58 protein-coding genes and 1 tRNA gene (1 of these 59 running past the window's edge) are annotated in these 55,410 nt (G+C 71.4%); 39 read left to right on the forward strand and 20 right to left on the reverse strand.

Features of this window, described 5'->3' with window-relative positions; translation table 11 throughout:
• From ABEA93_RS05410 to ABEA93_RS05425, 4 genes are all read left to right on the forward strand, one after another.
• Positions 1-2,348 carry the 3' portion of an ATP-binding protein gene (locus ABEA93_RS05410; protein ID WP_345674115.1) on the forward strand. It extends 97 nt beyond the left edge of the window, so the window shows 2,348 of its 2,445 coding nt (coding positions 98-2,445); the start codon falls outside the window, past its left edge; it ends in the stop codon at positions 2,346-2,348.
• A 115-nt stretch (positions 2,349-2,463) separates the two neighbouring features.
• A complete protein-coding gene (locus ABEA93_RS05415; protein WP_345674116.1) occupies positions 2,464-3,201 on the forward strand; it encodes an SAM-dependent methyltransferase in 738 nt (245 codons plus the stop codon).
• A 364-nt stretch (positions 3,202-3,565) separates the two neighbouring features.
• On the forward strand, positions 3,566-5,059 hold the full coding sequence (locus ABEA93_RS05420) for an APC family permease (RefSeq protein WP_345674117.1): 1,494 nt from the start codon (positions 3,566-3,568) through the stop codon (positions 5,057-5,059).
• Positions 5,059-6,639: a serine hydrolase domain-containing protein gene (locus ABEA93_RS05425; protein WP_345674118.1), complete on the forward strand. Its 1,581-nt coding sequence runs from the start codon at positions 5,059-5,061 to the stop codon at positions 6,637-6,639. The genes ABEA93_RS05420 and ABEA93_RS05425 overlap by 1 nt, the downstream gene beginning before the upstream one ends.
• On the opposite strand, the gene ABEA93_RS05430 is transcribed toward ABEA93_RS05425, so the two are convergent.
• Complete coding sequence (locus ABEA93_RS05430; RefSeq protein ID WP_345674119.1) at positions 6,603-8,195, reverse strand: helix-turn-helix domain-containing protein; 1,593 nt, start codon at positions 8,193-8,195, stop codon at positions 6,603-6,605. The two genes, ABEA93_RS05425 and ABEA93_RS05430, sit on opposite strands and share 37 nt — an antisense overlap.
• 183 nt (positions 8,196-8,378) lie before the next feature.
• Between ABEA93_RS05430 and lysA the strand changes: the two genes are divergently transcribed.
• A complete protein-coding gene (gene lysA, locus ABEA93_RS05435; RefSeq protein ID WP_345674120.1) occupies positions 8,379-9,665 on the forward strand; it encodes a diaminopimelate decarboxylase in 1,287 nt (428 codons plus the stop codon).
• Here the strand turns inward: lysA and ABEA93_RS05440 are convergent.
• Positions 9,662-10,093, reverse strand: a complete 432-nt coding sequence (locus ABEA93_RS05440) for a hypothetical protein (RefSeq protein WP_345674121.1) — start codon at positions 10,091-10,093, stop codon at positions 9,662-9,664. The two genes, lysA and ABEA93_RS05440, sit on opposite strands and share 4 nt — an antisense overlap.
• Positions 10,094-10,308: 215 nt before the next feature.
• On the opposite strand from ABEA93_RS05440, the gene ABEA93_RS05445 reads away from it, so the two are divergent.
• From ABEA93_RS05445 to ABEA93_RS05455, 3 genes are read left to right on the forward strand one after another with little or no spacing between them, the layout of a single operon-like run.
• Positions 10,309-11,193 (forward strand): LysR family transcriptional regulator, encoded by an 885-nt coding sequence (locus tag ABEA93_RS05445; RefSeq protein WP_345674122.1) that lies wholly within the window; start codon positions 10,309-10,311, stop codon positions 11,191-11,193.
• A gap of 26 nt (positions 11,194-11,219) precedes the next feature.
• A complete protein-coding gene (dmpI, locus tag ABEA93_RS42295; RefSeq protein ID WP_345674292.1) occupies positions 11,220-11,540 on the forward strand; it encodes a 4-oxalocrotonate tautomerase DmpI in 321 nt (106 codons plus the stop codon).
• A 31-nt stretch (positions 11,541-11,571) separates the two neighbouring features.
• On the forward strand, positions 11,572-11,922 hold the full coding sequence (locus ABEA93_RS05455; RefSeq protein ID WP_345674293.1) for a TetR-like C-terminal domain-containing protein: 351 nt from the start codon (positions 11,572-11,574) through the stop codon (positions 11,920-11,922).
• Positions 11,923-12,011: 89 nt separating this feature from the next.
• Here the strand turns inward: ABEA93_RS05455 and ABEA93_RS05460 are convergent, their stop codons facing one another.
• Complete coding sequence (locus ABEA93_RS05460; RefSeq protein WP_345674123.1) at positions 12,012-12,239, reverse strand: hypothetical protein; 228 nt, start codon at positions 12,237-12,239, stop codon at positions 12,012-12,014.
• 66 nt (positions 12,240-12,305) lie between these two features.
• Between ABEA93_RS05460 and ABEA93_RS05465 the strand changes: the two genes are divergently transcribed.
• On the forward strand, positions 12,306-12,686 hold the full coding sequence (locus tag ABEA93_RS05465; protein ID WP_345674124.1) for a hypothetical protein: 381 nt from the start codon (positions 12,306-12,308) through the stop codon (positions 12,684-12,686).
• A gap of 27 nt (positions 12,687-12,713) precedes the next feature.
• Here the strand turns inward: ABEA93_RS05465 and ABEA93_RS05470 are convergent, their stop codons facing one another.
• A complete protein-coding gene (locus ABEA93_RS05470) occupies positions 12,714-13,154 on the reverse strand; it encodes a nucleoside deaminase (protein ID WP_345674125.1) in 441 nt (146 codons plus the stop codon).
• A 217-nt stretch (positions 13,155-13,371) separates the two neighbouring features.
• Between ABEA93_RS05470 and ABEA93_RS05475 the strand changes: the two genes are divergently transcribed.
• Both ABEA93_RS05475 and ABEA93_RS05480 read left to right on the forward strand, forming a co-directional pair.
• The gene (locus tag ABEA93_RS05475; RefSeq protein ID WP_345674126.1) at positions 13,372-13,737 is read left to right on the forward strand and encodes a hypothetical protein; all 366 of its coding nucleotides are present in this window, start codon (positions 13,372-13,374) and stop codon (positions 13,735-13,737) included.
• Between the two features lie 110 nt (positions 13,738-13,847).
• Positions 13,848-14,054 (forward strand): hypothetical protein, encoded by a 207-nt coding sequence (locus ABEA93_RS05480; protein ID WP_345674127.1) that lies wholly within the window; start codon positions 13,848-13,850, stop codon positions 14,052-14,054.
• Between the two features lie 102 nt (positions 14,055-14,156).
• Here ABEA93_RS05480 and ABEA93_RS05485 read toward each other — a convergent pair whose 3' ends face one another.
• The 3 genes from ABEA93_RS05485 to ABEA93_RS05495 all read right to left on the reverse strand — a co-directional run bounded on the left by ABEA93_RS05485 (position 14,157) and on the right by ABEA93_RS05495 (position 15,397).
• On the reverse strand, positions 14,157-14,495 hold the full coding sequence (locus ABEA93_RS05485) for an XRE family transcriptional regulator (RefSeq protein WP_345674128.1): 339 nt from the start codon (positions 14,493-14,495) through the stop codon (positions 14,157-14,159).
• 50 nt (positions 14,496-14,545) lie between these two features.
• Positions 14,546-14,911, reverse strand: coding sequence for a type II toxin-antitoxin system RelE/ParE family toxin (locus ABEA93_RS05490; RefSeq protein ID WP_345674129.1), 366 nt, complete (start codon positions 14,909-14,911; stop codon positions 14,546-14,548).
• A 412-nt stretch (positions 14,912-15,323) separates the two neighbouring features.
• Positions 15,324-15,397: transfer RNA gene (locus ABEA93_RS05495), tRNA-Gly, on the reverse strand.
• A gap of 242 nt (positions 15,398-15,639) precedes the next feature.
• Here ABEA93_RS05495 and dcd point away from each other — a divergent pair.
• The gene (gene dcd, locus ABEA93_RS05500; RefSeq protein WP_345674130.1) at positions 15,640-16,215 is read left to right on the forward strand and encodes a dCTP deaminase; all 576 of its coding nucleotides are present in this window, start codon (positions 15,640-15,642) and stop codon (positions 16,213-16,215) included.
• A 57-nt stretch (positions 16,216-16,272) separates the two neighbouring features.
• Entirely contained in the window at positions 16,273-16,770 is a 498-nt protein-coding gene (locus tag ABEA93_RS05505; RefSeq protein WP_345674131.1) for a phosphoribosyltransferase, read from the forward strand.
• A 242-nt stretch (positions 16,771-17,012) separates the two neighbouring features.
• Here ABEA93_RS05505 and ABEA93_RS05510 read toward each other — a convergent pair whose 3' ends face one another.
• The 3 genes from ABEA93_RS05510 to ABEA93_RS05520 all read right to left on the reverse strand — a co-directional run bounded on the left by ABEA93_RS05510 (position 17,013) and on the right by ABEA93_RS05520 (position 21,367).
• Positions 17,013-17,657 (reverse strand): bifunctional DNA primase/polymerase, encoded by a 645-nt coding sequence (locus tag ABEA93_RS05510; protein ID WP_345674132.1) that lies wholly within the window; start codon positions 17,655-17,657, stop codon positions 17,013-17,015.
• 197 nt (positions 17,658-17,854) lie between these two features.
• Positions 17,855-18,910 carry a Yip1 family protein gene (locus ABEA93_RS05515; protein WP_345674133.1) on the reverse strand — a complete coding sequence of 352 codons (1,056 nt, stop codon included), beginning with the start codon at positions 18,908-18,910 and terminating at the stop codon, positions 17,855-17,857.
• A gap of 195 nt (positions 18,911-19,105) precedes the next feature.
• Positions 19,106-21,367, reverse strand: coding sequence for a (Fe-S)-binding protein (locus tag ABEA93_RS05520; RefSeq protein ID WP_345674134.1), 2,262 nt, complete (start codon positions 21,365-21,367; stop codon positions 19,106-19,108).
• Positions 21,368-21,810: 443 nt separating this feature from the next.
• Between ABEA93_RS05520 and dnaK the strand changes: the two genes are divergently transcribed.
• From dnaK to ABEA93_RS05540, 4 genes are read left to right on the forward strand one after another with little or no spacing between them, the layout of a single operon-like run.
• Complete coding sequence (gene dnaK, locus ABEA93_RS05525) at positions 21,811-23,664, forward strand: molecular chaperone DnaK (RefSeq protein WP_345674135.1); 1,854 nt, start codon at positions 21,811-21,813, stop codon at positions 23,662-23,664.
• Entirely contained in the window at positions 23,661-24,284 is a 624-nt protein-coding gene (gene grpE, locus ABEA93_RS05530) for a nucleotide exchange factor GrpE (protein ID WP_345674136.1), read from the forward strand. The genes dnaK and grpE overlap by 4 nt, the downstream gene beginning before the upstream one ends.
• Positions 24,285-24,321: 37 nt before the next feature.
• The gene (gene dnaJ / locus ABEA93_RS05535) at positions 24,322-25,500 is read left to right on the forward strand and encodes a molecular chaperone DnaJ (protein ID WP_345674137.1); all 1,179 of its coding nucleotides are present in this window, start codon (positions 24,322-24,324) and stop codon (positions 25,498-25,500) included.
• 1 nt (position 25,501) lies between these two features.
• Entirely contained in the window at positions 25,502-25,993 is a 492-nt protein-coding gene (locus ABEA93_RS05540) for a heat shock protein transcriptional repressor HspR (protein ID WP_345674138.1), read from the forward strand.
• A gap of 58 nt (positions 25,994-26,051) precedes the next feature.
• On the opposite strand, the gene ABEA93_RS05545 is transcribed toward ABEA93_RS05540, so the two are convergent.
• Both ABEA93_RS05545 and ABEA93_RS05550 read right to left on the reverse strand, forming a co-directional pair.
• Entirely contained in the window at positions 26,052-26,384 is a 333-nt protein-coding gene (locus ABEA93_RS05545) for a hypothetical protein (RefSeq protein WP_345674139.1), read from the reverse strand.
• Positions 26,385-26,486: 102 nt separating this feature from the next.
• Positions 26,487-26,924, reverse strand: coding sequence for a pyridoxamine 5'-phosphate oxidase family protein (locus tag ABEA93_RS05550; protein ID WP_345674140.1), 438 nt, complete (start codon positions 26,922-26,924; stop codon positions 26,487-26,489).
• Positions 26,925-27,101: 177 nt separating this feature from the next.
• Here ABEA93_RS05550 and clpB point away from each other — a divergent pair, with 177 nt between their 5' ends.
• The 3 genes from clpB (at position 27,102) to ABEA93_RS05565 (ending at position 30,315) form a co-directional block, all read left to right on the forward strand.
• Entirely contained in the window at positions 27,102-29,714 is a 2,613-nt protein-coding gene (clpB, locus tag ABEA93_RS05555) for an ATP-dependent chaperone ClpB (protein ID WP_345674141.1), read from the forward strand.
• Positions 29,715-29,812: 98 nt separating this feature from the next.
• Positions 29,813-30,070 carry a type II toxin-antitoxin system Phd/YefM family antitoxin gene (locus tag ABEA93_RS05560; protein WP_345674142.1) on the forward strand — a complete coding sequence of 86 codons (258 nt, stop codon included), beginning with the start codon at positions 29,813-29,815 and terminating at the stop codon, positions 30,068-30,070.
• The gene (locus tag ABEA93_RS05565; RefSeq protein ID WP_345674143.1) at positions 30,067-30,315 is read left to right on the forward strand and encodes a type II toxin-antitoxin system RelE family toxin; all 249 of its coding nucleotides are present in this window, start codon (positions 30,067-30,069) and stop codon (positions 30,313-30,315) included. The genes ABEA93_RS05560 and ABEA93_RS05565 overlap by 4 nt, the downstream gene beginning before the upstream one ends.
• A 10-nt stretch (positions 30,316-30,325) precedes the next feature.
• Here the strand turns inward: ABEA93_RS05565 and ABEA93_RS05570 are convergent, their stop codons facing one another.
• Positions 30,326-31,573, reverse strand: coding sequence for a citrate synthase (locus ABEA93_RS05570; protein WP_345674144.1), 1,248 nt, complete (start codon positions 31,571-31,573; stop codon positions 30,326-30,328).
• A gap of 122 nt (positions 31,574-31,695) precedes the next feature.
• Between ABEA93_RS05570 and ABEA93_RS05575 the strand changes: the two genes are divergently transcribed.
• From ABEA93_RS05575 to ABEA93_RS05585, 3 genes are all read left to right on the forward strand, one after another.
• Positions 31,696-32,979, forward strand: coding sequence for a citrate synthase (locus ABEA93_RS05575; RefSeq protein ID WP_345674145.1), 1,284 nt, complete (start codon positions 31,696-31,698; stop codon positions 32,977-32,979).
• An 18-nt stretch (positions 32,980-32,997) separates the two neighbouring features.
• Positions 32,998-33,543: a SigE family RNA polymerase sigma factor gene (locus ABEA93_RS05580; protein ID WP_345674146.1), complete on the forward strand. Its 546-nt coding sequence runs from the start codon at positions 32,998-33,000 to the stop codon at positions 33,541-33,543.
• Between the two features lie 143 nt (positions 33,544-33,686).
• On the forward strand, positions 33,687-35,018 hold the full coding sequence (locus ABEA93_RS05585; RefSeq protein ID WP_345674147.1) for a hypothetical protein: 1,332 nt from the start codon (positions 33,687-33,689) through the stop codon (positions 35,016-35,018).
• Between the two features lie 39 nt (positions 35,019-35,057).
• On the opposite strand, the gene ABEA93_RS05590 is transcribed toward ABEA93_RS05585, so the two are convergent.
• Positions 35,058-35,423 (reverse strand): cupin domain-containing protein, encoded by a 366-nt coding sequence (locus tag ABEA93_RS05590; RefSeq protein ID WP_345674148.1) that lies wholly within the window; start codon positions 35,421-35,423, stop codon positions 35,058-35,060.
• Between the two features lie 70 nt (positions 35,424-35,493).
• On the opposite strand from ABEA93_RS05590, the gene ABEA93_RS05595 reads away from it, so the two are divergent.
• Both ABEA93_RS05595 and ABEA93_RS05600 read left to right on the forward strand, forming a co-directional pair.
• Entirely contained in the window at positions 35,494-36,576 is a 1,083-nt protein-coding gene (locus tag ABEA93_RS05595; protein ID WP_345674149.1) for an RNA ligase (ATP), read from the forward strand.
• A gap of 131 nt (positions 36,577-36,707) precedes the next feature.
• Complete coding sequence (locus tag ABEA93_RS05600) at positions 36,708-37,190, forward strand: type III secretion system chaperone family protein (protein ID WP_345674150.1); 483 nt, start codon at positions 36,708-36,710, stop codon at positions 37,188-37,190.
• A gap of 119 nt (positions 37,191-37,309) precedes the next feature.
• On the opposite strand, the gene ABEA93_RS05605 is transcribed toward ABEA93_RS05600, so the two are convergent.
• Positions 37,310-37,492, reverse strand: a complete 183-nt coding sequence (locus ABEA93_RS05605) for a hypothetical protein (RefSeq protein WP_345674151.1) — start codon at positions 37,490-37,492, stop codon at positions 37,310-37,312.
• A gap of 105 nt (positions 37,493-37,597) precedes the next feature.
• Positions 37,598-38,767, reverse strand: coding sequence for a pyridoxal phosphate-dependent aminotransferase (locus ABEA93_RS05610; RefSeq protein ID WP_345674152.1), 1,170 nt, complete (start codon positions 38,765-38,767; stop codon positions 37,598-37,600).
• Positions 38,768-39,058: 291 nt separating this feature from the next.
• Between ABEA93_RS05610 and ABEA93_RS05615 the strand changes: the two genes are divergently transcribed.
• The 5 genes from ABEA93_RS05615 to ABEA93_RS05635 all read left to right on the forward strand — a co-directional run bounded on the left by ABEA93_RS05615 (position 39,059) and on the right by ABEA93_RS05635 (position 43,396).
• The gene (locus ABEA93_RS05615) at positions 39,059-39,556 is read left to right on the forward strand and encodes a DUF2617 family protein (RefSeq protein ID WP_345674153.1); all 498 of its coding nucleotides are present in this window, start codon (positions 39,059-39,061) and stop codon (positions 39,554-39,556) included.
• Positions 39,553-40,443: a hypothetical protein gene (locus ABEA93_RS05620; protein ID WP_345674154.1), complete on the forward strand. Its 891-nt coding sequence runs from the start codon at positions 39,553-39,555 to the stop codon at positions 40,441-40,443. The genes ABEA93_RS05615 and ABEA93_RS05620 overlap by 4 nt, the downstream gene beginning before the upstream one ends.
• 101 nt (positions 40,444-40,544) lie before the next feature.
• Positions 40,545-41,210, forward strand: a complete 666-nt coding sequence (locus tag ABEA93_RS05625) for an SRPBCC family protein (protein ID WP_345674155.1) — start codon at positions 40,545-40,547, stop codon at positions 41,208-41,210.
• The gene (gene pyrE / locus ABEA93_RS05630) at positions 41,207-41,746 is read left to right on the forward strand and encodes an orotate phosphoribosyltransferase (RefSeq protein ID WP_345674156.1); all 540 of its coding nucleotides are present in this window, start codon (positions 41,207-41,209) and stop codon (positions 41,744-41,746) included. Before ABEA93_RS05625 ends, pyrE begins: the two co-directional genes overlap by 4 nt.
• A gap of 405 nt (positions 41,747-42,151) precedes the next feature.
• Positions 42,152-43,396, forward strand: coding sequence for an LPXTG cell wall anchor domain-containing protein (locus tag ABEA93_RS05635; protein WP_345674157.1), 1,245 nt, complete (start codon positions 42,152-42,154; stop codon positions 43,394-43,396).
• Between the two features lie 137 nt (positions 43,397-43,533).
• Here ABEA93_RS05635 and ABEA93_RS05640 read toward each other — a convergent pair whose 3' ends face one another.
• Complete coding sequence (locus ABEA93_RS05640) at positions 43,534-44,235, reverse strand: DedA family protein (RefSeq protein WP_345674158.1); 702 nt, start codon at positions 44,233-44,235, stop codon at positions 43,534-43,536.
• A 152-nt stretch (positions 44,236-44,387) separates the two neighbouring features.
• On the opposite strand from ABEA93_RS05640, the gene ABEA93_RS05645 reads away from it, so the two are divergent.
• The gene (locus tag ABEA93_RS05645; protein WP_345674159.1) at positions 44,388-45,761 is read left to right on the forward strand and encodes an FAD-dependent oxidoreductase; all 1,374 of its coding nucleotides are present in this window, start codon (positions 44,388-44,390) and stop codon (positions 45,759-45,761) included.
• 206 nt (positions 45,762-45,967) lie between these two features.
• A complete protein-coding gene (gene fbaA, locus ABEA93_RS05650; RefSeq protein WP_345674160.1) occupies positions 45,968-46,990 on the forward strand; it encodes a class II fructose-bisphosphate aldolase in 1,023 nt (340 codons plus the stop codon).
• Between the two features lie 114 nt (positions 46,991-47,104).
• Here fbaA and ABEA93_RS05655 read toward each other — a convergent pair whose 3' ends face one another.
• Complete coding sequence (locus ABEA93_RS05655) at positions 47,105-47,344, reverse strand: hypothetical protein (RefSeq protein WP_345674161.1); 240 nt, start codon at positions 47,342-47,344, stop codon at positions 47,105-47,107.
• A 98-nt stretch (positions 47,345-47,442) separates the two neighbouring features.
• On the opposite strand from ABEA93_RS05655, the gene ABEA93_RS05660 reads away from it, so the two are divergent.
• Positions 47,443-47,856, forward strand: a complete 414-nt coding sequence (locus ABEA93_RS05660; protein ID WP_345674162.1) for a DUF3151 domain-containing protein — start codon at positions 47,443-47,445, stop codon at positions 47,854-47,856.
• A gap of 64 nt (positions 47,857-47,920) precedes the next feature.
• Here the strand turns inward: ABEA93_RS05660 and ABEA93_RS05665 are convergent, their stop codons facing one another.
• Complete coding sequence (locus ABEA93_RS05665) at positions 47,921-48,898, reverse strand: diacylglycerol kinase family protein (protein ID WP_345674163.1); 978 nt, start codon at positions 48,896-48,898, stop codon at positions 47,921-47,923.
• A 122-nt stretch (positions 48,899-49,020) separates the two neighbouring features.
• On the opposite strand from ABEA93_RS05665, the gene ABEA93_RS05670 reads away from it, so the two are divergent.
• The 6 genes from ABEA93_RS05670 (at position 49,021) to ABEA93_RS05695 (ending at position 54,763) form a co-directional block, all read left to right on the forward strand.
• Complete coding sequence (locus ABEA93_RS05670) at positions 49,021-50,304, forward strand: adenylosuccinate synthase (protein ID WP_345674164.1); 1,284 nt, start codon at positions 49,021-49,023, stop codon at positions 50,302-50,304.
• A gap of 100 nt (positions 50,305-50,404) precedes the next feature.
• Positions 50,405-51,757 carry an aspartate aminotransferase family protein gene (locus ABEA93_RS05675; protein WP_345674165.1) on the forward strand — a complete coding sequence of 451 codons (1,353 nt, stop codon included), beginning with the start codon at positions 50,405-50,407 and terminating at the stop codon, positions 51,755-51,757.
• Positions 51,758-52,016: 259 nt separating this feature from the next.
• Positions 52,017-52,727 carry a GntR family transcriptional regulator gene (locus tag ABEA93_RS05680; protein ID WP_345674166.1) on the forward strand — a complete coding sequence of 237 codons (711 nt, stop codon included), beginning with the start codon at positions 52,017-52,019 and terminating at the stop codon, positions 52,725-52,727.
• A 69-nt stretch (positions 52,728-52,796) separates the two neighbouring features.
• Entirely contained in the window at positions 52,797-53,402 is a 606-nt protein-coding gene (locus ABEA93_RS05685) for a hypothetical protein (protein WP_345674167.1), read from the forward strand.
• Positions 53,403-53,540: 138 nt separating this feature from the next.
• A complete protein-coding gene (locus ABEA93_RS05690) occupies positions 53,541-54,095 on the forward strand; it encodes an RNA polymerase sigma factor (protein WP_345674168.1) in 555 nt (184 codons plus the stop codon).
• Positions 54,086-54,763 carry a hypothetical protein gene (locus tag ABEA93_RS05695; RefSeq protein WP_345674169.1) on the forward strand — a complete coding sequence of 226 codons (678 nt, stop codon included), beginning with the start codon at positions 54,086-54,088 and terminating at the stop codon, positions 54,761-54,763. Before ABEA93_RS05690 ends, ABEA93_RS05695 begins: the two co-directional genes overlap by 10 nt.
• Here ABEA93_RS05695 and ABEA93_RS05700 read toward each other — a convergent pair.
• On the reverse strand, positions 54,688-55,218 hold the full coding sequence (locus ABEA93_RS05700) for a hypothetical protein (RefSeq protein ID WP_345674170.1): 531 nt from the start codon (positions 55,216-55,218) through the stop codon (positions 54,688-54,690). The genes ABEA93_RS05695 and ABEA93_RS05700 overlap by 76 nt on opposite strands.
• Between the last annotated feature and the right edge of the window lie 192 nt (positions 55,219-55,410).

A 55,410-nucleotide genomic window follows, 5' to 3' on the forward strand; every position in this document is an offset into this window, starting at 1 on the left:
CCCTCGCCCGGGAGACCGGCCTCAGCTCGTCGTCGCTGTCCCGCTACCTGGGTGGCCAGACCGTGGCCCCGTGGCCCGCCGTGATCGCGCTCTGCAAGCACACCCGCCGCGACCCGCGCCCGCTGCGCCCGTTGTGGGAACGCGCCGCGAACCCGCTGCCCGCACCCCCGAAGTCCAGCCGCCAGATGCACTTCCCGCCGCGCAACGACCTGCCGCGCGACGCCCCCGACTTCACCGGACGCGCCGACCAGCTCGCCGCCGTGCTGGCCGCCGTCGACGCGCACCGCGTGGTGGCCCTCGACGGCATGGCGGGCGTCGGCAAGACCTGCCTCGCCGTCCACGCCGCGCACCGGCTCGCCGCCGACTACCCCGACGCCCAGCTGTACGTCGACCTGCACGGCTTCACCGAAGGCCGCGACCCGCTCGACGCCGACTCGGCGCTGCGGTCGCTGCTCACCGCGCTCGACGTGCCGTCCGAGAAGGTGCCCCGGGAAGGCGTCGAGCAGCTCGCCGCGTGCTGGCGCGCGGAGCTGGCCCGGCGCCGGGCCGTCGTGGTGCTCGACAACGCCGCCGACGCCGAGCACGTCCGGCCGCTGCTGCCCGGGGCGGGCCCGTCCGTCGTCCTCGTCACCAGCCGCAACCGGCTCGTGGGCCTCGAGGAAGTGCCCCCGGTCTCACTCGACGTGCTGACCACGGAGGAGAGTGCCGAGCTCCTGGCCCGCGCCAGCGGCGACCCCGGCGCCGGCGGCCGCCTGGACCGCGAACCCGAGGCGGCCGCCGAAGTGCTGCGGCTGTGCGGGCACCTGCCGCTGGCCCTGCGGCTGGCCGCCGCCCGGCTGCGGCACCGGCCGGGCTGGACGGTCGGCATCCTCGTCGAACGCATGGCCGAAGGCGCGGACGAGTTCGACACCGCGTTCGCCATGTCGGTGCGCCAACTCGACCGCGCCCAAAGCCGCTTCTTCCGCCTGCTCGGACTGCTGCCCGGCACGTCGTTCGACGAATACCTGGCGGCGGCGCTGGCGGACGTCCCGCCGCGCACCGCCCGCGCCATCCTCGAAGACCTCCTCGACGCCCACCTCGTGCAGCAGCCGTCCGCCGGCCGGTACCGCATGCACGACCTCGTCCACCAGCACGCCCGCCGCGCCTCGGCCCACCAGGACACGCCCGCCGAGCAGCAGCGGGCCATCGGGCGCCTGCTCGACTACTACGTGCACGCGGCCGCGGCCGCCGACGCCGCCATGCCGTTCCTGAGCCGCGGCGAAGCCCCCGCCGCGGGCGGCGCCCCGGCGGGACTCCCGCCGTTCGCCGACAAGAACGCGGCCTTCGCCTGGTACGCCGCAGAGTACGAGAACCTCATCGCCGCCTTCGAGATCGCCCTCGCCACCGGTGCCGACGCGCACGCCTGCGAACTCCCGCGCTTCATGCGGGCCTTCTTCGCCCGCCGCTGCGGCACCACGCACCTGAACTTCCTCTTCGAGCGCTCCCTCGCCGCCGCCGAACGCCTCGGCGATCCGCGCCGCCGCGCCGAAATCCACAGCGACCTGGGCTTCGCCCGCTACAACGCGGGCCGGATGGCGGAGGCCCACGCCGAGTACCGGGCCGCCGCGGAGCTGCTCGGCGACGACCCCTGGATGCTGGCGGAACTCACCTTGCGCCGCGCCTACTTGACGTGGGACGAGGGCCAGGTGGACGCGCCGCTGGAACTGTTCCGCGAGGCCGGACGCCGCTACGCCGCCGCCGACTGCCCGGCAGGCGCAGCACACGCGACCGCCGCCGAGGCGTGGGCCACCCTTCAACTCGGCCACCGCGACGAAGCCGCCCGGCTGGCCCGCGAAACCCTCGCCGTCCCGCACACCGACCCGGCCTGGCCGCCCGCCCTGACCGCCCGGATCACCCTCGGCGTGGCCATCGCCCACGACCACCCCGACGAAGCCGCCGGACAACTCCACCAGGCCCTCGAACTCGCCCGCGCCGACGGGCACAAGCACAACGAGGCCTGGTGCCTCAACTGCCTCGGCGTCGCCCTGCGCCGCATGGGCCGCTACGACGAGGCCCTGGCCAGCCACCGGCAGGCCTTCGCCCTTCTCGACGAACTGTTCGAGGAGCACTGGAAGATCCACTTCCTGGACAGCTACGCGGAGACCTGCCGCGAAGCCGGGCTTCCTGAGATGGCGTTGGAACTGCACCGGGAAGCCCTCGAATTGGCGCCGAAGGTCGGCTTCCGCCAGAAGGAGGCCCTGGCCCACGAAGGAATCGCCGCGGTCCTGGCCGCGACCGATCCGGCGGCCGCGGCGGAGCACCGGGCCGCCGGGGAAGCGATCGTGCGGGAGCTTGGTGCGGGGGTGTAGGCGGTCGCGCGTGTGCCGGGCGCGTTCGTCCGGTTCGGGTGCCGCGGGGCGGTGACCTCGGCTTTCGGAACTCCGGTGTGGTGACATCGCGTCCGCGAAATGCCAGGCTCCCCTGATGGATCGCGACCACATCTCCCGCCTGGCCCATGCCCACCACCCCATCGCGGCGCCGCTCGACGACGCCGCGGTGCACCGGCTGCTGGAGAGCGGCATCACCCGCGAGGACGCGCGCGTGCTGGATCTCGGGTGCGGCGGGGGAGAGTGGCTGGTGCGCGTGCTCGACGCGTATCCGGATGTGCGGGCCGAAGGCGTCGACGTATCCGAGCCGTCCCTGGAACGGGCCCGAACGGCCGCCCGCGGCCGCGGAGTCGAGGACCGGCTCGTCCTCCACCACGCGGACGCCGCGGAGTTCACCACGGCCGAACCGTTCGACCTGGTGCTCAGCGTCGGCGCCGCGCACGCCTTCGGCGGCCTCCTCGAGACCCTCGCGGCCGCGCGCCGACACCTCGCCCCGCACGGCCGCGTCCTGATCGGCGACGGCTTCTGGGCCGCCGACCCCACCCCGGAAGCCGTGGACATGCTCGGCGCCCTCACCGACCTGCCGACCACCATCGACCGGGTGGTCAACGACGGGTGGACGCCGATCTACGGCCACGTCAGCACCCGCCACGAACTCGACGACTACGAGTGGTCCTGGACCGGGTCGCTGGCCTCCTGGGCCCTCGACCACCCCGACGACCCGTCCGGCCCCGACGCCCTCGCGGCCGCCACGGCGCACCGGACCGAATGGCTGCACACGTACCGGGAGGCCTTCGGCTTCATCACGCTGATACTGCGGCCCACGGTCGGCTGAGCGCGGTCAGGCCACGCCGGAGGCCTTCCTCAACTCCGCGTAACCGGCGGCGATGACGACGCACAGCCCGGGCACCACAATCCACGGCATGTGGACAGTGGCCGCCCGGTGAATCCCAACGCCCCCACCCCGCCCCCGCCTTGCCGCCAACGATGAACCGATCGAACCAGGCGGGCACGCCTGTTCTCTCGAAAGCCCCGGGTGACCTCGTCGCCCGGGGCTTCGTCGTGAGCCGGGCCCATCAGCCCCGCATTGGTGGCGGCGTCAAATGACGGCCCGCGGCTTTGACGTTTGCGACGAGGACGGCCCCGGTGTCGGCCCGTACGTTGTGCCGACCAGGCGCGAACGGAGAGTGGGGCCAAGGATGAGCGAACTGATCCCGTCGGAGACCACGCGGTCGGCGCCCGGGGCGGGCAGACGCACGCTCGGCGTGCTGCCCTTGGTCGGAATCTTCTTCTTCACGGTGTCCGGCGGCCCCTTCGGGCTCGAGAACTCGCTCTCCGGCGCCGGTCCCGGCATGACCCTGCTGATGATCGTCCTGGTGCCGGTGGTCTTCGGCGTGCCGAACGCGCTCGTGGCAGCGGAATTGAGTGCCGCGATACCGGTCGACGGCGGCTACTACTACTGGACGAAGATCGCGCTCGGCAAAGGCGCGGCATTTGTGTTCGGCGCCTGGAATTCGATCGGGTCGGTGCTCAACCTCGCCCTCTACCCGATCCTGCTGGTCGACTACCTGGCCACGTGGGTTCCCGGCATCGCCCGCGGAAACGGCCTGGTGATCGTGGACCTGTTCCACGGCGGCTTCGTCGTGGACCTCCACTGGATCGTCACCGTCGCGCTCATCCTCCCGATGGCGTACCTGAACTACCGCGGCTCCAAGGCGGTGAGCGAGTACTCGATCGGGATGATGCTGGCGATCCTCGCCCCGTTCGCGGTGCTGACGGTCCTCGGCATCTGGCATGCGGCCACCAACGGGATCAACGTGCTCTCGCCGTTCACGGTGCCGGACCAAAGCGTCCACGCGTCCGTGGCCGGCGCGCTCAGCGTGATCGTGTGGCTCTACCTCGGCTTCGACGGCCCGAGCACCGTGCTGGGCGAGATCGCCGACGCGCACCGGACCTACACCCGGGCCCTGCTCATCTCGGTTCCGCTGATCATCACCGCCTACCTGCTGCCCACCATGGCCGCCGTCGGCAGCGGGCTGCACCGGGATTCGCCGGCCGACTGGGTCGCGGGCGACTTCGTCGTGGTCGGCGACGCGTTGGGCGGGATCTGGCTGAAGGTGCTGATCTCCGTGGGATCCGGGCTCTCCCTGGTAGGCCTGTTCATGGCGATCCTGCTGACCAGCACCCGGGTCCCGCGGGCGCTCGCCGCGGACGCGTACCTGCCGCGCTGGATGGCCCGGGACAGCAAACGCTTCGACACGCCGGTGGGTGCGCTGCTGACGAGCACCGCCGTCGTCATCGTGCTCGCCGCTGTGGACTTCAGCGCGATCCTGCAGGCCACGGTGCTGCTCACCCTGGCCGCGATCCTGCTGGAATTCGCGGCCTTCCTGGTCCTGCGCTGGAGGTTTCCGCAGATGCTCCGGCCGGTTCGGGTCCCGGGCGGCTGGCCCGGCGCGATCCTGGTCGTCGCGCTGCCCACGGCGATGATCGTGTATCTGGCGTGGAACACGGCACTCAGCGAGCGCGCGACGTTCGGCACGAGTGTCGCGGTGGCGCTGCTGGCCGTGCTGCTGTACCCGTTGTGCCGACGGTTCGTGAAAGGCGACCGGCCCGACGCCGAGATCGACACGTCCCAGTTCGAGCTGGGGCCGGACCGCTTCGCGGGATTCGGTGCGCGGAAGGCGGGCGGCTGATGGACAGGCATGACGTGCTCTCGGAGCTTGCGGAGCGGCTGCGGGCCTGGTGGCCGGTGCCGGGAATCGCGATCAGCGTCGTCGACGGAACCGGCGAGTCCTCGTTCGTCACCGCGGGATTCGCGAACGCGGAGTCCCAGGCGCCGATCTCGCGCCGCACGCGCTTCGAGATCGGTTCGGTCAGCAAGACCTTCACCGCCTTCCTGCTCGGCATCCTGGCGGACGAGGGGAAGGCGGACCTCGACGCGGCGGTCGCCGACCACCTGCCCTGGTTCGCCCCGAACGGCGGCTCCCGCGCGATCACCATCCGGCATCTCCTGCAGCACACTTCCGGCCTGCCGGCCGGGGCCGACGCGATGCCCGATGCCGCCGCACGCGGATACGCGCTGCGCCATGCGCGGACCTGGGCCGAACCGGGTGAGCTGTTCCACTACTCCAACGAGGGCTACAACCTGCTGGGGCTGATCGTCGAGCAGGTGACGGGGCAGTCGCTGGCGGACGCCATGGCCGAACGGCTGCTGCGGCCCCTGGGGATGCGCGATTCGGCGGCGCGGATCGTGCACGAGGACATCGCCGAACTCGCCACCGGGTACCGCTTCCTGCGCGACGACCGCCCGCCGCTGCCGTCCGCCCCCCTGGCCCCGGCCGGCTTCTTCGAGTATTCGGCGGCCGACGGGAACGTGCTGGCCACCGCTTCCGACCTGGGCCTGTTCGCCCGCATGCTGCTCGGCCAAGGCACCCTGGACGGCACCCGGATCATCGGACCGGAGCGTTTCCGGCAGCTCCTCACGCTGCCCGCCGATCCGGTCGATTCCGGCTACGCATGCGGCGTGGACGTGGAAGAGGTCGGCGGCCACACCTGGCTGACGCACGCCGGCGGGATGGTCGGATACCGCTCGTACCTGGCCGTCGACACCGACGGCGGGCACGGCGTCGCCGTGCTGACCAACGCGCCCGGCGAGTGCCAGATCATCGACCGCTTCGCGCGCCACGTGCTAGCCGTCGTCCAGGGAGCCCCGGCAGACCCGGCGCTGTTCGACCCGGAGCGGATCCCCGACGCCCGGCGCTACGTCGGGATCCACGGAACGGCGGAACGCCGGATCCGCGTCGAGTCCACGGGGGACGGCCGTCTCTCGCTCACCTCGGACGGGGTGACCGGCAGGCTGTACGACTCGGGGGACGGGCGGCTGGTGTGCGACCACCCAGGATGGTCCGCCTACCACCACTCGTGGGACGGACGCTGGCTCTACGGACCCGAGTCACCGGGCCCCGACCCCTCGACGCCGACCGCCTCACGGCACCCGCTCGCCGGCCACTACCGGAGCTACACCCCCTGGTATCCCGCTTTCGGCATCGTGCAGCGGGCGGGGCGCCTGCACATGGTTGCCGCGACCGGCGTGGAAGCGCCCTGCGACGAACCGGAACTCGTCCCGCTCGACGACGGGACCTACCGCATCGGCGCCGATCCCCGGCTGCCGGAGCGCCTGACGGCCGGCCCCGCACCGGACGGCGCGGTCCTCTGGGTCGACGTGGACGGGTGCCGCTACACGCGCTCGTTCCGGGACCGGCCGGAGCCCTGAGAAGCGCCCGTCCGCAGCTCGCGCACCCGGAGTTGGAGGTGCGCGAGCAGCATGGCGTCGGCATCGCCGAAGTCCAGCCCGGAGACCTCGCGGATACGGCGCAGCCGGTAGCGCATGGTGTTGGGGTGGATATGCAGGACTTCCGCCGCGGTGTCGGTGGCTCCCGCGGCGGCGAGATAGGCGGCCAGGGTCGCCGCCAGCGGACCGCCCGGGCCCTCCTCCATGCGCAGCCGGTGCAGCGCGCCGCCGGCATCCGGCAGGCCGAGCGCCTCGGTCGCGTCGGCGAGGTGCAGCAGCAGCACCGCCAGTGCCATGTCCTCCACGGTGCGCACGGCCGGTCCGCGGACGGCCGGATGCCGCAGCGCCCGCAACGCGGCGTCGGCCTGCGCCCGCACGTCGGCGATCCGGCCCATCGTTTCGGCCGGGCCGCCGACGGCGACCACGTAGTCGCCGGCCAGCGGGGTCCGCGCGAGGAAGTCGCGGGCCAGGGCGACGGCCGACTCCAGGGCCGTGGCGTGCTCCGTGGGCCAGGCGGCCAGGACGTACACCACGCCGGTGCCCGCCACCACGGCCGAACGCGGGTGCACGGCCGCCAGAAAGTACTCCAGCGTGTCCGCGAACCGGCGCAGCCCGGCGGCGTCCAGCGCGTCGGAACCCGTGCCCCCGGCCAGGCGCGGGGCCGCGGCCAGGACGCAGACCGGGCCGGAGCCCAGCTGCAGCCGGCTCGCGTCCACCGGGTCGGCCGCCCCGCCGAGCACCGCGGCGGCCAGCTCGCCGCGCTGGCGGCGGGCGTAGCTGGTCTCCGTGCGCAGACCCACCAGTTGCAGGGCGACCACGGGCGCGAATTCGCGCAGCCGGGCCGTGGCCGCCTCGTCGAGCGGCCCGGTGACGGCGGCCCAGATGTAGCCGAGGACGTCCGAACCGGCCCGGACCGCGATGGCCACCCGCGCCAGCTGATCCGCCCCGGTCGCCTCCATGTACACCGGTTCGGTGCTGGCGTGGAGCCGCTCGAACTCCTGGCGCTCGCGCTGTTCGGCGAGCGTCCGCTGGTGCACCGCCCGCCCCAGGATGGTCTCGATCCGTTCGGAGTCGGTCCGGTCCTGCCCCTGCGACCAGGCGACCAGCGCGGAGAAGCGGTCCTCGATGGTGACCGGGGCGCCGACGGCCTCGTAGACGGCGTTCGCCAGGGCGAACAGCTCCGCGCCGCTGTCGGCCGAGCGCACGCGCGTCCTGGCGTCCGCGAGCAGCTGCTCGCGCACCGTCGTCGCGACGTGCATCCAGGACGCGTCCCGGTTGACCTCGATGATCGCGGGCGTGTCGTCGTCCGACGGCGGCACCGGGGCCTTCACCGCGAGCACTTCCGCGCCGGCCTCCCGCATGGCCGCGGTCAGCTCGCGCAACTCGGCTTCCGTGCCCACGCCGACCCCCAGCACCACGCACCCGGGGCCGAGCCGTGCCGGGGCACCCGGGGCATGGATGGCGACGTCGGTGAGCGGCCCGCCGCTGCCGCTCCCCTCTTGGACGAGACGCAGCAGCGCGGGGCCGATGCTGTCCACGAGCTGACGGACGGGCGGATTCCCCCGAGCGCCGGACTCCCGCATGGTGCACTCCCGACTCGACGGACTGTTGCGGCCGTCAAGTCTGAGAGGTCCATATTGACGATGTCAACGATGATCCGGAGTGGCCGGAGCGCGAGCATGGCAGGAGAGCAGGACGGATCAGAGGCACGAGGAGCACGGATGGCAGCGACGCAGACGCAGGCGGGCCGGGAACTGCTGGGGCTGTTCCCGCCCGGCACCACCCGGGACGGGAACGGCGGCCTGGTGATCGGCGGCGTGCCGGCGGCCGAACTCGCCGAGTCCTACGGCACCCCCGCGCTGATCCTCGACGAGGCGTCGGTCCGCGCCCGCGCCCGCCGGTACGCCGACGGCCTGGCCGCCCGCTGGCCGAACTCCCGCGTCGCCTTCGCGTCCAAGGCATTCCCCTGCACCGCCGTCATCCGGCTGCTCGCGGAGGAGGGCATCGGCATCGACGTGGCCGGCGGCGGCGAGCTGACCCTCGCCCTCGCCGCGGGCGCGGACCCGGCCGGCCTGATCGTCCACGGCAACGCCAAGACCGAGGAGGAGCTGCGCCTCGCCGTCGACGCGGGCGCCGGGACAGTCGTCGTCGACAACTTCGACGACATCGACCGGCTGGAGAAGATCCTCGCCGGCACTTCGACGGAGCAGGGCGTGCTGGTCCGGCTCACCCCCGGTATCCGCCCCGACACCCACGAGGCGGTGTCCACCGGCCAGAACGGCTCCAAGTTCGGTCTGCCCCTGCGGCAAGCCCGGGAGGCGATCGCGCGGCTGCGCGGCAGCGACCGGCTGCGGCTGGACGGCGTCCATGTGCACGTCGGGTCGCAGATCCTGGACCTCGCGCCCTTCGCGCAGGCCGTCGAAGCGGTCGCCGAACTCGGCGAGTTCGCGGTCTACGACCTGGGCGGCGGCCTCGGCTCCCGCTACACGTACGCCGACCGGCCGCCCACGGTGGAGGCCTACCTCGACGCCGTCACCGACGTCGCCCGACGCCTGCTGCCCGCCGACGCCCGCATCCTCCTCGAGCCGGGCCGCTCGCTGGTCGCCGAATCCGGCGTCTCGTTGTACCGGGTCGTCTCCGTCAAGCGCAGCGAAGGCCACACCTTCGTCGCGGTCGACGGCGGCATGGGCGACAACCTCGAAGTCTCCCTCTACCAGCAGCGCTTCGAGGCCGCCGTCGTCGACCGCCCGACGGGTGAGGGCGAGCTGTGCCAATTGGTGGGCCGGCACTGCGAGTCCGGCGACACCCTCAGCTACGGCGTCCCGCTGGCGGACCCGCGTGTCGGCGACCTGGTCGCCGTGCCGGTCACCGGCGCGTACACCTACGCGCTGAGCAACAACTACAACGGCGCGCGCCGCCCGCCGGTGGTCTTCGTCCGCGACGGCGAGCACCGCGCCGTGGTGCGCCGCGAAACGTACGCCGACCTGATGCGGCGGGATCTGCCCTAGGCGCCTTCCGAACCGAAAGGAGCGGCGTCCGCCGCCACCGAGATCCGCACGCCCGAGGTCGATCGGAACACGGCCTGGCTGCCTCTGACTTCGATCTCGGAGAAGGGGTTGGCGAACTCCAGGTAGACCAGCCAGACGATTCCGCCGTCCGCAGCAAGCTTTCCGAAGAAGCCTTCACCGCCCCAGGAGCCTTCGCCGACACACAGGAACCCGCCGTCGGGGAGCGGCGACCGGGCGGTCGTCAGAATGTTGGCGACGTCCTCGGGCGACGATTCCAGCTGCACACCCAGATCGAACCGGGCGCCGACCCGCCCACCGGACGGGTCGGCGGCATCCACGGCGAAGTCATAGGCCCGTCCGTCGGCGAGGTACAGGCCGTCGCGGATGGGCAGCTGTCCCCGGGCCCAGAGGTCGGCAATCGCTGTCACGGCTCGCTCCCTCCGGTTTCGCCTCAGTCTCCGGCTCCGCCTCAGTCTCCGCCTCAGTCTCCGCCTCCGGCTCCGTCGGACGCGCGGAGTGTGTCCACGGCGTGACGCGGCCGGTCGGATGCCGTCCCGAGGCCGACCGTCGCCTCAGCCCCGCATCGGCCCCGGCCTAGACTCATCATCATTCGTGATGATGCAGTCGGCCGAAGGCAGAGCACATGGAACTGCGCCAGATCCGCTATTTCCTCGCGGTCGCGGAGGAGCTGCATTTCGGGCGGGCCGCGGAGCGGCTGCACATCGTCCAGCCGACCGTCAGCCAGCAGATCCGGCGGCTGGAACGCACACTGGGGGTCGAGCTGTTCGACCGCAGCACGCGGAGCGTCACGCTGACCGCATCCGGCGCCGCCTTCGTCCCCTACGCACGCACCATCGTCGAGGCGGAACGCGCCGGGCGGGAGGCGATGGCCCGGTTCCGCGCGGACCAGGACGCGGCGCTCCGGGTCGGCACCAGCGTCGGCCTCGGCTCGCGCCTCGACCGCCTGCTCGCGGCCCTCGCGGAGAACAGCCCCGAGACCCCGGTCGAACTGGTCAGCTCCCCGCCCGCGACCCGCATGCGCCAGGTCCGCGACGGCGAGCTGGACGCGGCGTTCATCCGCGGTGTCGACGCCGTCCCCGGCCTCGACCTCGTGCCCGTCTGGCGGGACCGCCTCGTCGTCGCACTGCCCGCCAAGCACCCGCTTGCCCAACACGAGACGGTCGCGGTCGCCGACCTGGCCGGGCTGCCGCTGCGGATCGTCCCGCGGGAGAAGAACGCCCACCTGGTCGACCTGATCCTCGGCCTGTGCCGCGACGCGGGCTTCGAACCGGTCGTCGGCCCGACGTTCACCACCGACCAGGACACCCTCGCCGCGGTCGGCTCGGGCCGGCCCAGCTGGACGGTGATGTACGCCACGAAGGTCGACCAACTGGCGGCCCGCAGCGTCGTCTTCCGCTCGTTCGCCGAGCCCGCGCCCACGATGCAGGCGTACCTGGCGGTACGCCCCGACGCCCAGGTCCGCCGCCTCGCCCCGCTTCTCGCGGCCTGCCATGCCCAGGCCGACTGACCAGGCTTCATTAATCACGATTCATGATGAGTGTCATCGCGGACTGCGTCTGGGTCCGCGCCCCGATCTGCGATGGACTTCGTCCCGAAGCGACCGGAAGCGACCCGGAACTCCCGGGAAGCCGTCGGCACTCGGCAATCGCCACTCGGCACAAGGAGAAGACCATGCCCGTCATCACCGTTCAGCAGGGCCCGCGCAGCGTCGAACTCAAGCGCGAACTGGTCCGCAAGCTCACCGACGCGATGGTCGAGGCGTACCAGATCCCCGCCGAAGCCGTGCAGGTGTGGATCAACGAGACGCCTACCGACAGTTGGGGGCAGGCGGGCACGCTGACGGCGGACAAGTAGTCGTGCGTCATCGGCCGGTGCCCGGCCCGGGATCGCGTCCTGGGCCGGGCCCGGGCCTCGCACCTCCGCCCAAGCACGCTTCCGTGCCGTAGGCCAGGGCTACGTCGCCTTCGCCCAAACCGAACCCGGCCTGTTCCGCATCGCCTTCACCTTCCACGCGGACATGGCGCAAGCCGAGGAAAGCACCGCAGCCGGCCCCGCGGGCCGCACCCCGTTCCAAATCCTCGGCGACGCCCTCGACACCCTGGCCGAGTCCGGCACCCTCGACGAAGCCCGCCGCCCAGGAGCCGAGTTCCTCGCCTGGTCCGCCGTCCACGGCCTCGCAGCCCTCCTCGTCGACGGCCCCCTACGCGGCCTCGCCGCCGGCCAAGTACGGGCGTAGAAGGGCGACTTGGTCGACATGATCGAGCACGGGTTGTACGGGGCGCCCTTGTCCGGAGCCGACCCGGAGGACGCAAGGCGGACCAACCCCTAACGCCCGCGGGCGCCTTCCGGGTTCGCCATCGTCTGTGTCCAGGCGGTCGTGCGGCCGTCGAGGATCTCGACTGCGGCCACCACACGAAGCAGCGCAACGATCTCGGAGGCCATCGTCGGCCACACGCCCACCATCCGCGCCCGGATTGCCCCCGCTCCGCCGTCCGAGTCCCACGACAGGACTCCAACCAGGTCGCCTGGAACCGGTTGTTCGCCCACATGCATCCCAGTTCCGTGGCAGCCCCGTCAGTGGCTCGGCGGGAACCGGTGGCCGACGAGGTGGGGGCAACTGTGTCAATCGCGCGCAGACTCAGAGGCGCCGTCGCACCAGGAATCCTGGTCGGCGGCGTCGGAGCGGTCGCGCTGACCTACCTGCTCGCCAGGGCGTGGTCGGCCTGCAGCGTCGGTGTCAACGACGCCGCCAATTCGCTCGCGTTGCTGCTCGAGCTGCCCTGTCTATGGGTCGCCAACACCGCGATGTTCGTGATCATCCACGCCGCACTCGCGGGCGAGACCCGAGGACGGCAACTGCTTGCCCTCGCCGCCGGCACGGCCGCAGTTCTGGTCTTCGGCGTGGAACTGTTCGCCTGGCAAGGCACCCCCGAGGCGTACCCCGACCCCATCTGCCTCGGCAACATCCCCCCGTGGTGGCCGTCGTGGATCCCGACGTGACCGGACGAAACCAGCAGCGTGCGGGGACTACTCCCCGATGTCCTCAAGCCACAGCTCGGGCCGGTCCGCAATAAACGCGGCCATCATCGCCACGCACGCCTGATCGTCGAGGAGCGTCACGGCGACCCCGTTCTCGGCCAACCACTCGTGCCCGCCGACGAAGGTGCGCGCTTCCCCGACGACCACCGAGCCGATCCCGAACTGACGAACCAAGCCGCTGCAGAACCAGCACGGCGACAGCGTCGTCACCATCGTGCTGCCGGCATACGAACGCCTGCGCCCGGCATCCCGAAACGCGGCCGTCTCCGCATGCGCGGACGGATCCCCGTCCTGCACACGCCGATTGTGCCCCCGCCCCCAGACATCCCCCTCCGGCCCGATCAGCACAGCCCCGATCGGAATCCCCCCACCCGCCAGCCCCGCCCGCGCCTCATCCACCGCCAGCGCCAACATCGCCTCCGGATCCATGCGCTCATGATGCCAGCCACGTCAGGCCCGGCCCGGCTCCGAGCGCAAGACCATGCGGCAGATGGACATCTGCCGTCGCACCAAAGGAAAAATATGTGAAATGGCGGACGAATGACGATGCGGCGAGTCTGACCATGACGCACGGCAGTCGGGCTGGGGTATCGGCAACAGGTGGCACGCTTCCGGCGTGGCCTGATGCATCGATCGAGGGAACGCAATGACGGGAGTCGGCGAGTGGGATGGCGCGTTCTACCTGGCACGCCGTAACGGCTATGAGATCCGTTTCGTCCCGGGCGCCGGTGAAGCTCTGGACGAGGTCTGCAACGTCGACATGTGGGTGATCCGTGACGACGGCGAGCGGTGGTCCGGCACTGTCTTCACGCACGACGAGGTCGGCCGCCTCTTGGAGCGTCGGCGCGGGAGCGGCGAGTGTTTGGACGGCGGTTACTTCTGGGCCTCGGACGGGCTGATCGTGCGCGAGCCCGGCATTCCCGCCATGGTGCGCGTCGTCGATCATCTGGTGGAGACCGGCGAGTACACCTCTGTCCTGCAACGCCTGCAGCCAGAGGACCGCGAGGACTGAGTTCGCGCTCCGGGGGCTCCACCCGGCCCCGTAGTGCGGACACGTACGGTACGACACCCGATCCAGGCTTCTGGCGGGCGGAGTCGCCGCTCCGCGCCCAAGACCCCGTCATGAGCAATCGTTGGATGCAGCCTGGGCCGGCGGGAGAAGCGCTCCAGGTGCTCAGCATCAAGGGCGGAGTCGGCGAGTACGAAGTGGGCATCGCCGACGGGATGGGGCCTCTGCTGGACCCGACGCCCGAGCTGGGAGAGAGCGGCTGTTGTTGGCGCCGCGGCGGGCGGCGGCAGCTGATGGCGGTTGGGTGCTTCGGGTCGTGATGCTCGTGGACGCGAGCGGGCCTTTGCGGTGCTCAGAAATGTGGCATCGACAGTGAATCGGCCAAGTGTGTAGTGCCGCACGGAGCGGTTGCCGACGACCTCTCAGCCGAGGACCAAGGTCTCGTCTCCGAAGTCTGCAACGATCTTCAACTTGCCGCCCAGCGCCGCGACATAAGACGCCAGCGTGTCTACCTCGCTGCGAGTGAGCTGCCCACGCTCGATGTCGGACACTCGCGCTTGGGACACGCCCATTCGCTGGGCGAGTTCCACCTGTGTGGTGTGCTGACGCTTGCGGACTTCGGCGAGTCGGTACGCGCGCACCTCGGCCCGCAGATGCTCCGCGCGCCGCTCGATCTCCACTTGGTCCTCGACATCGAAGAGCTCGTTGCGCAGGTCGTCCCAGGATGCGCCCTGGGGGGGCGTGTCGGAGGTATCACGCATGGTTCCCATCCTTTCCCGATGAGCGTTGTATCGCTGCGAGCCGACGGTGCTCACTGTTCCTCACGTGCCTTCAGGTGTGCCTCATATGCCTGTTCGGCCACGGGAATCGCCTTGTCGTACCAGGCGCTCCATTGCCCGGACTTGTCCCCGGCTACGAGCACCACCGCGTTGCGGTCCGGATCAAAAATGAACAGCAGCCGCACCTCACTTGCCCCGGACGACCCCGGGCGTAACTCCTTGAGATGCCCCAGCGAGGATCCGCGGACCGTATCGACCAACGGCCGACCGAGGCCAGGCCCCTCCTCTGCCAGCACCGTCAAAGCGGCGCCTACTTGTTGCGCTGTTGATCTGTCGGTCTTGCGAAGCTCGCGTAACCAGGACAGCGCGGGCTCCAACACGATGATCCGCCAGGCCATCGGCCACCCTCGTCTCGGTATACAACACCTGCACTATACAGTGCATGGGTTATTTTTGGATGCCGCTTGAGGGTGTTGAGTCGCGGCAGCGTCCTTCGATTCCGCTCGGCACCAGGAGGCCGTGCCCCGTGTGTGAAGCGCCATGTGCGTGCTTGAGCGACTTGGTGTTTGACACAGGTGTGTCCCTCACGGCCCGGGGCGGCGCTGATGACGTGCGGGTCCACATCGGGGACGCAGGTTGCTCAGTACCTGCCGCGAACGCCGTTGCCGAGTCGGTGGTCCGGCGCCAAGCGGCGAAGGGAGTCGGCGCGCAGTCCGCGAAGTCGGGACGTTCTGGCACGCCTAGGGCACGGATGCCTAGAGAGGTCTAGACAACAACAAAGGCCCGGGTCGTTGACCTGGGCCTTCAGTCTGGAGCGGGTGACGAGAATCGAACTCGCGCTCTGAGCTTGGGAAGCTCATGTTCTACCATTAAACTACACCCGCATTGTCGCTGGTCCCCTAGGGGAGCGACGGTGTCACTGTACCTGATTCGGGAGAGTGGGTGCAGCAAGGTTTGCGGCGTCGGCGGGGGTGGGGTTGCCGCGGCAGGTGGGTGGAGTGACGGGGTCGGTGAGCCGGTTGGCGAGCCTGCCGGGGTGGCTCGTGGGTGGTGAGGCGGGTGGCGAAGGCGGCCCGCCCGGGGAGTCCCGTTTGGGTGTATCGGCTGGGGCGACTACCCTCTTTGCGTGCTGCTTTCGGACAAGGATATTCGCGCGGAGATCGACGCCGGTCGGGTGGGGATCGACCCGTTTGAGCCGGAGATGGTCCAGCCGTCGAGTGTCGACGTCCGGCTTGACCGGTTCTTCAGGGTTTTCGAGAACCACCGCTACCCGCACATCGACCCTGCGGTGGAACAGCCGGATCTGACCCGGCTGGTGGAGCCCGAGGGGGATGAGCCGTTCATCCTGCACCCGGGTGAGTTCGTGCTGGCGTCGACGTACGAGGTCATCACGCTGCCGGACGACGTGGCCAGCCGGCTCGAGGGGAAGAGTTCGCTGGGGCGGCTGGGGCTGCTGACGCACTCGACGGCCGGGTTCATCGACCCGGGGTTCTCCGGGCATGTGACGCTGGAACTGTCGAACGTCGCCACGTTGCCGATCAAGTTGTGGCCGGGGATGAAGATCGGGCAGCTGTGCCTGTTCCGGCTCTCCTCGCCGTCCGAGTTCCCGTACGGTTCGTCCGTGTACGGCTCGCGGTACCAGGGCCAGCGCGGTCCGACGGCGTCGCGGTCGTTCCAGAACTTCCACCGTTCGAAGATCTGAGTCCCGCAGACCCCGCCCGATCACCTCGTCCCGATCACCTAGTTAGGCCACCCCGACATGACCGACGTGCGCGAGAACCTCACCTGGGAGCTGCTCGGGGACGCCACCCGCGAGCTGGCCGAGAAGGTCGCCGAGGACGGTTACGAGCCGGACATCATCCTGTCCATCGCCCGCGGCGGGGTGTTCGCGGCCGGGGCGCTGGCGTACGCGCTCGACTGCAAGAACCTGCACTTGGTGAACGTGGAGTTCTACACCGGCGTCGGCACCACGCTCGAGATGCCGATCATGCTCGCTCCGGTGCCGAACATCATCGACTTCACGGACAAGAAGGTCCTCGTCGCGGACGACGTTGCGGACACCGGCAAGACCCTGAAGCTGGTGCGCGACTTCTGCGAAGGCGCGGTCGCCGACGTGCGCTGTGCGGTGATCTACGAGAAGCCGCAGTCGTCGGTGAAGTGCGAGTACGTGTGGAAGTACACCGAGGACTGGATCAACTTTCCTTGGTCGGTACTGCCCCCGGTGGTGAGCCGCGAGGGCCAGATCCTCGACGCATGAGACCCGAGGCGTAAGGCCAGGCCTACGAGGGCCCGCGCAACGCCTCCCCAACGCAACACCCACACCCCCCGACACCTCAAACCCCGCCCGCCCAATACCGGGCAGGCGGGGCTTCGGCGTTCCGCGTCGGCGGCCTCGGGAGGCAGGGCCGGTCAACGCTCATTCCGCTCCGGGGAGCCCCGGCGGCGAGGCCGGGCGGGCGGCCGCGGGGGCGGACTCCCGGGCGGGTGGGGAGGGTTCCGTCAACCACTCACCTCCTCCCGCGGGCACAGCGGGAACGCCGGCGCTCTGCCGTGCAGGCAGGCCCGGACCAGCGTTCCCAGCAGGTCGACCGCTTCGGGGAGCCGCCGGTCGGCGGGGTCCGGCGCGATGGCCCACCGCGGTTCCGGGCCGGCCGCCCCGGGGCCCGAGGGGGCCGGGACGACGTGGCCGGAGCCGTGGTGCCGGATGTCGAGGCGGGCGGCGTCGTTGTGGTCCACCGTGTACCAGTACACGTCGCGTGCGCCGGGGCGGACCAGGAACAGCAGCCGGTCGGAGGGCAGGTGCACCACCGGGCCCGGGGGGAAGCCGAGTTCGTCGAGGTCGCGGATCGCCGCGTACCCGACCGGCGCCGGGGTGTCCAGGACGTCGAACTCGTGGCCGGTGGCGAGGAGCACCGTGTACGGGCGGCGGCTCCACCAGGCGCGGACCACGTCCGCGGACCGGCTGGCCGCGCCGGGCCCCGCCGGATCGGCGGGGTGCGCGCCCGGCGCGGGGCAATGGGGGGACCGGCACGAGCAGCCGTCGTCGTCGACGTACGCGCCGCGGAGGACCGGCCAGCCGCGGTCGGTCGCGTAGAACAGGGCGGCGGCTTGGAGAGCCGTCCGGGTGCGGGTCCGCAGGAGCATGAGAGGTCCTTTAAGCGCGGGCGCCTTTCCCGGCGCCGGCCTCGGTGGTGTGCTGTCCCCGTGTACTCCACGAAACCGCGTGGGGCTTGGTGGCGGGAAGATCCATCCGAGGGCCGTGTGGGACCGCTTGCGGACCGGGTGGTCCGGTGGTGGTCCGGTTCGCGGCGGGGGCCGCCGTCACACCACCGGACCTTGGCTTACCCCGCGATCGGCAGCTTCAGCACCAGCAGCAACGCGATCAGCTGCACCGACACCGCCCCGAACGCGCGCGGCCACGGCAGCTCGTGCACGCTCCGGGCCGTCGCGGCGAGCAGCCACGTGGTGAGCACGAACGACAGTAGCCCGACCCCGACCACCAGCGGGCTTCCGTCGCGCGCGAACAGCGCGACCACGAGCCGCGGCGCATCGGTCAGCCACGTCACGAGCATCGCCAGCGTGATGAACGGCCCGGCTTCCCCGTTCCCGCCGAACGTCTGCGCGAGCATGTTCGACACCCACCCGAGCACCGCGCAGAACGCGGGCACGAGCAGCGCCGTCATCAGCAGCGCGGGCACGCTGGTGCTGAGCGTCGACGTCAGGACCTGGTCGCGTGCCTTGTCGTTGGCGACCATGGCGAGCATTCCGCCGATGGCCGCGATCGCCAGCGCGGACCACCAGAACGCCTGGTCGCGCGCGGCGTCCAGCGTCGCCATCGGCCTGCTGATCAGCCCCTGCAGGACTTCCTGCCAGGTGAGCCGCCGCGCGGGCGGCGCGTACACCGGCGGCGCCGGCTGGTACGGCTGGCCGCCCCGGTACACCGTGCTGCTCTGTCCGCTGCCGGGCTGGCCGGCCTGCGGGGTCATCTGCGTGTACCCGTCCGGCACTTGGCCGTAGATGTACAGGCTGGTCTCGTCCGGCAGCGACAGCGGCCCGCCGGGGTAGGCGCCGTCGCCTTGCGACCCCTGCTGCCCGCCTTGCCCGCTCTGCCCGCCCTGGCCGCCTTGCCCGCCGGGATAACCCCCCTGCTGAGCCCCGTACCCCTGCTGCCCGCCGTGCGGCGGTCCGCCTTGCTGCGGTCCGCCGTGCTGGGGCCCGCCGTACTGCTGCCCCCCGTGCTGCGGCCCGCCGTAAGGCGCCCCGTCGCCCGGCTGCTGCCGGTACGGGTCCTGCCCCTGTTGCCCATACTGCTCACCCGGGTATCCGCCCGGGTACCCGCCGCCCCCGCCGGGGTAGCCGCCCCCGTCCGGGCGGCCGCCGTAGTAGTCGCCGCTCACACCCTTGACGGTACCGGGTCGCACGGCGGCCGGTGTCGCCGTAGGACTGGCGTATTGCCGCGAACGGATCGGCGGCAGCCCGGCGGACCCGCCACCGGCAGCCACCTCCCGACCACCCACCCGACGCCAAGCGGCGGTGGCCCGGATTTCCGGACCACCGCCGCCGACACATCCGTCAAGCAGGCAACCGCGGGTCTACTCCGCCGGCACCTCGGCCGCCTCCACCGCCGGGCCGCCGGCCATCTCCGGCACCTTCACCGACTGCAGCAGCAGCTGCGACACATCCACGACCTGCGTGGACTCCTTCGCCTGCCCGGTCTGCTTCTTGCCCGTCACCGAGTCCGACAGCATCACGAGACAGAACGGGCACGCCGTGGACACGATGTCCGGGTCGAGCGACAGCGCCTCGTCGACACGCTCGTTGTTGATGCGCTTCCCGATGCGCTCTTCCATCCACATGCGCGCACCGCCGGCGCCGCAGCAGAAGCCGCGCTCCTTGTGCCGGTGCATCTCCTCGTTCCGGAGCCCGGGCACCTTGGCGATGATCTCGCGCGGCGGCGAGTAGATCTTGTTGTGCCGACCGAGGTAGCACGGGTCGTGGTACGTGATGAGCCCCTCGACCGGGCCCACCGGCACGAGCTTCCCTTCGTCCACCAGGTGCTGCAGCAGCTGCGTGTGGTGGATGACCTCGAAGTGCCCGCCGAGCTGCGGGTACTCGTTGGCGATCGTGTTGAAGCAGTGCGGACAGGTCGTCACGATCCGCTTCTTCGACGCCGGAAGCTTCGTGGCCTCGTCCTCGTCGTCCTCGCCGAACGCCATGTTCAGCGTCGCGACGTTCTGCGCCCCGAGCATCTGGAACAGGAACTCGTTGCCCAGACGGCGCGCGGAGTCGCCGGTGCAGGACTCCTCCTTGCCGAGGATCGCGAACTTCACGTCCGCGATGTGCAGCAGCTCGGCGAAGGCCTTCGTCGTCTTCTTGGCCCGGTCTTCCAGGGCGCCCGCGCAGCCGACCCAGTACAGGTACTCGACCTCGGCCGGGTCGATGTCCTCGCCCATGATCGGGACCTGGATGCCGGTGGACTTCTTGAGTTCCTTGACCCAGTCGAGGCGCGCCTTGGGCGCGAGGCCCCACGGGTTGCCCTTGTTCTCCAGGCCCTTGAGCATCGTGGCGGCCTCGGACGGGAACGCCGACTCGATCAGCACCTGGTAGCGCCGCATGTCGACGATGTGGTCGACGTGCTCGATGTCGACCGGGCACTGCTCGACGCACGCACCGCACGTCGTGCACGACCACAGGACGTCCGGGTCGATGATGCCGCCGTCTTCGGCGCTGCCGATCAGCGGGCGCTCGGCCTCGGCGAGTGCCGCGGCCGGGACCTTCGCGAGCTGGTCGGCGCTGCCCTTCTCGTCGCCGCCGAGGTCCTTGCCGCCGCCGGCCAGGAGGTACGGCGCCTTCGCGAACGCGTGTTCGCGGAGCGACATGATGAGCAGCTTCGGGGACAGCGGCTTGCCGGTGTTCCAGGCGGGGCACTGCGACTGGCAGCGGCCGCACTCGGTGCAGGTGGCGAAGTCGAGGAGGCCCTTCCAGGAGAAGTGCTCGACCTGGCCGACGCCGAAGATGTCGTCGTCCTTGGGGTCCTCGAAGTCGATCGGCTGACCGCCGGAGGTCATCGGCTGCAGCGGGCCGAGAGCGACGGCGCCGCTCGCCTCGCGCTTGAAGTAGATGTTGAAGAACGCGGTGAACCGGTGCCACGCCACACCCATCGACGGGTTGACGCCGATGGTGGTGGCCCACGCCATCGAGATGACGATCTTGACCAGCGCGACCGTGTACACGAGCGTCTCGAGCGTGTCGACCGACAGCCCGTCGAACGCCTTGATCAGCGGGTACGAGACCAGGTAGTGCGCGTCCCACGAGTCGATGCCGCGCAGCGCGCCTTCGAGCCCGCGCAGCAGCATGATGCAGATGCCGACTCCGAGCACGACGCCTTCGACGAAGTACGCCTGCCAGAACGTGGAGCCCGCGAACCGCGACTTGCGGCCGGCCAGGCGCGGGTGGCTGGCCTGGCGGATGCCGATGAGGACGAGGATGGCCAGGACGGTCATGAAGCCGAGGACTTCCTCGACGACGTTCCAGACGACCCAGTGCCCGATGAAGGGGATGGCGAATTCGGCGTCGAAGAGCTGGCCGTACGCGGTGACGAGGGTGAGGACCAGGGCCCCGAACCCGACCATGACGAACCAGTGGGCCGCGCCGACGATGCCCCACTTGAGCATCCGGGTGTGGCCGAGGATCTCGGTCAGCATGTTGGCCAGGCGCTTGCCGGCGGGGCCGGTGCGGCCGGGAACCGGTTGCCCGAGTCTGGCGTACTGATAGATGTACACGGCGGCGCGCCCGAGCAGGGCGAAGCCGACCACGCTGATGACCAGCGCTATGACGATGGCGGCGAGCTGCATCGCGGTTCTGCTCCTCCGGTGGGACGTCCCTTCCGGGGCGTGTATCGGCCGTCAGCGTACGGCCGTGCAGGGATCTTACCGACAAGTAACTTATCCGCTGAACGGATGATCTCTGTCACGGCGCCCGGGTTGCGGTGCACCGCTGATGTGACGATCCGTCAGTTTTCCTGTCGACATGCTGCCAGGCCCGGTGCCCTTCTCTCGACGGACCCCCTCTATTGGGACTGCGTTCTCCCTCACTCTTACACCGCGCCGCGAGTTGCCTTCGCACCGCACCGCGCGCCACTCTCCCGGTTGTCCCTCCTGCGGCCGACCCGAGCAGTAAAGTTGAGTCGGGAATACTCAAGCGGTTTGACGCCGTTGAACCGGTCGTTCATCCTTGAGTGCGTATCGCTCAACCCTGCTAGTACCCGTGACTCGGAATACCCCCGGAGGACCCCAACATGGCACGTGCGGTCGGAATCGACCTCGGTACGACGAACTCTGTCGTCAGCGTTCTCGAAGGCGGCGAATCGACCGTCATCACCAACGCGGAGGGGTCCCGGACCACACCGTCCGTGGTGGCCTTCGCGAAGAACGGCGAGGTGCTCGTCGGCGAGGTCGCCAAGCGCCAGGCCGTCACCAACGTCGACCGGACGATCCGTTCGGTCAAGCGGCACATCGGTACGGACTGGACCGTCCAGATCGACGACAAGAAGTACACGCCGCAGGAGATCAGCGCCCGCATCCTGCAGAAGCTGAAGCGCGACGCCGAGGCGTACCTGGGCGAGAAGGTCACCGACGCGGTGATCACCGTCCCGGCGTACTTCAACGACGCCGAGCGCCAGGCGACCAAGGAAGCCGGCGAGATCGCGGGCCTCAACGTGCTCCGCATCGTCAACGAGCCGACCGCCGCCGCGCTGGCGTACGGCCTCGACAAGGGCGACGAGCAGACCATCCTCGTGTTCGACCTCGGCGGCGGCACCTTCGACGTGTCGCTCCTGGAGATCGGCGACGGCGTGGTCGAGGTGAAGGCCACCAACGGCGACAACCACCTCGGCGGCGACGACTGGGACCAGCGGATCGTCGACCACCTCGTCGCGCAGTTCAAGAACGCGCACGGCGTGGACCTGGCCAAGGACAAGATGGCGCTGCAGCGTCTGCGCGAGTCGGCGGAGAAGGCCAAGATCGAGCTGTCCAGCTCGAGCGAGACCAGCATCAACCTGCCGTACATCACCGCGTCGGCCGAGGGCCCGCTGCACCTGGACGAGAAGCTGACCCGCGCGCAGTTCCAGCAGCTGACGCAGGACCTGCTGGACCGGGTGAAGGTGCCGTTCCACAACGTCATCAAGGACGCCGGCATCCAGCTGTCGGAGATCCACCACGTCGTCCTCGTCGGCGGTTCGACCCGTATGCCGGCCGTCGCGGACATCGTGCGCGAGCTGACCGGCGGCAAGGACCCCAACAAGGGCGTGAACCCGGACGAGGTCGTCGCTATCGGCGCCGCGCTCCAGGCCGGTGTGCTCAAGGGCGAGGTCAAGGACGTCCTGCTGCTCGACGTCACCCCGCTGTCCCTCGGTATCGAGACCAAGGGCGGCATCATGACGAAGCTGATCGAGCGGAACACGACGATCCCGACGAAGCGCTCGGAGATCTTCACGACGGCCGACGACAACCAGCCGTCCGTGCAGATCCAGGTCTTCCAGGGCGAGCGCGAGATCGCGAACTACAACAAGAAGCTCGGCATGTTCGAGCTGACCGGTCTGCCGCCGGCGCCGCGCGGCGTCCCGCAGATCGAGGTCACGTTCGACATCGACGCGAACGGCATCGTCCACGTGTCCGCCAAGGACCTCGGGACGGGCAAGGAGCAGTCGATGACCATCACCGGCGGCTCGGGCCTGCCGAAGGACGATATCTCCCGCATGATGCGCGAGGCCGAGGAGCACGCCGAGGACGACAAGAAGCGCCGCGAGGACGCCGAGACCCGCAACCAGGCGGAGCAGCTCGTCTACACGACGGAGAAGTTCCTCAAGGACAGCGGCGACAAGGTGCCGGGCGACGTCAAGTCCGAGGTCGAGGCCACCCTGGTCGAGCTGAAGGACGCGCTCAAGGGCGAGGACATCGCGCAGATCCGCGACGCCGCGGAGAAGGTCGCCACGACGAGCCAGAAGCTGGGTTCCGCGATGTACGCGGGCGCGCAGCCGGGCGAGCCGGGTGCGCCGGGGGCTTCCGCGGGTAACACTGCGGGTGCCGCCGACGATGATGTCGTCGACGCCGAGATCGTTGACGAGGACAAGCGTGAGGGTGGTGCTGCGTGACGGAGGGGACGCACGGCTTCCCCGAGGAGCCGGTGATCCGCGACAAACGGCGCATCGATCCCGAGACCGGTGAGGTGCGCGGCGCTTCCGCGCAGGACGGGGCCGCCCGCGAGGGCGGTCCCGCCGCGGAGCAGGCCGGCGGCGGGTCGGCCGATCTGGCGGAGGCTCGTGCGCAGGTGGCCGAGCGGACGCTCGACCTGCAGCGCCTGCAGGCGGAGTACGCGAACTACCGCAAGCGGGTGGACCGCGACCGGCAGGCCGTGGGCGAGCAGGCCGTGGTCAAGGTGCTGACCGAGCTGCTGCCGGTGCTCGACGACATCGGCCGGGCGCGCGACCACGGCGAGCTGTCCGGCGGGTTCAAATCGGTGGCCGAGTCGCTCGAGTCGGTCGTCGCGAAGATGGGCCTGCAGAGCTTCGGCAAGAAGGGCGAGCCGTTCGACCCGGTGGTCCACGAGGCGCTGCTGCACAGCTACGCGCCGGACGTCACCGAGCCGACGTGCGTCGAGATCCTGCAGCCCGGCTACCAGTTCCGCGAGCGGGTCATCCGGCCCGCGCGCGTGGCGGTGGCCGAGCCGGCGGACCCGGCGGACGCGCCGGCGGGCGAAGCGGACAACGGCTGAGCACGGGGCTGGACATCACGAAGGGAGGCGGGGCGCCGTGAGTACGAAGGACTACCTGGAGAAGGACTTCTACAAGGTTCTCGGCGTCCCCAAGGACGCCGGCGCCGCGGAGATCAAGAAGGCGTACCGCAAGCTCGCCCGCGAGTACCACCCCGACGCGAACAAGGGGGACGTCAAGGCGGAGGAGCGGTTCAAGGAGATCTCCGAGGCCTACGACGTGCTCGCCGACGAGAAGCGGCGCAAGGAGTACGACGAGGCCCGCGCCTTGTTCGGCAACGGAGGGTTCCGTCCGCCGGGCGGGGCCGGGGCCGGCAACTTCCCGTTCGACCTGGGCGACCTGTTCGGCGGCGGTGCCGCCGGGCAGGGCGCCGGGGGCGCGGGGGCGGGCGGTATCGGCGACTTGTTCGGCGGTCTGTTCGGCGGCGGCCGGACGGGTGCGCGGCAGCAGCCGCCGCGGCGCGGCCAGGACGTCGAGTCCGAGGTCACGCTGAATTTCTCGGATGCGGTGGACGGCGCGACGGTGCCGATCCGGCTGACGAGTTCGGAGGCGTGCCGGCACTGCAACGGGACCGGCGCGGCGGCCGGGACGATGCCGCGGACGTGTCCGACGTGCAGCGGCACCGGGCAGACCAGCCGCAACCAGGGCGGGTTCGCGTTCTCCGAGCCGTGCCGGGACTGCAAGGGCCGCGGCCTGATCGTCGACGACCCGTGCATCGTGTGCCACGGCAGTGGGCGGGCCAAGAGCGCGCGCACCATGCAGGTGCGGGTGCCGGCCGGCGTGCAGGACGGGCAGCGGATCCGGCTCAAGGGAAAGGGTGCGCCGGGTGAACGAGGCGGGCCCGCGGGCGACTTGTACGTGGTCGTGCATGTGCGTCCGCATCCGGTGTTCGGCCGGAAGGGCGACAACCTGACGGTGACGGCTCCGGTTTCGTTCCCCGAGGCGGTGCTGGGTGCCGAGGTGACGGTGCCGACGCTCGGCGGCGCGCCGGTGACGCTCAAGCTGCCGGCGGGTACCAAGAACGGAGCGACGCTGCGGGTCCGGGGCCGCGGTGCGGCCCGCAAGGACGGCACCCGGGGCGACCTGCTGGTCACGGTCGAGGTGCTGGTTCCGCAGGACCTCGACGCGAAGGCGCTGGAGGCGTTGGAGGCCTACCGGGTCGCCACGTCGACGGAGGACCCGCGCGCGAAGTTGATGGAAGCCGCGAAGGGAGCGTGACATGAGAGCGGACGGAGGGGGGCCGCGGGGCGGAGTTCCGGGCGGCCGCGGCGGGCTCGGGCCCGGCGGGCCGTACGAGCTGAACGATGTCACGCCGGTCTACGTGATCTCGGTCGCCGCCCAGCTGTCCGGTCTGCACCCGCAGACGCTTCGCCAATACGACCGGCTCGGCTTGGTCTCGCCGGACCGGGCGGCCGGTCGCGGGCGGCGTTACTCCGCCCGCGACATCGTGCAGTTGCGCGAGGTGCAGCGGCTCTCCCAGGAGGAGGGCATCAACCTCGCGGGTATCAAGCGCATCCTCGAACTGGAGAACCACGTCGAGGCGTTGCGCATGCGTGTCGTCGAGCTGGAGGCGCAGGTCGCCGAGGCGGGCACGGTGCAGGCGCAGCGGGAGGCCGCGGTGCACGCGTCCTACCGGCGCGACCTGGTGCGGGTGCAGCCGCAGGGCACCGCGCTGGTGGTGTGGCGCCCGAAGCGGGGCCGCGGGGACTGAACCGGTGGCGCGCGTCGCTGCGGGGGCGGCGTGCGGGGCTGCCGGGGAACTCCGGGTCTCAGCGGGTGTCGAGCCGGTCGGCGGCGTCCGCGAACCAGGTGTCGACTTGGGTGCGGTCGTAGCCGCGTCGCACGATGGCGAGGCCGTTGGCCGCGCCGTCGGCCCGCAGTTGCGCGGTGTCGACGGTGAACCGGCCTCCGGCCAGGGCGCGTCGGACCTCGGCGATGCGGGCGTCGACTTGGTCGCGGTCGTAGCCGCGGCGGACGAGGTCGAACCCGGGGGTTTCCGGGGGTTCCGGGGATTCGGGGGACGAGGCCGCGGGTTCCGCGGAGGCCCGCCTGGCGGGGACCGCCGTCGGGTCGGTGTCCGTGCCGCGTTTCCACCACGCCATTGCCGGTCTCCCGTCCGAGTGTGCCGCCGTGCGCCGGACCGGAGCGACTGTACGCCGCGGGGGCGGTTGCCGGGAGGCCCGGTGCCGCCCGGCGGCGGGTGCTCAGCCGCGGCCGAGCGTGCGCGTCACCCGGATCTCGATGACCACCCGGTCGGGGTTGGCGCGCGGCGTGCGGTAGCGCTCGGTGTAGCGGCGTTCGGCGTCGGCGACCGCGGCCGGGTCGTCGACGACCACGGCGATGCCCTCGAGGGTCGCCCAGCGGGCGCGGTCGACCTGGCAGACGGCGACCCGGGCGCCGGCCGGGCTGGCGGCGGCGACGTTGCGGGCTTTGCGGCTGGTGCGGCTGGTGATGACCCGGGCGATGCCGGTCTCCGCGTCGTAGGTCGCGCCGACCGGGACGACGTGCGGGGTGCCGTCCGGGCGGAGTGTGGTCAGCGTGCACAGGTGGTACTCGCGCCAGAAGGCCGCGTAGGCCTCGGAGACGTCGGGCGCCTCGGAAGCCTGGTCGATTCCGGCGGGGGCGGTCGCGGCGGTGGTCATGCGGCGACGGTAACCGGGGCGTGCCGGGCGGCCGCCGCGGGGGTCGTCGGCGCCGGAAAATCGGGCCGTGATTCTCTCCCTCCAGAAAGTTGAGCGGAATACACTCAACTTTGGCCGGCGTTGTTCCAGGCAGCAACGCAAACCCGTCGTCGTCAGCAAAGGAGTCGCGTCGCGCACATGGATGCCAACAAGCTCACCACGAAGGCCGCGGAAAGCCTGTCCACGGCGGTCCGCAAGGCGGCGGTGTCCGGGCACCCCCAGGTGGAGCCCGCGCATCTGCTCGCGGCCCTGCTCGAACAACCCGAAGGCACCGCGGTGCCGCTGCTCGCCGCGCTCGGCGTCGACGCGGCCCGGGTGAAGGCCGAGGCCGACCGGGCGCTCGACCGGCTGCCGCGCGCCCAGGGCTCGACCGTGTCCGCGCCCCAGCTCGCCCGCGAGACGCTGGCCGCGCTGGAGGACGCCGGGAGCCGCGCCGACGCGCTCGGCGACGCGTACGTCTCCACCGAGCACCTGCTCGTCGGGGTCGCCGAGTCCGGCGGCGCGATGGCCGACCTGCTCAAGGCGCACGGCGCCGGGCCGCAGGCGCTCCTCGACGCGTTCACCAAGGTCCGCGGCAGCGCCCGGGTGACCTCGCAGGACCCGGAGAGCACCTACCAGGCGCTGGAGAAGTACGGCCGCGACCTGACCCAGGAGGCCCGCGACGGCAAGCTCGATCCGGTGATCGGCCGTGACGCCGAGATCCGCCGCGTCGTCCAGGTGCTGTCCCGGCGCACCAAGAACAACCCCGTGCTGATCGGCGAACCCGGCGTCGGCAAGACCGCCGTCGTGGAAGGCCTCGCGCGGCGCATCGTGGCCGGCGACGTGCCCGAGTCGCTGCGCGGCAAGCGGCTGATCGCCCTCGACCTGGGCGCGATGGTCGCCGGCGCGAAGTACCGCGGCGAGTTCGAAGAGCGGCTCAAGGCCGTGCTGACCGAGATCAAGGACAGCGACGGCGAAGTCGTCACCTTCATCGACGAGCTGCACACCGTCGTCGGCGCGGGCGCGACCGGCGATTCGGCGATGGACGCGGGCAACATGCTCAAGCCCATGCTGGCCCGCGGCGAGCTGCGCCTGGTCGGCGCGACCACACTCGACGAGTACCGCAAGCACATCGAGAAGGACCCCGCGCTGGAGCGCCGGTTCCAGCAGGTGCTGGTCGGCGAGCCGAGCGTCGAGGACACCATCGCGATCCTCCGCGGCCTCAAGAGCCGTTACGAAGCCCACCACCAAGTCCAGATCGCCGACGCGGCCCTCGTCGCGGCGGCCACCCTGTCGGACCGGTACATCACCGCGCGGTTCCTCCCCGACAAGGCGATCGACCTGGTCGACGAGGCCGCGTCCCGGCTGCGCATGGAGATCGACTCGTCCCCGGTCGAGATCGACGAGCTCCAGCGCTCCGTCGACCGCCTGCACATGGAAGAGCTGGCGCTCGCCAAGGAGTCCGACCCGGCGAGCAAGGAGCGGCTGCAGAAGATCCGCCGCGACCTCGCCGACCGGCAGGAGCAGCTCAGCGGCCTGACCGCGCGCTGGCAGCAGGAGAAGGCCGGGCTCAACAAGGTCGGCGAGCTGAAGAAGCAGCTCGACGACCTGCGGGGCGAAGCCGAACGCGCCCAGCGCGACGGCGATTTCGAGTCCGCGTCGAAGCTGATGTACGGGCGGATCCCGGAGCTGGAGCGCGAACTCGCCGACGCGTCGCACACCGCGGAGTCCGCGGCGTCCGCGTCGATGGTCAAGGAGGAAGTCGGCTCGGACGACGTCGCGGACGTGGTGTCGTCGTGGACGGGCATCCCCGCCGGGCGGCTCCTGGAAGGCGAACGCGGCAAGCTGCTGCGCATGGAGGACGAGATCGGCAAGCGCCTGATCGGCCAGAAGTCGGCCGTGGCGGCGGTGTCCGACGCGGTGCGCCGGGCCCGGTCCGGCATCGCCGACCCGGACCGGCCGACCGGTTCGTTCCTGTTCCTCGGGCCGACCGGCGTCGGCAAGACCGAACTCGCCAAGTCCCTCGCCGACTTCCTGTTCGACGACGAACGCGCGATGGTCCGCGTCGACATGAGCGAGTACGCCGAGAAGCACTCGGTCGCCCGCCTCGTCGGCGCGCCTCCCGGCTACGTCGGCTACGAGGAAGGCGGCCAGCTCACCGAGGCCGTGCGCCGCCGCCCCTACACGATCGTCCTGCTGGACGAGGTGGAGAAGGCGCACCCGGAGGTCTTCGACATCCTGCTCCAGGTGCTCGACGACGGCCGCCTCACCGACGGCCAAGGCCGCACCGTCGACTTCCGCAACACGGTGCTGATCCTCACCTCCAACCTCGGCTCGCAGTTCCTCGTCGACCAGACGCTGGAACCCGCCGACCAGAAGGCGCGCGTCATGGACGTCGTGCGGATGGCGTTCAAGCCGGAGTTCCTCAACCGGCTCGACGACATCGTGGTGTTCGACGCGCTCGGCACCGGCGAACTCGCGCACATCGTCGACCTGTCCGTCGCCCGGCTCGGCGCCCGCCTGGCCGACCGCCGGATCAGCCTCACGGTGACCGACGCCGCCCGCGAGTGGCTCGCCCTGACCGGCTACGACCCGGCCTACGGCGCCCGCCCGCTGCGCCGCCTCGTGCAGACGTCCATCGGCGACCGCCTCGCCCGCGAACTCCTCTCCGGCGAGGTGTCCGACGGCGACACGGTAGTCGTGGACCTGGACGAGTCGAGCGACCGGCTGACGGTCACGCCGCAGCGGGAGAAGACCGCGAAGACGCTGTAGCCCCAAGAACCGGTCGGGGCCGTGAGGCAAACGCCTCAGGCCCGACCGCTTCTCTGTGCACTCGCTGTGAGAAAGGTTCAGAAGTGTACAGTTGATGCATGACCGAGATACTGACGATTACCGAAGCCCGCGCCCAGTTCGGCACGTTGGTCCGACGTGCGGCGCACGGCCACGAAGAGACCGTGATCACCGACCACGGCCACGTTGCGGCGGTGATCGTCAATGCCGCCGACTTGGCCGAGCTGCGGTACCAGCTCGAAGAGGCACGCGCCGTCGCGGACCACGACAAGAGTCGTGCCGAGGGAACAACATCCTTCCTGCCGCACGACGAAGTGCGAAGGCGGCTGGGGTTGTGACCTACGCCCTCGAATGGGACGAGCAGGCGTTGGCTGCGGCGTCCAGGTTCCTTGACGACGCCGGTGGCCTGCGATCGGTGCTGGACACGCTCGACCTCTTCGCGGACGACCCGTGGTCGGCGGACGCCACACGTGTCGGATCGGACTCACGGCTGCGGATCCGCATCGGGCGGTACCGCGTGATGGTCGAGATCGACGACGCGGCGAAAGCAGTGCGGGTCCTGCACGTCGGGCGGTTGGGCTGACGTAGGCCACTCACGCCGGGCGCCGTCCCACATACGTGCCGCGTGGGCGGAAGCGGTGCGGCGGGGCTTCGTACTCTTCGAGCGCGTGCGCGATCCAGCCCGCGGTGCGGCCGACGGCGAAGACGGCTTCGCCCGCGTCGGCGGGCATGCCGCAGGACAGGGCCAGGGCGGCCAGCGCGAGATCGACGTTGGGACGCAGGGCCGGTCGGCGGGACACGGCGCGGGTGAGCCCGTCGACGGTGTCCAGGACGTCCCGGGCCTCGGGGATCTCCCGCAGCAGCAGGAGAAGTTCGCGGGCTCGCACGTCGCCGTGCGGATACACGCCGGCTTCGTGCCCGAAGCCCGGCACGGGGATCCTCGCCCGCAGCCGCTCGGCCACCGCCGCGACCGGGTCGCCGGACGCGTGCGCCTCGGCGAGCACGCGGAACGCCAGCGCGCTGGCCAGCCCGTGGTGCGGCCCGTCGACGGCACCGAGCCCGGCCTGCACCACGGCATACGGGTCGGCCCGCACCGACGCCGCGATGCGGGCGGCGGTGGTGGAGGCCGCGAGCCCGTGGTCCGCGGTGAGGATCAGCGCGGCGTCCAGCGCGGCGAGCGCCGGGGCGGTGGCCGGCCGCGCGGTCAGCCGCGGCCACAACCGGGCGGCGAGCGAAGGCGGTTCCCCGGCGGACTCCGCCGCGGGGGCGTCGGCCGCCGGCAGCGCCTCGACCATCACCGCCAGAATCCCCGCGCCCGTCGCCGTCACGGCCTCGAGGTCCGTCCCGTACCGCAGCGGGTCCGCGGCGGCGGCCGACGCGACCGCGACACGCAGCCGGTCGATCACCCGGGCGCGGGCCGGGAGTGCGGACACCGCCGCGCGGGCGACCGCCGCCGCGACCGGGTCGGTCTCGAACCGGGCGTCGGCATCCAGGGACTCCGTCCACAGGAAGACCGCCACCGCCTCGAAGCGGTGCTCGCGGATCAGCCGCGACACCGGCAGCCCGCGGTAGTAGAGCTCGTCGTCGTCGATCAGCGTGAGCGCGGTCGCGACGTCGCCGAACGTCCGGGCGGACGCGTCGCGGCGCCGGCCGCGGGCCGCGCGGCGGGCGAGCGCGTCGACATCGTCCGGGGCGAACAGGCTCGTCCGGCCGTCCGCCGCGCGGACGCTCCCCAGCAGGCCGCGGCTGACGTAGGCGTAGACCGTCTCGACCTTCACACCCAGCCGCCGCGCGGTCTCCTCGGCGGTCAGCCGGTGGCGGGGCGGTGCGGCGTCCGGCACGGAATCCTCCCGAACCTCGATCTCACATTGATTTGATCAATATTGACGTCATCCATCCCATCGGACAAGAGTCGGAGGACCGACGCACAACCCGTGGCGTCGCAACGAACCAGGGGGTCGCCATGTCCGCCACCGCAGGATCGGCCCAGGGCGCACCGCACTCCGGCCCGCGCCGCGACACCGCGGTCGCCGTGCCGCGCGGACTCGCCGGCGTGATCGTCACCGACACCGCGATCGGCGACGTCCGCGGCCGCGAAGGCTTCTACCACTACCGCCAGTACTCCGCCGTCGACCTCGCCGAGCAGTGCGGCTTCGAGGACGTCTGGCACCTGATGCTGCACGGGGAACTGCCGGACGCGGCGGCCCGCGACCGGTTCGTCCGCGAAGCCGCGCCGCTGCGCCGGATCCCGGGCGCCGTCCGCCCGCTGCTCGCGCCGGTCGCCGAGGCGACCCGCGCGGACGGCCCGCTGGCCGGGGTCAAGGCGCTGCTGCCGCTGATTGGCAGCGCGTACGGGATGCGGCCGCTCTACGACACCGCGCCGGAGCGGCGCACCCGCGACGCGCTCGCGCTGGCCGCCGTCGTCCCCACGCTGATCGCCGCGCTGCACCGGCTCCAGCAGGGCGAGGAACCGGTCGAGCCGAGCGACGCGCTCGGCTACGCGGCCAACTACCTGCGCATGGTGACCGGTGCCGAGCCGGATGCAAAGCGGGCGCGGGCGGTCGAGGCGTACCTGGTGTCGACGATCGACCACGGCTTCAACGCGTCGACGTTCACCGGCCGGGTCATCGCCTCCACCGGCGCCGACCTGGCGTCCTGCGCGGCCGGTGCGCTGGGCGCGCTGACCGGGCCGCTGCACGGCGGGGCACCCAGCCGGGCGTTGGACACCCTGGACGCGATCGGCGGCCCGGAGCGGGCCCGCGCCTGGTTGACCGAACGGGTGCAAGCAGGCGACCGGATCATGGGCTTCGGGCACCCGGTGTACCGCACGGAGGATCCGCGGGCGCGTATGTTGCGCGGCATCGCGTACGGGTTCGGCGGTGAACTGGTGGAGTTCGCGGCGCAGGTCGAGCGCGAGGTCGTGGACGTGCTCGCGGAACTCAAGCCGGGCCGGGAGCTGCACACCAACGTGGAGTTCTGGGCGGGGGTGGTGATGGAGCTGTGCGGGCTGCCGCGGACGATGTTCACGCCGACGTTCGCGGCGAGCCGGGTCGTGGGGTGGACCGCACACGCGCTCGAGCAGGCCGCGGACAGCAAGATCATCCGGCCGTCCGCGCGGTACGTCGGCCCGGCGGCGCCGCAGCCCGTCCCGGCCGTGCGCCGACCGGGAACCGCCGGAAAACCGGGCCGGAAAAACCGGGCCGGGGGTGTAACGCGGAGGGGCGAACGCCGCATCTCCGATATGTGACCACAGCGGGGGAGGCCCATGGCGGACGAGCCGCAATACCCCACGCCGTCCCGGCAGGAGCGGCGTGCCGCCGCGGACGCGGACTACCTGGAGTTCGCGGCCGCGCGCGGCCCGTCGATGATGCGGATGGCCTGCCTGCTGACCGGCGACTGGCATCTCGCGGAAGACCTCGTGCAGGAGACCCTCGGCAAGGTCTACGTCTCGTGGCGCCGGGTCAGCACGGCGGACTCGCCGAACGCCTACGCCGACGCGATCCTCATGCGGACGTTCCTGTCCTACCGCCGCAAACGCAGCTCCGGCGAGCTGCCGACCGGGGACATGCCGGAAGGCGGCTACGAAGCCGACGACCCCGGCCTGCGCATGGCGCTGCTCGACGGCCTCGCGCGGCTCTCCGCCCGTGACCGCGCGGTGCTCGTGCTGCGGTACTGGGAGGACCGCTCCGTCGAGGAGGCGGCCCGGGCGCTGGACATGACCGCGCCCGCGGTACGCGTGCAGTCGCTGCGCGCGCTGCGGCGGCTCCGGGCCCTGCTGGGCGACCAGCTGCCGGAGCTTGCCCGGCGGTGAACGGCCGCACGACCCGCCCTGCCCTGATCCGCCTGGATCCGCTGTGATCTGCCCGGATCTGCCCAGATCTGCCTCGCCTTGTACCCGCGCTGGGCAGACGACCCGAACCACCCGACCTTCGGACCGGAAGACGGTGACTGTGCATGTCCGATCCCCGCACGCGAGGCGAACCGGTGCCCGGTGACCCCGCCGACCCGGTGGAGAGTGCCGAGGACCGGGAGTTCGCGGCCCTGCTGCCGGGCGCGCTGCGCGGCGCGGCCGAGGCGTTTCCGCCGGTCGGGGTCGACCTGGCGGGGCGCGGCTGGACCCGCGGACGGCGCCTGCGGCGGAACCGGAACCTGCGGGCCGGCGCGGCCGCCGCGGCGGTGGTGGCGCTGATCGGCGGCGGTGCGTACGCGCTGGGCGGGGTCGGCGGCTTGGGCGACGACCCGCCGGTTTCGGTGGCGTCCCAGGGGTCGGCCGCGCCCCCGTCGACGGCTGCCGGGCCCGGTCCGATGACCGCGGACCAGTTGGTCGCGACGCTGAAGAGCGTGCTGCCTTCCGACGGCACGGCGACCGCGGGCATCGGCCGCGGGACACAGCAGGACCCCACCTCGTACTACGCCGGAGGCTGGGCGGAACTGCTCTACGGCAACGCCGACGGCGCGAGCCTGGTGCGGGTGTCCCTCGCCAGGGCCGCCGGGACCCGGATGTGTGCGCCGGAACGGGCCGAGCCGGGCATGGCGTGCGAGGCCACCGCGCTGCCCGGCGGGACGCTGATCGTCCGGCGCAGTGCCGTGACCGCCGGGCCCGCCGCGAAGAACGGCCGCCACGTCAGCGCCGAGTTCGTCCGGGAGGACGGCTCGTCGGTCGTGGTCGCCGCGGTCGCCGCCGGACAGAGCCCGGACGGAAAGTCCGCGCCGAAACTCGTCGTGTCCGCGGAGCAGGTCGCCGCCATGGCGCAGGACCCGGTGTGGCAGTCCGCCGCCGCGTACGTGGCGCAGTCGACGTCCGCCGACGCGCGTACCGTGAACCTGGACGCCGACGCCGGCGCGATGCTGAAGCTGCTGCGGTCCCGGCTCCCGCAGACGCTCGCCACGACGGACGAGTACCGGCAGCCGGGCTACGTCGCGCTCCAGGTCGACGACGGCAAGGGCTGGTCGTTCCTGGGGGTCAATGTGCGGGAGGGGCAATTCGGGGGCCCCGCCCTCACATGCGCTTCCCACGCGATTTCGTGCACGACGTCGATGCGTCCGGACGGGACGCGGGTGAACGTCATGGAGGTGCCCAACGACAAGGCGGGCACCTGCCGCGTCTGGCTGACCGAGGCACAGCGCGCGGACGGCATGGTCGTCAGTGTGCGGCTGGTCGGCTCGTCGGCGGAGGCGCTCGCCCCGACCCGGCTGTCCCCGATCCTGACGCCGGAGCAGCTCCGCGACCTGGCCGCCGATCCGGCCTGGGCGACGCTGCCGCAGGTGACCACCCCCGGCCGGTGACGGGGGTGGAGACCTGAGGCGCCCGTACCTCCGCGGCCCTCAGTCCCCGTCCCGGTGCACCGTCTCCGGGGCGAAGCCCGGCAGGCACACCGCGATGTAGTCGGCGCCGTCCTCGCCCCGCGTGCTGTAGCGGACCCATTCGCCCGCTTTGGTGTGGATCCCCTGCCCGGCGGCGACCTCCTGGACGCCGCCCGCGTACTCGACGGTCAGCACGCCGCGCAGCACCACCGTGTACTCGTCGAACTCGGGCGTCTGCCCCGGTTCTTCCCAGCCGCCCGGCGAGGACATGTGGGCGATGCTCACGCCCCCCTCGCCGGTGTTGACCCGGCCGACGTACTCGCGGATGACCTTCGGAATGTTGCCCGCGGCCTCGACGACCGTCGGCTTCTCGATGAATTTCGGCATGCCGCCATCTTCACCCGAAGCCGGGGAAAACCGTTGGCTGGGTGCTCTGTCCGGGTGTCACCCTGCGGGCATGTCCACACTGAAGGTCACCGCGGAGCGGCTGACCGTGCACACCCATCCGAACGCCGACGCGCTGGAGCTCGCGCAGGTCGGCCTCTACCGGGCTGTCGTGGCCAAGGGGCAGTACCGGGACGGCGATTGGGCCGTCTACATACCCGAGCAGTCCGTGCTCCCGGACCCGCTCGTCGACGAACTCGGCCTCACCGGCAAGCTCGCCGGGTCGGCGCACAACCGGGTCAAGGCGATCCGGCTGCGCGGCGAACTCTCCCAGGGCATCGTCTGCCGGCCGCGTGCCCTCGACGGTGTGGACCTGGCCGCCGCGCACGCCGAAGGGCGCGACTTCGCCGCCGAACTCGGCATCGTCAAGTGGGCGCCGCCAATCCCCGTGCACATGAGCGGCGACGTCGAGTCCGCCGCCGACCTGCTGCCGTGGATCGACATCGAGAACATCAAGCGCTACCCCGGCATCTTCGCCGCGGGCGAGCCGGTGGTCGCCACCGAGAAGATCCACGGCACGGCCTGCCTGTACACGCGCACCGCGGACGGCGAGTTCGTCTCGTCCAAGGGCTTCGGTGCGAAGAACCTCGCGCTCAAACGCGACGAGAAGAACCTGTACTGGCGGGCGGTCCTCGGCCACCGGGTTCCGGAGGCCGCGGCCAAGCTCGCGGCGATCTTCGGCGCGGAGCGCGTCGGGATCTTCGGCGAGGTCTACGGGCAGGGCGTCCAAGACCTCGCCTACGGTGCCAAGGCCACCGCGGAGCTGCCCGGCTACGCCGTGTTCGACGTGTCGTTCTCCGACGCGACCGGCGCGGTGCGCTGGGTCGACGCCGAGGACCTCGCGGGCGTCCTGGCCGGCCTGTCGGTCCGCCTGCCGACCGTGCCGCGGCTGTATGCCGGGCCGTACGACGAGGCGGCCCTGGTCGCGCTCGCGGACGGCCGCGAGACGGTGTCCGGGACCGCCGCGCACCTGCGCGAAGGCGTCGTGGTGCGGCCCGCCCGCGAGCGGCGCAGCGACGTCACCGGCTCGCGGGCGATCGGCAAGCTGGTGTCCGACGCCTACCTCACCCGCAAGGGCGGCACCGAGTACGAGTGAGCCGCGCCCGGCTGGGGCGGCCCGTGCACGTCCGGGCAACGCCCGGTGACGGCGTGTGAGCGGACTCACGGTGCGTCCCGACATGGGGGAGGATGGCCGTGAGACGTCAGCAGAGGAAGACAGAGGAAGACATGAGCATCGACCCGTCCTCGATCCCGAGTGCCAACTTCGTGCCCGCGGCCCCGGTCATCCGGCCGAGCCAGGAGCTGATCAAGCAGGTGCTGACCGAACTGGAGGTCAACCACTTCGTCGACGAAGAGGGCGATATCGGCGCGCCGTGGGAGGGCTTCCGGATCTACTTCATGCTCAAGGGCGAGAAGTCCGAGATCTACACGATCCGGATGTTCCTCGACCGCGAGTTCGACGTGACGGACAAGCCCCGGGTGCTGGAGATCCTGGACGACTGGCACCGCCAGTACTTCTGGCCCAAGGCCTACACCCACGTCCACGACGACGGCCGGCTGCGCATCATCGCCGAGTCCCAGCTCGACCTGGAGCCCGGCATCAACCGCGAGCTGTTCGTCTTCACCACGCGTGCCTGGATCAGCACGTGCATCTCGTTCAACCAGTGGCTCAACGCGCAGCTCCCTCCGGCGGAGACCCCGGAGGCCTGACCGCGCGCAGTCCGCGGCCCCGGCGCGGCCGAGCGCCGGGGCCGCGGTGCGTCCGCAGGCCGTTCGACAGGTGCTGCGGGGCTTTGCCGAGCCGTTCGCCGGGCTCTCGGGCGGGGCGGTCAGTCGTCGGTGACGCGGAGTGACGCCACCAGGGCTTCGACCGCGGCGTCGTAGCGGGCGTCGAGGCCGTCGGTGTTCACCGTCAGCGGCAGGTCGGCGATCCACCAGACCCGCGTGGTGAACGTCGTGCCGCCGCCGCAGCCCACCTCCCATGCGCGGAAGGCCGCGGTGCGGCCCGCCACCGGGCGCGACTCCGCGGTGACCGTGCTCTCACTCGTACAGACGTCCGCCCCCGGGCGGGGTTGCGCCCCGCCCGGAGAGTTTTTCCGTGAGTTTCGGAAACGCGGTCAGCGCAGCGTCGCGAGGCGTTCGGCGGCCTCGGTCAGCACGGACTCCCGCTTGCAGAAAGCGAACCGCACGAGCGGGCGGCCGATCTTCTGCGACTCCTCCGTGTCGTCGAAGAAGACCTTCTCCGGAACCGCGACCACGCCGCACAGTTCGGGCAGCCGGCGGCAGAAGTCGAGGCCGTCGTCGAAGCCGAGCGGGGTGATGTCGGTGGTGACGAAGTACGTGCCGCGCGGGCGGTAGACGGTCAGCCCCGCGGCCTCCAGGCCGGCCGCCAGGATGTCCCGCTTGGTGCGCATGTCCGCGGTGAACTCGGCGAAGTAGGCGTCGGGCAGGCGCAGGGCCGCGGCCACCGCGGGCTGGAACGGGCCGCCGGACACGTAGGTCAGGAACTGCTTGGTGGTGCGGACCGCGGCGACCAGTTCGGGCGACGCGCACACCCAGCCGATCTTCCAGCCGGTGAAGGAGAACGTCTTGCCCGCCGAGCTGATGGTGACCGTGCGCTCCCGCATGCCGGGCAGGGTGGCGAGGGGGATGTGCTCGCCTTCGAACACCAGGTGTTCGTAGACCTCGTCGGTGATGACCAGCAGGTCGTGGGCGACGGCGAGTTCGGCGACCGCGGTGAGTTCCGCGCGGGTGAGGACGGCGCCGGTGGGGTTGTGCGGGGTGTTGATCATGAGGACGCGGGTGCGCGGGGTGATCGCGGCGCGCAGCGCGTCCACGTCCAGGCCGAACGCGGGCGGGCGCAGCGGGACGCCGACGCGGACGCCGCCGGCCATCGCGATGCAGGCGGCGTACGAGTCGTAGAACGGTTCGAGCGCGACGACTTCGTCGCCCGGCTCGACGAGGGCGAGCAGGGCGGCGGCGATGGCCTCGGTGGCGCCCGTGGTGACGAGGACTTCGGTGTCCGGGTCGAACGTCTGGCCGTAGAAGCGCCGCCGGTGTTCGGCGATCGCCTGGCGCAGGTCGGGGTAGCCGGGCCCGGGCGCGTACTGGTTGTAGCCGCCGCGCAGGGCTTCGACGGCCAGTTCGCGGACCGCGTCCGGGCCGTCGGTGTCGGGGAAGCCCTGGCCGAGGTTGATGGAGCCGGTGGCGGCGGCGAGCGCGGACATTTCGGCGAAGATCGTCGTGCCGAGCCCGTCCAGACGTCGGTTCAACAGCGGTCGGCCCACGGAGGCACCTCTTCCTGTCTTCCTGGTGGTTGTTCCTGGCGGTCGTCCGGTTCCGGGCCCGCTTCGGCGTTATTCCGGTCAGGTCCGGTCCGGGGCGAAAGGTGTCACCCGCACGAGTGAACATCTTTCACCGTCAAGGGTGACGACGGGTACGCGGCCAGCCCCTACCGTGAAACGAGCTTCCCGGGCCCGAAGCCACGGCCCGGCCGCGGGCGCCTCACACCGCCCGGGTCGGCCGCCCCGTTCGCGGCCCGCAGCCCCATCCGCCCCGTCAGCCCCTGTGCGTAAGCGATGCATGCCGAATTAAGGACCACGTACTCCGACACCCGCGCCGACGCCCTCGGCTGGTTCCTGGGCCTGCGCCCGCTGCACCCGCTGGCGGTCCGCACCCTCGACCTCGGCGACGCTCACCTCGAGCTGCGCCTGCTCGGCGCCTCGCACCAAGTGCTGGTGCGCGCGCCCGCGGGCCTGTGCTCGGAGACGGTCGCGTGCCTCGGCGAGGCCCGCACTCCGTTGCCCGCCCGGGCCGCGCAGAGCGTCGACGGCTGGGACTACGAATTCACGTCGCTCGCCGAACACCTGCCGCGCGACCGGTTCAGCGCGCGGGTGCGCGAGCTGGTCGCCGAGGTCGACGCGCATCCCGGCGGCCTCATCGGCGCCTACCCGGGCTTCCCGGACGCGGTCACCGCGATAGTCGCGGACCGCCGCGACGGCGTGCTGCGCTGGTCGACCTGGCACACGTACCCCCAGGAAGGGCGCATCGTCAGCACTCGCAGCCGCGCGGCGTGAGCGCCCCCGCGACCGGGCCCGAAGCCCCCGGCACATCCGTCCGCCCGACGGGCCGGCACCGCCGCGAGGCCGCGGACGCGCCGCCCGGTCCGGACACGGCCGTCCGCCCCGCGCCCTCCGAACCTGAACCCGAACCCGAACCCGCGACCGACTTGCCGCTGCCGCCCTCGGTCGCGCGCTGGGTGGTGCTCGCCGCCGTGCTCGTGTGCTCGGCGTGCGGCCTCGTCTACGAACTCGCACTCGTCGCCTTGGGCGGCCAGCTCCGGGCCGATCCGGTGGCCGAGACCTCGGTCGTGCTGTCCGTCATGGTCTTCGCGATGGGCCTCGGCGCGCTCGCCGCCAAGCCGTTCCACGCCCGGCCCGCCGAGGCGTTCGCGCACGTCGAGGCCGCGCTCGCGGTGGTCGGGGGCACGTCCGTCCCGGTCGTGCACGCCGCCGCGCAGGGTCCGGGGCTGTACCGGCCCGCGATGATCGCGGTGTGCCTCGCCACCGGCATGCTCGTCGGCGCGGAGATCCCGCTGCTGATGACGCTCGTCCAGCGGATCCGCCGCCAGGACGCCGGGCACGCGGTGGCCGACCTCTTCGCCGCCGACTACGTCGGCGCGCTCGCGGGCGGACTACTGTTCCCGTTTCTGCTGCTGCCCGCACTCGGCCAGACCGGCACCACGGCCGTCGTCGGCGGCACGAATGCGCTCGTCGGCACCGGTGTGGTGCTGTGGCTGTTCCGCGCCGACCTCGGCGCCCGGGCCCGCGCCCGGGTGTGCGCCCTGGTCGGCGCCGCGCTGCTGGTGCTCGCCGCCGTCGCCGCCTACGGACCGGCGCCCGCCGCCGCGACGCGCAAAGCCGACGCGGCGAAGTGCTCGTACTCCTGTAGTACTGGTGCGTAGGCTGCCTCTGATATCGCAGATATCGCACAGATGTGCTTCCCCGCCTGGGGTCCCGCGGGGCGCGCACGCTGTGCCCGCGCGCGGAGGAGGCCGACGAACCGATGGTTTACGAGGTCGTGGTGCCGATCCCGGTCCGGCTGGTCTGGAGCGTGTTCCACGACCCGGCCAGGCTCGCCGACTGCGTGCCGGGCTGGTCCGACGACGCGCCGCCGCGCAAGACCGGCGACGGCGCCGCCCTGACCGGGCGGCTGAGGCTGCGGGCCGGCAGCACCACCATCACCTACCGCGGCTCGGCGTCGGTCACCGAAGCCGAAGACCTGCCGCTGGCCGTCGCGATCACCGCCGAAGGCATCGAGGCGCGCGGGGAAGCCCCGGTCAAGGCCCTGCTGACCATCCGCCTGGACGACGCCGGCACCGACACCAAGCTCGTCTTCGACGGCTCGCTCACCGCCCAGGGCCGCACCGCCGAACTCCCGCCCGCGCAGCTCGCCGCCGCGCTGCGCCGGGTCGCCGACCGGTTCGCGTCCGCGCTCGCCGAGGAACTCGCCCCGGTGCGCGACCAGGAGACGCCCGACACGGTCCCGGCCCGGCAGGCCGCGCCCCGCGCGGCCGCCGAACCCCGTCCGGTGGTCGTCGCCGCGGCCGAACCCGAGCCGCCGCGCCCGGGCCTGCGGCGCTTCGCCCGCCCGGCACTCGCGGCCTTGGTGGTGCTGCTGCTCGTCCGCGTGCTGCGCCGCCGATCGCAGGGCCTACGCTCTTCCGCATGAGTTCCGACCGTGCTGCGCTGCTCGCCCAGATCAAGGACAAGGCCGTCGTGCACGGCCGCGTCACGCTGTCTTCCGGCAAGGAAGCCGACTACTACGTCGACCTGCGGCGCGTCACCCTCGACGCCGAGGCCGCGCCGCTCGTCGGCCGCGTGATGCTGGACGCCGCCGCGGACCTGGACTTCGAGGCGGTCGGCGGGCTCACGCTCGGCGCCGACCCGGTCGCCGCCGCCATGCTGCACGCCGCCGCGGCGCAGGGCCGCAAGCTCGACGCCTTCGTGGTCCGCAAGACCGGCAAGGCGCACGGCCTCCAGCGCCGCATCGAGGGCCCGGACGTGGCCGGCCGCCGCGTCCTCGCCGTCGAGGACACCTCCACCACCGGCGGCTCGGTCCTCACCGCCGTCGAGGCGCTGCGCGAGGCGGGCGCCGAGGTCGTCGGCGTCGCCGTCATCGTCGAACGCGGCGCCGCCCCGGCCATCGCCGAGGCCGGCCTGCCGTACATCACGGCCTACACGCTGGCCGACCTCGACCTGGGCTGACCGGCGCGCAAAAAACGGGCAAATAGCCCAAAAAAATACCGAAAGTCGGCATGGCGGGCGTCGCTGTGTCGACTTTCTTTCTTTTCGGTCCGGTCGAATGCGTAATTCCGCGGGCACGCTCCGAATTTCTCATTGCGCGGCGCCAACCATCCGATAAGATTTTCTTCTGGCCATTTTTCATCGGGGGGACGGCCACCTGTGGGGGTGCAGGACTTTTCGTGCTGCCGTCGCGCCCCGCCTCCCGATGCTTCAGCCTGTCCCCGGCCCATCATGAGGTCTTCCATGCGTCGCAGCCTTGCTGCCACCGCTGTCGCGGCTCTTCTGACCGCGACTCCGCTTCTCGCCGCCCCGGCGGTCTTTGCCGCGCCGAGTGTGTCGGCGGCCGATCCGATTTCCACTCCGCCGGTGAGTGACGCCTTTACCGGTGCGCCGAAGCAAATCGTTGCCGGTGCCGCGCCGGTCGAATTCAACGCGGTGCTCACCAACTCCAGCGATCAGGACATCCTGTTCACGTCCGAACTCTTTCTCGACTCGACCACGGGTCCGGTCTTCACGTTGAAGCCCGAGCAGGTGAAGCTCGAGTACTACGACGAGAAGACGAGCAAGTGGGTCGCCTCCCGGTACTCGCCCGACTCCGGGGCGCCGATCACGTCTAACACGCTGGACTGGGGCACGGCGCGCCTGACGAAGCCCGGCACCAGTTGGACGATCAAGCTGCGTCTGGCGTTCACCGCGGATGTCCCCGGCCGGAGCATGCAGGCCCGGCTGGGCACGTCGCCCGCTTCGCAGACGCCGCTGAACTGGGGCAACAGCCCGGCCCGGCCCGCGACGTTCGACTTTGCGCTGAAGGCCGCCGCGGGGAATTCGCCGAAGCCCCCGACCGTCGACCCCTCGTTGCCGACGCAGCCGGCCAACCCCGGCTCCGCCGTGGTCCAGCCGAACTCCTGGAAGGGGAACGGCCCGGCGGTCGCGTTCAGCGGTCTGCCGGGGAACATCGTCGTCGGTGCCCAGCCCGCCGAGTTCCGCGTGACCCTGAAGAACACCACAGGGGAAGCCATCGGGTTCACGCCGTCGGTGTCCCTGACGAGCGCCGCCGGCGGAGCGCCGCTCCGCGCATCGCAGGTGGACCTCCAGGCCCAGGGGCTCGGTTCGACGACGTGGGGCAAGGTCCATTTGTTCGAAGGCCCCGGCGCGGATGACGACCCCGGGTCGAACGTCGTGTCCGGGTGGTTCGGCGTCCAGGATCCCGAAGACCCGAACGCCTGGACCGGGTTCGACATGGCACCAGGTCAGGAAATCACGCTGAACCTGCGGGTCGCCTTCTCGAAGGACGCTCCGCTCGGCCAGACGGTGGGCCTGGTCATCGGCCTCGGTGCCGGTGAATCCGAGCAGGACTACCTCTCGTACAGCGACTACTACGTCTTCAACCTCGTCGCCGCCGGCCAGGAGCGCCCCGTCCCCGGCGACGTCGTGCTTCCGAAGCCGCCGAAGAAGATCCCCGGCAAGCCCAAGGCAGGTCAGCAGCTTGCCGCGACCGGCGGCAACGACAGCAGCGCCACCACGTGGGCCGTCGCGGGCGGTGCCGCGCTGGTCGGCGGGGCCGGCCTGCTCGTCGTGATGCGCCGCCGCAAGGCGGGCACCGCGGCCTGACCGCACCGCCGTGCCTCGGGACGCCCGAAGGCGCGGTGACCGTGGACGACACAGCGCCCCCGGCCGGAACTCCGGCCGGGGGCGCTGTGGTTGAACGGGCTGTGACGTGCGGAATTGCGGAGGCGCGGGCCGAGGGGTCAGCGGGCGCGGTGGCTGACCGGGCGCTCGGCCTGCTCGGCGGCCGGCGGGCCTTCGCCGCGCTTCTTCGCCTTCCGGTCGCGGATGACCTCGATGATGATCGGCAGCAGCGAGATCACCACGATCAGCGCGATGCCGGGCAGCAGGTACTTGTCGATGCTGTCGCCGATCGCGTCGCCGAGGAAGTAGCCGGCCAGGATGATGCCGACCGTCCAGATGACGCCGCCGACCACGTTCCAGACGAAGAACTTCTTCGCAGGCATCTCCAGGACGCCGGCGACCGGGTTGAGGAACGTGCGCACGATGGGGATGAAGCGGGCCAGGACGACGGCCTTCGCCGGGCCGAACTTCTCGAAGTAGTACTCCGCCTTGTCGACGTACTCCTTCTTGAAGAGCTTCGAGTTCGGCTTGTTGAACATCTTCGGCCCGGCCTTGGCGCCGATGAGGTGGCCGAGTTGGGCGCCGGCGATCGCGCACAGCGGTGCGCCGATGAGCATCGCGGGCAGCGACAGGCTCGTGCCGACGATTTTCTCGGCCGAGCTGGATGCGGCGACTCCGGCGAGGAAGAGCATCGAGTCACCCGGGAAGAAGAACCCGACCAAGAGGCCGGTCTCCGCGAAGATGATCACGAGGATGCCGATGAGTCCGAACGTCGAGATGAGTGACGTGGCGTCGAGCACGTTCACAGCAAGGGAGTCCACCCGGGCAGAGTAGCCGCCATTCCCGGGCCCGGTGGTAGCCGGTGCACCCCCGGGAGCATCGTCGGGGTGGCTCCATGAAGGAATTCGCCCTGGTCAAGGGTAGGTAAAGAGACTTAAAAGTCGAGGGAAAGATCTTCGGGAGGAGTGCCGGTATGGAACGACTGGTGGTCATCGGCGGCGACGCCGCGGGAACGAGCGCGGCCTCGCAGGCCCGCCGCAGGCGCGGCGCCGGCGACCTGGAGATCGTCGTGCTGGAACGCGGCCCCTACACCTCCTACTCGGCGTGCGGAATCCCGTACTGGGTCGGCGGCTTGGTGGACGGGCCCGACGCGCTCATCGCCCGCGCCCCCGAAGTGCACCGCGCCCGCGGCCTCGACGTGCGGCTGGGCACCGAGGCCGAAGGCATCGACCTCGACAAGCGCGAGGTCGCGGTCCGCGACACCGCCACCGGCGAGGCCGCCCGCATCGGCTTCGACCAGCTCGTCGTCGCCACCGGCGCGTCGCCCAAGCGCCCGCCGGTGCCGGGTATCGACGCGGACGGCGTCTTCGGCGTCCAGACCCTCGACGACGGCCGCGCCCTCATCGACGGCCTCGCCCCGCACCGGCGCCGGGCGGTCGTCATCGGCGGCGGCTACATCGGCATCGAAATGGCCGAGGCCATGAAGGAACGCGGCCTGGACGTCGTGGTGCTCGACCGCGGCGCCCAGCCGATGTCCACGCTCGACCCCGACATGGGCGTCCTCGTGCACGAGCAGATGGAAGCGATGGGCATCGACGTGGTCGCCGGCGCCGACGTCCAAGGCGTGGAGACCGGCCCGGACGGATGGGTGCGCGCCGTCGTCACCGCCGACGGGACCCACCCCGCCGACCTCGTCGTGCTCGGCACCGGCGTCCGCCCCGCGAGCGAACTGGCCCGCGATGCCGGGCTTCCACTCGGCGACAGCGGCGGCATCCGCACCGACCTGCGCATGCGCGTCTGGGGCCGGGACCCCCGGCACGACGGCATCTGGGCGGCCGGCGACTGCGTCGAGGTGCTCAACCTGGTGTCCGGCCGCTTCCAGCACGCCGCCCTCGGCACGCACGCCAACAAGCAAGGACGCGTCGTCGGCATGAACATCGGCGGCGAGTACGCCACGTTCCCCGGCATCGTCGGCACCGCCATCAGCAAAGTGTGCGACCTGGAGATCGCCCGCACCGGGCTGCGCGAGAAGGACGCCGACGCGGCGGGCTTCGTGTACGAGACCGCCACCATCGAGTCCACCGGCCGGGCCGGCTACTACCCGGGCGCCGACAAGATGACCGTCAAGATGCTCGCCGAACGCGCCAGCGGGCGGCTGCTCGGCGTCCAGATCGTCGGCCGGGACGGCGCCGCCAAGCGCATCGACGTCGCGGCGGTCGCCCTCACCGCACGCATGACCGTCGAAGACCTCACCGCGCTCGACCTCGGATACGCGCCGCCGTTCTCGCCGGTCTGGGACCCGATCCTCGTCGCCGCCCGCAAAGCCGCGCAGAAGGTCGCCCAGTAGGCCGCCCAGTTGGTCGTCGGGTCGTCCGTCGGGTGGGCCGTCCGGTTGGCGGCGGAGCGCCCCGGGCGGCAATCGGAGGTGGCGCGGGGCCGACGGGTGGGTGTAGGTGCCGGGGCGGGTCTGCCAGGATGGGCGGCAGCGGTGATACGGCCATCCGTGTCGAAACCCTCATATCCGCCGCAGGCTCGTTCACAAGGAGCTAACGCATGCCCATCGCAACTCCCGAGGTCTACGCCGAGATGCTCGACCGGGCGAAGGCCGGCCGATTCGCCTACCCGGCGATCAACGTGACCTCGTCCCAGACCCTGAACGCCGCCCTGCGCGGCTTCGCCGAGGCGGAGAGCGACGGCATCATCCAGGTGTCCACCGGTGGTGCGGAGTTCCTCTCCGGCACCACCGTCAAGGACATGGTCGTCGGCTCGGTCGCCTTCGCCGAGTACGCGAAGGTCGTCGCCGAGAAGTACGCGGTCAACGTCGCGCTGCACACCGACCACTGCCCGAAGGACAAGCTGGACGGCTTCATGCGTCCGCTGATCGACATCTCCGCCGAGCGGGTGAAGAAGGGCCAGGACCCGCTCTTCCAGTCGCACATGTGGGACGGCTCGGCCGTGCCGCTCGACGAGAACCTGGCGATCGCGCAGGAGCTGATCGCCAAGTGCGCCGCCGCGCGCATCGTCATGGAGCTGGAGATCGGTGTCGTCGGCGGCGAGGAAGACGGCGTCGACAACGAGATCAACGACAAGCTCTACACGACCCCCGAGGACGCGCTGAAGACCGTCGAGGCCATCGGCCTGGGCGAAAAGGGCCGCTACATGCTGGCCGCGACCTTCGGCAACGTGCACGGCGTCTACAAGCCGGGCAACGTCGTCCTGCGCCCGTCGATCCTCAAGGACATCCAGGACGCGGTCGCCGCCAAGTACGGCCAGGACAAGCCGTTCGACCTGGTGTTCCACGGCGGTTCCGGCTCGCTGCTCGAAGAGATCCGCGAGGCCGTCGACTACGGCGTCGTCAAGATGAACGTCGACACCGACACGCAGTACGCCTTCACCCGCCCGATCGCGGAGCACATGTTCCGCAACTACGACGGCGTGCTGAAGGTCGACGGCGAGGTCGGCAACAAGAAGCAGTACGACCCGCGTTCCTACGGCAAGGCCGCCGAGACGTCGATGGCCGAGCGCGTCATCGTCGCCTGCCAGGACCTGCGTTCCGCCGGCACCCGCATGAAGTGAACCCGGTCGCGGATCGCATGATCGGATAACGGTCGGAAGCACGGACCGGCCCGGCACCCTCCGAGGGTGCCGGGCCGGTCCGCGTTCGCACGCATGGGCCGAAACGGCCGTGAACTAGCCGCGCTGCCAGGGCAGACGCTGCGGCGCCAACGGCGGCTTCCGCAGATCCCGGTGCGCGGGCTGGACGTTCGGCGCCGTACTCCCGGCCGGGTGCTCGCCCGCGGCCGGCTTCCGGTCGTCGCCCTTGGCGCCCGAACTGCCGTCCGAGCAACCCGACGCCGAGGCCAGGCCGACGGTCACGACGAGCGCGGCGAGCACGGTCGCGACGCGGGTGCGGCGGTGCCGCGTGTCCATGGATCCCCCTGGGTCCCCCGGGAGACGGCCGACGGCCGTCCACAAGGGGAAGACCATAGCGCTCCGGCCGATGCCCGGCGACAAGGCAGGATGGGGCCATGACGATCGACCAGAACCTGTTCGGCGGCCCCGACCCCACACTGCTGCCCGAGGACCCCGCGAACGAACTCCTCGACGGCGGCGCCGATCCCGTCGACGTGGCCGCGAAGTACCCGGCCTCGTCCGCCGCGTGGGCCGCGCTCGCGGACCGCGCGTTCGCCGCGGGCCACCCCGTCGAGTCCTACGCCTACGCCCGCACCGGCTACCACCGCGGCCTCGACGCCCTGCGCCGCGCGGGCTGGCGCGGCCACGGCCCCGTCCCGTGGGAGCACGAGCCCAACCGCGGCTTCCTCACCGCGCTGCACGCGCTGGCCCGGGCCGCCGGGGCGATCGGCGAAGAGGAGGAAGAGGTCCGCTGCACGCTGTTCCTGCGGGAGAGCAGCCCGACGGCGGCGGACGCGCTGCAGGGCTGACCGGCGGCCGGCCGCGGCCGGCCGCCGGTTCACGCGGATCCGCGCCGCCGCGCGGCGTCCGGCGTCAGGCCGGCGGCTCCGGCACGTACAAGCGCCATGCCGCCGGCCGCACGGTCCACGTGCGCAGCCGCACCGGGCCGGTGGTCAGGGTGTCCGCCTCGTAGGTGAAGTCCGGCCCGCACACGGTGATCTCCCGGGCCCGGACATGCAAGCGCCGGGTCGGGGTCTCGTCCGCGCCGCGGGTCTGCGCGGGCAGCCCGAAGCGTCCGGCACCGGGGGAGCCGGTCACCGACACCGCGGCGGTGCCCGGCGTGATCGTGGTCAACCGTTCCTGCGCGGCCGCGGGTGGCATCCCGCCGTCGCCGTTCGCGCCGCCCGCTGCGGACCCCGCCGAACTGTCGCAATCGTCACATCCGACGTGCACCGCGAACACCGGGCGGTCCACGTCGACGATGACCCGGCCGTCCGCCTCGATCCGCAGCCGCTGCCCGGTCGGCCCGACGGCCGCCGACATGCTGTGCGCCGCGCGGTCCCAGATCGACCGCAGCGCCCGCCGCGCGACCGCGCCCGCGGGGGCCGCCGTGCGAGTCGCGCGGACCCCTTCGCCGATCCGCACCGAGCGCAGCGCGACGCCGCCGAGATCGTCCGTCAGGAGGTCCAGGCACCGCTCCCGGTCGCCGAGCGCGACCCGGGCCGCCTTGGCGGCTTCCGCCGGAAGGCCCAGCGCACGGGCCAGATGGCCGCCTCCCGACGCGCCCGGGCGCGTGTCGACCGGGACGACGCCCAGGGGGGTCCCGGAGAGTTCTCCGTGCCGCTCCAGGACACGCACCACGGCGTGCATCCCGCCGTCGCCGCCGACCAGCACGACACGCCGCCGGCCACGCCGGACCAGGGCCCTTTCCAGCTCCGCGGCATCGGAGGGGACGACGATCTTGGCGGGTGCCGCGGCCCGCAAAACGTCCAGCGCGACCCGGACCGACTCGCCGTCCGCCGAGCGTGCCGCAGGGTCCGTGATCACGAGCAGCGCGCGCTCGGCCGACACCGGTCGTCCTTCCTCAGGTAACCTCTCCCCGCAAGAGCCCCTTGCGCACAGGCGTCAAGGGGCTTGGACTTTCCGGGGCTCCCGTGAACAAACATGCCCCGCCAGGAAGGGGTGTACGCCTCATGCCCGCACTCGTACTCGTCGGTGCCCAATGGGGAGACGAGGGCAAGGGGAAGGCCACCGACCTGCTCGGCGGTTCCGTCGACTACGTGGTCCGCTACCAGGGCGGCAACAACGCCGGCCACACGGTGGTGATCGGGGACCAGAAGTACGCGCTGCACCTTCTGCCCTCCGGCATCCTCACGCCGGGGTGCACCCCGGTCATCGGCAACGGAGTCGTGGTCGACCCCGGTGTGCTGCTCCAGGAGATCCGCACCCTGCAGGACCGCGACGTCGACACGTCGAAGCTGCTGATCTCCGGCAACGCGCATCTCATCACGCCGTACCACCGGACGCTCGACAAGGTGACGGAACGGTTCCTCGGCAAGCGCAAGATCGGCACCACCGGGCGCGGTATCGGCCCGGCGTACGCGGACAAGATCAACCGTGTCGGCATCCGCGTCCAGGACCTCTTCGACCCCGGGATCCTCCGGCAGAAGGTGGAGAGCGCCCTCCACGACAAGAACCAGATGCTGGTCAAGATGTTCAACCGGCGCGAACTGTCGGTGGAAGCCATCGTCGAGGAGTACCTGGAGTACGCCGAGGCGCTCCGGGACTACGTCGCCGACACGACGTACATCCTGAACAAGGCCCTCGACGAAGACAAGGTCGTCCTGCTGGAAGGCGGCCAGGGCACGCTCCTGGACGTCGACCACGGCACGTATCCGTTCGTCACGTCGTCCAACCCGACCTCGGGCGGCGCGTGCGCCGGGTCCGGCATCGGCCCGACCAAGATCAGCCGGGTCATCGGCATCCTCAAGGCCTACACGACCCGCGTCGGCTCGGGCCCGTTCCCGACCGAGCTGCTCGACGAGGACGGCGAGAAGCTGCGCGCCATCGGCCACGAGCGCGGGGTGACCACCGGCCGCGACCGGCGCTGCGGCTGGTTCGACGCGGTGATCGCCCGCTATGCCACCCGGGTGAACGGCCTCACGGACTTCTTCCTCACCAAGCTGGACGTGCTGACCGGCTGGGAGCAGATCCCGGTGTGCGTCGCCTACGAGATCGACGGCAAGCGCTACGACGAGATGCCGATGTCGCAGACCGACTTCCACCACGCGAAGCCGGTCTACGAGATGCTCCCGGGCTGGAGCGAAGACCTCACCCGGGCAAAGACGTTCGACGACCTGCCGAAGAACGCGCAGGCGTACGTCAAGGCGCTGGAGGACATGTCCGGCGCGCCGATCTCCGCGATCGGCGTCGGCCCGGGCCGCGACCAGACGATCTCGCTGCGCTCGTTCCTCTGACACGTGTGCACCCCCGGGGCTGACACCCTGTCGGCCCTGGGGGGCAACGGCTGCCACTGTGCCGGTTTCGGGTGCCTTGTCGCCTCCTTAGGCTGTGCGCATGACCACTGTGGACCCGGCGGCCGGCAAGGCCGTGTACGAAGCAGACCGTGCGCACGTCTTCCACTCCTGGTCCGCGCAGGGGCTCATCGCGCCGCTGCCGGTCGCCGGGGCCGAGGGCGCCTACTTCTGGGACTACGAGGGCAACAAGTACCTCGACTTCGCGTCCCAGCTCGTGAACAGCAACATCGGCCACCAGCACCCCAAGGTCGTCGCGGCGATCAAGGAGCAGGCCGACAAGCTCTGCATGATCCAGCCCGCGTTCGCGAACGACGCGCGCAGCGAGGCGGCCCGCCTCATCGCCGAGCTGGCCCCGGGCGACCTCAACCGGGTGTTCTTCACCAACGGCGGCGCCGAGGCCAACGAGAACGCGATCCGCATGGCGCGCCTGCACACCGGCCGCCAGAAGGTGCTGTCGACGTACCGCTCGTACCACGGCGCCACGGCCAACGCGATCGCGCTGACCGGCGACCCGCGCCGCTGGCCGAACGAGACCGGCGTGTCCGGCATCGTGCACTTCTGGGGCCCGTACGCCTACCGCTCCGCGTTCCACGCCGCCGACGAGGCGCAGGAGTGCGAGCGCGCGCTGGCGCACCTCGAGAACACCATCGTCTTCGAGGGCCCGGCCACGGTCGCCGCGATCGTCCTGGAGACCGTCGTCGGCACCGCCGGCATCCTCGTGCCGCCGGCCGGCTACCTCGCCGGCGTGCGCGCCCTGTGCGACAAGTACGGCATCATCCTCATCGCCGACGAGGTCATGGCCGGCTTCGGCCGCACCGGCGCCTGGTTCGCGGTCGACAACTGGGGCATCACCCCGGACCTGATCACCTTCGCGAAGGGCGTCAACTCCGGTTACGTCCCGCTGGGCGGCGTGGTCATCTCCGACCGCATCTACGAGACCTTCCGCGAGCGCCCCTACCCGGGCGGCCTGACCTACTCCGGCCACCCGCTGGCGTGCGCCGCCGCGGTCGCGACGATCAACGCGATGCGCGACGAGAAGATCGTCGAGAACGCCAAGTGGCTCGGCGAGACGGTCATCGGCCCCGAGCTGCGCGCGTTGGCCGAACGCCACCCGTCCGTCGGCGAGGTCCGCGGCCTCGGCGTGTTCTGGGCCGTCGAGCTGGTCAAGAACAAGGAGACCCGCGAGCCGCTGGTGCCGTACAACGCGGCCGGCGCGGACGCGAAGGCGATGAACGACTTCGCCGCGGCGTGCAAGGCGCGCGGCCTGTGGCCGTTCGTCAACATGAACCGCACGCACGTCGTTCCGCCGTGCAACTCCACCGAGGCCGAGGTCAAGGAAGGCCTCGCGATCCTCGACGAGGCGCTCACGGTCGCCGACGCGTTCTGCGTCTGAGCCGCGAAACGGACCGCGTCCGCTCCCCGAGTACCGGCATACGGGGGAGCGGGCGCGGTTTCGCGTGCCCGCGGTCCGGCGCGGCATGGTGAGTTCGGCGGTGGGTTCGCCGCAGGAGTTTCGCAGCTCCGGCCGTCTTGGCGGATTTTTGCCGTCCGCCCGGTGCGCAAACCGGACATCCCTTCATATGATCGAGCGGATCGGATGGGGGATGCCCGCCGGTGCGGGGGCATCGGCGGCCGGGTGGAAAGAGACCGACGTGCAGCCGGCCGAATCCAACGTGTTCACCGGCATCTCGTTCGCGGGCGCGGTTCGCCGCATCAGCCTGCGCGAGGAGATCGCCGAGGCACTCAGCGACGACTTGGTCACCGGGCGCCTGCCCGCGGGCGCGTCGCTGACCGTCAACGACGCGGCACGCCGCTTCGGCGTGTCCGCGACGCCCGTCCGCGAGGCGCTCATCCACCTGGCCGCGCACGGCCTGTTCACCGGCGGCCACCACCGCGGCTTCCAGGTCGCCCGGTACACGTGGGCCGACTTCACCGAGATCGTGGAGGCCCGCAAGCTCATCGGCGTCCCGCTCGTCGGCCGCATCGCCCGCACGTTCCCCGAGGAAGCCGGCCCGGGGCTGCTGCGGCTGGCGGACCGCCTGGACAACGCCCGCTGGCACGGCGACCCGGCGGAAACCGCGGCGCTCGACCGGCAGTTCAACGGGGACATCGGCAGGCTGTGCGGCAACGGCCGTCTGGAAGGCATGCTGCGCGCCCTGCGGGTGCAGACCTGGATGTATCTGGGCCCTTATATGCGCGCCGCGATCGCCCCTGCCGACGCGTGGCGGCGACACCGCGACCTGGTCGAACGCATGGTCGCGCGGGACGCCGAGGGCGCCCAGGCGGTCATGCGCGACAACCTCGCCGAGCTGCGGCCGTTCGCCCGCCGCCTGGTCGGCGAGGGCGAAGGGGACCTGGGCTAGGTTGTCCACCGCGTAGATCCCCCGACGCGCGCCGTTCCGGCGCGCCTCCGAGGCCCCGGGAGCCCCGCTGTGGACTGTGACGTCTGGCTCGTACCGCTCGTCGACGTGCTGTGCCACAGCCCGGAGAACCCCTTCAAGGACGAACTCGCGGCCTACGACGCGGTCCTGACGGCGGGTGGGCTTCCGCCGGTGCCGGTCTACACGTGGACGGAGGGCCTGGACAAAGGCGTCTGCACGGTCGGCGCGTTCGACCACGAGTCCCTGCACTACCTGCGCCGCGCCTACCTGCTGCACCGCACCGGCTTCCCGGTGACCCCGGTGGCCGCCCTCGGCGAGGACTACGACCACCTCCTGGAAACATTCGAAGCGGCCGCGCAGCACTCCCACTTGGTGTGGCACTTCGACCACGCGGGCGCCTACCTGCCGATCGATTTCCCGCGCCCGCTCAACGACGAGCCGCTGCCCGAGGACGGCGGACCGCTCGGGTCGAGCCTGGGGATGCTGCGCGAACTCGAAGACCTCGCGCCGTACATCGGCGTGGACCTGCTCGACCCGCCGATGCCGGCGCCGGCCTACGACGCGTCGCCGTACGCCCGCGAGCGGCATGTGTGGGCCGTCCTCTACCGGGCCGCGCAACTCAGCGTGCACCAAGGCTCGATGATCGTCTTCGCCTGACCGGGCCGATATCGCCCGCTTCGCCCCCCCGCCTCAGGGGCGTCCGCGGAAAGCCCGGAAAAAAGTTCGGCGCGGCCTGCAAAGAACCGCAGGCATCCGGACATAGACAGGCGACGGTATTGGGGGCAGGGGGTGCAGGTGGGGCGGGACGAGGCGTTCCGGGACGTGTTCCGGGAGCACTACAACGCCGTGTTCCGTTACGCCTGGCGCCGCGTCGGCCCCGATGCCGCACACGACGTCGCGGCCGAGGTCTTCCTGATTGCGTGGCGGCGCTGGGAGACCGTGCCGCGGCTGGACCCTCTGCCGTGGCTCTACGGAGTCGGCCGCGGCGTCGTGCTGAACCACCTGCGCGCACAGAACCGAGGCCAGATACTCGAGGCCCGGCTGATGGTCGAACCCGACCTGCCGGTCCGCGATCTGGCCGACGGTGTGGCGGCGCGCGGCCTGGTGCTGGCCGCGTGGCAGAGCCTGGGGGGCACCGACCGCGAAGTGCTCGCGCTGATCGGCTGGGAAGGCCTGGACGTCGCCACCGCGGCGCGCGTCATGGACTGCTCGGTACCGGCGTTCACCGCACGCCTGTACCGCGCCAAACGCCGGCTGCGCGCGGCACTCGAATGCCAGGACAAGGCAGCCGAGGACACCCCGGAACGGGTTGTCCCGGCCCGATTGGGTTTGGAGGAGCGATGCGTCTGACCGACGAGGTCCGCGCGCTGATGCAACCGAACGACCCTGCCCCGGTGCCCCCCGATTCCGGAGAACTCCCCGACCGCGCGCGCTACACCCTCGAGGACATCCTCGTCTCGCGCCCCGGCGTGGTGTCGACCCGTACAGGGGTCGGGCCGACACCGCGCCGGTCCCTGATCCCGAGGTCGAGGCGCGGGTGGCTGATCCCGCTGACGGTGTGCGTCGCGGCGTCGACCGGTGTGGCGATCGGGGGCGTGCTCCCGGGGCCGACGACGCCGGGTGACACCAATGCGGTGCGCTGTTACGCGGACACCGAGGTGGCGGCCGACCCGTTCCACGGGGCGTACGCGAGCGGCACCGGCGAGCACGGAGCCGTGGACGCGGCGCAGCAGTGCACGGAGCTGTGGCGGCTCGGCCTGCTGAGCAGCTCGCCGCCGTACAGCATCCCGCCGAGAGCGGCCCGGCCGCAGAGCGTGCCGCCGCTCGTCACCTGCGTCTCGGAGGGTTTCGCGGCGGTGTTTCCCGCGGGACCGGACTTCTGCAGGGCCGCGGGGCTGGCGCCGTTGGCCCGGGGCGACGCCGCGGGCCAACGGCCGGCCGGTCACCAGAATTCGACGGACGAAGCCTTGTCGTTGATCCACAGCGGCACGTTTCCGCCCGGGGAAAGCAACTCGTAGTAGCCGGCCCGGTCCGAGGTCAGGTTCGAGCCGTCCCAGATGCGGATCCCGCACATGTTCTCGACCCAGGCGGCGCTCACCCTGTCGTTGAATGCGGTCAGGTTTACCCAGTGATAGCTTCCGCAGCCCGCACTGCTCACCAGCACGAAAGAATTCCCGGTGTTATTCGTGTCCTGGTAGAGAATCGCGTGGACCGTCGAACCGATCGCGTTCGCGGAAAGGTCCTCGACGGCGGCCGTGTTCGGCTGCGCCGGTGCGTTGGTCACCTTCCCCCCGGTCAGCGACGCGGTCAGCTCGGTGAACGTGGCATAACACGTGGTCTTCTGCGTGTCCGCCGAGTAGACGCAGTGCCGGCCCGCCTCGGCGGGCGCCGCCTGGGCCGTCGCCGTACCGCCGAGCAGGGCTCCGGCGAGCGCCGTGGCGCCGGCCGCGGCCGCTATTCGTTTGCCGATCATGTGCACTCCGATCGTGTATCCCACCCGGACCCGGGATTACGGCCACGGCGATTTCGACGGGCCCCCGGACGTCCATACGAAGGCGCATGCTAGACCGGCCAACCGTTCGAATGGAAGGAGAATGACCGAGAACGAGTGCGGCCTTCCGGGATATTCTGGCCGGAATGTGATCACGCTTTTCCGGAAAGCGGA

This window comes from Yinghuangia aomiensis, assembly GCF_039542225.1.
Lineage (GTDB): Bacteria > Actinomycetota > Actinomycetes > Streptomycetales > Streptomycetaceae > Yinghuangia > Yinghuangia aomiensis.

Coding starts and splice junctions, on each gene's coding strand:
- ABEA93_RS05675 (WP_345674165.1), top strand. CDS start 50,405: ATGACCACTGTGGACCCGGCGGCCGGCAAGGCCGTGTACGAAGCAGAC.
- ABEA93_RS05585 (WP_345674147.1), top strand. CDS start 33,687: ATGTCCGATCCCCGCACGCGAGGCGAACCGGTGCCCGGTGACCCCGCC.
- ABEA93_RS05625 (WP_345674155.1), top strand. CDS start 40,545: ATGGTTTACGAGGTCGTGGTGCCGATCCCGGTCCGGCTGGTCTGGAGC.
- ABEA93_RS05615 (WP_345674153.1), top strand. CDS start 39,059: ATGCATGCCGAATTAAGGACCACGTACTCCGACACCCGCGCCGACGCC.
- ABEA93_RS05590 (WP_345674148.1), bottom strand. CDS start 35,423: ATGCCGAAATTCATCGAGAAGCCGACGGTCGTCGAGGCCGCGGGCAAC.
- ABEA93_RS05505 (WP_345674131.1), top strand. CDS start 16,273: ATGACCGACGTGCGCGAGAACCTCACCTGGGAGCTGCTCGGGGACGCC.
- ABEA93_RS05550 (WP_345674140.1), bottom strand. CDS start 26,924: ATGACCACCGCCGCGACCGCCCCCGCCGGAATCGACCAGGCTTCCGAG.
- ABEA93_RS05540 (WP_345674138.1), top strand. CDS start 25,502: ATGAGAGCGGACGGAGGGGGGCCGCGGGGCGGAGTTCCGGGCGGCCGC.
- ABEA93_RS05545 (WP_345674139.1), bottom strand. CDS start 26,384: ATGGCGTGGTGGAAACGCGGCACGGACACCGACCCGACGGCGGTCCCC.
- ABEA93_RS05580 (WP_345674146.1), top strand. CDS start 32,998: ATGGCGGACGAGCCGCAATACCCCACGCCGTCCCGGCAGGAGCGGCGT.
- ABEA93_RS05415 (WP_345674116.1), top strand. CDS start 2,464: ATGGATCGCGACCACATCTCCCGCCTGGCCCATGCCCACCACCCCATC.
- ABEA93_RS05445 (WP_345674122.1), top strand. CDS start 10,309: ATGGAACTGCGCCAGATCCGCTATTTCCTCGCGGTCGCGGAGGAGCTG.
- pyrE (WP_345674156.1), top strand. CDS start 41,207: ATGAGTTCCGACCGTGCTGCGCTGCTCGCCCAGATCAAGGACAAGGCC.
- dnaK (WP_345674135.1), top strand. CDS start 21,811: ATGGCACGTGCGGTCGGAATCGACCTCGGTACGACGAACTCTGTCGTC.
- ABEA93_RS05645 (WP_345674159.1), top strand. CDS start 44,388: ATGGAACGACTGGTGGTCATCGGCGGCGACGCCGCGGGAACGAGCGCG.
- ABEA93_RS05490 (WP_345674129.1), bottom strand. CDS start 14,911: ATGGCCTGGCGGATCATCGTGTTGGAGCCCGCGCTGTCCTGGTTACGC.
- ABEA93_RS05655 (WP_345674161.1), bottom strand. CDS start 47,344: ATGGACACGCGGCACCGCCGCACCCGCGTCGCGACCGTGCTCGCCGCG.
- dmpI (WP_345674292.1), top strand. CDS start 11,220: ATGAGTGTCATCGCGGACTGCGTCTGGGTCCGCGCCCCGATCTGCGAT.
- ABEA93_RS05670 (WP_345674164.1), top strand. CDS start 49,021: ATGCCCGCACTCGTACTCGTCGGTGCCCAATGGGGAGACGAGGGCAAG.
- ABEA93_RS05520 (WP_345674134.1), bottom strand. CDS start 21,367: ATGCAGCTCGCCGCCATCGTCATAGCGCTGGTCATCAGCGTGGTCGGC.
- ABEA93_RS05660 (WP_345674162.1), top strand. CDS start 47,443: ATGACGATCGACCAGAACCTGTTCGGCGGCCCCGACCCCACACTGCTG.
- ABEA93_RS05560 (WP_345674142.1), top strand. CDS start 29,813: ATGACCGAGATACTGACGATTACCGAAGCCCGCGCCCAGTTCGGCACG.
- ABEA93_RS05595 (WP_345674149.1), top strand. CDS start 35,494: ATGTCCACACTGAAGGTCACCGCGGAGCGGCTGACCGTGCACACCCAT.
- ABEA93_RS05485 (WP_345674128.1), bottom strand. CDS start 14,495: ATGCGTGATACCTCCGACACGCCCCCCCAGGGCGCATCCTGGGACGAC.
- ABEA93_RS05425 (WP_345674118.1), top strand. CDS start 5,059: ATGGACAGGCATGACGTGCTCTCGGAGCTTGCGGAGCGGCTGCGGGCC.
- fbaA (WP_345674160.1), top strand. CDS start 45,968: ATGCCCATCGCAACTCCCGAGGTCTACGCCGAGATGCTCGACCGGGCG.
- ABEA93_RS05700 (WP_345674170.1), bottom strand. CDS start 55,218: ATGATCGGCAAACGAATAGCGGCCGCGGCCGGCGCCACGGCGCTCGCC.
- ABEA93_RS05480 (WP_345674127.1), top strand. CDS start 13,848: ATGAGCAATCGTTGGATGCAGCCTGGGCCGGCGGGAGAAGCGCTCCAG.
- ABEA93_RS05695 (WP_345674169.1), top strand. CDS start 54,086: ATGCGTCTGACCGACGAGGTCCGCGCGCTGATGCAACCGAACGACCCT.
- lysA (WP_345674120.1), top strand. CDS start 8,379: ATGGCAGCGACGCAGACGCAGGCGGGCCGGGAACTGCTGGGGCTGTTC.
- ABEA93_RS05420 (WP_345674117.1), top strand. CDS start 3,566: ATGAGCGAACTGATCCCGTCGGAGACCACGCGGTCGGCGCCCGGGGCG.
- ABEA93_RS05510 (WP_345674132.1), bottom strand. CDS start 17,657: ATGCTCCTGCGGACCCGCACCCGGACGGCTCTCCAAGCCGCCGCCCTG.
- clpB (WP_345674141.1), top strand. CDS start 27,102: ATGGATGCCAACAAGCTCACCACGAAGGCCGCGGAAAGCCTGTCCACG.
- ABEA93_RS05600 (WP_345674150.1), top strand. CDS start 36,708: ATGAGCATCGACCCGTCCTCGATCCCGAGTGCCAACTTCGTGCCCGCG.
- ABEA93_RS05460 (WP_345674123.1), bottom strand. CDS start 12,239: ATGCATGTGGGCGAACAACCGGTTCCAGGCGACCTGGTTGGAGTCCTG.
- ABEA93_RS05575 (WP_345674145.1), top strand. CDS start 31,696: ATGTCCGCCACCGCAGGATCGGCCCAGGGCGCACCGCACTCCGGCCCG.
- ABEA93_RS05470 (WP_345674125.1), bottom strand. CDS start 13,154: ATGGATCCGGAGGCGATGTTGGCGCTGGCGGTGGATGAGGCGCGGGCG.
- ABEA93_RS05475 (WP_345674126.1), top strand. CDS start 13,372: ATGACGGGAGTCGGCGAGTGGGATGGCGCGTTCTACCTGGCACGCCGT.